Source organism: Pseudoalteromonas prydzensis (genome assembly GCF_001661495.1).
Taxonomy (GTDB): domain Bacteria; phylum Pseudomonadota; class Gammaproteobacteria; order Enterobacterales; family Alteromonadaceae; genus Pseudoalteromonas; species Pseudoalteromonas prydzensis.
Map to the genome: position 1 here is coordinate 519,042 of NZ_BDDT01000001.1, position 57,671 is coordinate 576,712.

General features: G+C 40.9%; 50 protein-coding genes and 1 pseudogene (1 of these 51 only partly in view). 25 read left to right on the top strand and 26 right to left on the bottom strand.

The features are described from left to right. Positions 1-33 precede the first annotated feature (33 nt). Both A7968_RS02115 and A7968_RS02120 read left to right on the top strand, forming a co-directional pair. Complete coding sequence (locus tag A7968_RS02115; protein ID WP_064664919.1) at positions 34-1,302, top strand: Xaa-Pro dipeptidase; 1,269 nt, start codon at positions 34-36, stop codon at positions 1,300-1,302. A 187-nt stretch (positions 1,303-1,489) separates the two neighbouring features. Then, positions 1,490-3,901, top strand: a complete 2,412-nt coding sequence (locus A7968_RS02120; RefSeq protein WP_064664920.1) for a TonB-dependent receptor — start codon at positions 1,490-1,492, stop codon at positions 3,899-3,901. 45 nt (positions 3,902-3,946) lie between these two features. Here A7968_RS02120 and adhP read toward each other — a convergent pair whose 3' ends face one another. After that, positions 3,947-4,957: an alcohol dehydrogenase AdhP gene (adhP, locus tag A7968_RS02125; protein WP_064664921.1), complete on the bottom strand. Its 1,011-nt coding sequence runs from the start codon at positions 4,955-4,957 to the stop codon at positions 3,947-3,949. Positions 4,958-5,188: 231 nt separating this feature from the next. Between adhP and A7968_RS02130 the strand changes: the two genes are divergently transcribed. Beyond that, positions 5,189-5,734, top strand: a complete 546-nt coding sequence (locus A7968_RS02130; RefSeq protein ID WP_064664922.1) for a GbsR/MarR family transcriptional regulator — start codon at positions 5,189-5,191, stop codon at positions 5,732-5,734. Positions 5,735-6,032: 298 nt separating this feature from the next. Here A7968_RS02130 and A7968_RS02135 read toward each other — a convergent pair whose 3' ends face one another. After that, entirely contained in the window at positions 6,033-6,914 is an 882-nt protein-coding gene (locus tag A7968_RS02135; protein WP_064664923.1) for an SDR family oxidoreductase, read from the bottom strand. A 94-nt stretch (positions 6,915-7,008) separates the two neighbouring features. Here A7968_RS02135 and A7968_RS02140 point away from each other — a divergent pair, with 94 nt between their 5' ends. From A7968_RS02140 to A7968_RS02150, 3 genes are all read left to right on the top strand, one after another. After that, positions 7,009-7,617, top strand: a complete 609-nt coding sequence (locus A7968_RS02140; RefSeq protein ID WP_084447972.1) for a TetR/AcrR family transcriptional regulator — start codon at positions 7,009-7,011, stop codon at positions 7,615-7,617. Positions 7,618-8,054: 437 nt separating this feature from the next. After that, complete coding sequence (locus tag A7968_RS02145) at positions 8,055-8,414, top strand: hypothetical protein (RefSeq protein WP_064664924.1); 360 nt, start codon at positions 8,055-8,057, stop codon at positions 8,412-8,414. 234 nt (positions 8,415-8,648) lie between these two features. Continuing rightward, positions 8,649-9,023, top strand: a complete 375-nt coding sequence (locus A7968_RS02150; RefSeq protein WP_193330445.1) for a hypothetical protein — start codon at positions 8,649-8,651, stop codon at positions 9,021-9,023. Between the two features lie 652 nt (positions 9,024-9,675). Here A7968_RS02150 and A7968_RS02155 read toward each other — a convergent pair. Beyond that, the gene (locus A7968_RS02155) at positions 9,676-10,713 is read right to left on the bottom strand and encodes an IS110 family RNA-guided transposase (RefSeq protein WP_064664926.1); all 1,038 of its coding nucleotides are present in this window, start codon (positions 10,711-10,713) and stop codon (positions 9,676-9,678) included. Between the two features lie 351 nt (positions 10,714-11,064). On the opposite strand from A7968_RS02155, the gene A7968_RS02160 reads away from it, so the two are divergent. Next, entirely contained in the window at positions 11,065-11,526 is a 462-nt protein-coding gene (locus A7968_RS02160; protein ID WP_227008948.1) for a hypothetical protein, read from the top strand. 138 nt (positions 11,527-11,664) lie between these two features. Here the strand turns inward: A7968_RS02160 and A7968_RS02165 are convergent, their stop codons facing one another. From A7968_RS02165 to A7968_RS02175, 3 genes are read right to left on the bottom strand one after another with little or no spacing between them, the layout of a single operon-like run. Then, positions 11,665-12,087 carry a DUF1090 domain-containing protein gene (locus A7968_RS02165; protein WP_064664927.1) on the bottom strand — a complete coding sequence of 141 codons (423 nt, stop codon included), beginning with the start codon at positions 12,085-12,087 and terminating at the stop codon, positions 11,665-11,667. An 11-nt stretch (positions 12,088-12,098) separates the two neighbouring features. Next, complete coding sequence (locus A7968_RS02170) at positions 12,099-13,115, bottom strand: lytic murein transglycosylase (RefSeq protein WP_064665356.1); 1,017 nt, start codon at positions 13,113-13,115, stop codon at positions 12,099-12,101. A 4-nt stretch (positions 13,116-13,119) separates the two neighbouring features. After that, on the bottom strand, positions 13,120-13,401 hold the full coding sequence (locus tag A7968_RS02175; protein WP_064664928.1) for a YcgL domain-containing protein: 282 nt from the start codon (positions 13,399-13,401) through the stop codon (positions 13,120-13,122). 155 nt (positions 13,402-13,556) lie between these two features. Between A7968_RS02175 and minC the strand changes: the two genes are divergently transcribed. From minC to minE, 3 genes are read left to right on the top strand one after another with little or no spacing between them, the layout of a single operon-like run. Next, on the top strand, positions 13,557-14,261 hold the full coding sequence (gene minC, locus A7968_RS02180) for a septum site-determining protein MinC (RefSeq protein WP_064664929.1): 705 nt from the start codon (positions 13,557-13,559) through the stop codon (positions 14,259-14,261). A 5-nt stretch (positions 14,262-14,266) separates the two neighbouring features. Next, positions 14,267-15,076 (top strand): septum site-determining protein MinD, encoded by an 810-nt coding sequence (gene minD / locus A7968_RS02185; protein WP_064664930.1) that lies wholly within the window; start codon positions 14,267-14,269, stop codon positions 15,074-15,076. A gap of 1 nt (position 15,077) precedes the next feature. After that, positions 15,078-15,344 (top strand): cell division topological specificity factor MinE, encoded by a 267-nt coding sequence (gene minE / locus A7968_RS02190; RefSeq protein ID WP_016706620.1) that lies wholly within the window; start codon positions 15,078-15,080, stop codon positions 15,342-15,344. Positions 15,345-15,502: 158 nt separating this feature from the next. Here minE and A7968_RS02195 read toward each other — a convergent pair. The 4 genes and pseudogenes from A7968_RS02195 to A7968_RS02210 form a co-directional block, all read right to left on the bottom strand. Next, positions 15,503-15,750 (bottom strand): annotated as a pseudogene (locus tag A7968_RS02195) (DUF1428 domain-containing protein); the annotation flags it as partial. A gap of 19 nt (positions 15,751-15,769) precedes the next feature. Continuing rightward, positions 15,770-16,141 (bottom strand): YciI family protein, encoded by a 372-nt coding sequence (locus A7968_RS02200; RefSeq protein ID WP_064664931.1) that lies wholly within the window; start codon positions 16,139-16,141, stop codon positions 15,770-15,772. A 34-nt stretch (positions 16,142-16,175) separates the two neighbouring features. Continuing rightward, positions 16,176-17,036 carry a YciI family protein gene (locus tag A7968_RS02205; protein ID WP_064664932.1) on the bottom strand — a complete coding sequence of 287 codons (861 nt, stop codon included), beginning with the start codon at positions 17,034-17,036 and terminating at the stop codon, positions 16,176-16,178. Positions 17,037-17,140: 104 nt separating this feature from the next. Then, complete coding sequence (locus A7968_RS02210) at positions 17,141-18,418, bottom strand: RNA polymerase sigma factor (protein WP_064664933.1); 1,278 nt, start codon at positions 18,416-18,418, stop codon at positions 17,141-17,143. 186 nt (positions 18,419-18,604) lie between these two features. On the opposite strand from A7968_RS02210, the gene A7968_RS02215 reads away from it, so the two are divergent. Next, complete coding sequence (locus A7968_RS02215; protein ID WP_064665357.1) at positions 18,605-18,955, top strand: DUF2200 domain-containing protein; 351 nt, start codon at positions 18,605-18,607, stop codon at positions 18,953-18,955. Here A7968_RS02215 and A7968_RS02220 read toward each other — a convergent pair. The 4 genes from A7968_RS02220 to A7968_RS02235 form a co-directional block, all read right to left on the bottom strand. Then, positions 18,952-19,377, bottom strand: a complete 426-nt coding sequence (locus A7968_RS02220) for a GNAT family N-acetyltransferase (RefSeq protein WP_064664934.1) — start codon at positions 19,375-19,377, stop codon at positions 18,952-18,954. The two genes, A7968_RS02215 and A7968_RS02220, sit on opposite strands and share 4 nt — an antisense overlap. Positions 19,378-19,394: 17 nt before the next feature. Beyond that, positions 19,395-20,393: an isoaspartyl peptidase/L-asparaginase family protein gene (locus A7968_RS02225; RefSeq protein ID WP_064664935.1), complete on the bottom strand. Its 999-nt coding sequence runs from the start codon at positions 20,391-20,393 to the stop codon at positions 19,395-19,397. 69 nt (positions 20,394-20,462) lie between these two features. Further along, entirely contained in the window at positions 20,463-23,312 is a 2,850-nt protein-coding gene (locus tag A7968_RS02230) for a discoidin domain-containing protein (RefSeq protein WP_064664936.1), read from the bottom strand. A gap of 57 nt (positions 23,313-23,369) precedes the next feature. Continuing rightward, positions 23,370-26,351 (bottom strand): TonB-dependent receptor, encoded by a 2,982-nt coding sequence (locus tag A7968_RS02235; RefSeq protein WP_064664937.1) that lies wholly within the window; start codon positions 26,349-26,351, stop codon positions 23,370-23,372. Between the two features lie 395 nt (positions 26,352-26,746). Here A7968_RS02235 and A7968_RS23090 point away from each other — a divergent pair, with 395 nt between their 5' ends. Further along, positions 26,747-26,887: a hypothetical protein gene (locus A7968_RS23090; RefSeq protein ID WP_157586614.1), complete on the top strand. Its 141-nt coding sequence runs from the start codon at positions 26,747-26,749 to the stop codon at positions 26,885-26,887. A gap of 177 nt (positions 26,888-27,064) precedes the next feature. Here A7968_RS23090 and A7968_RS02240 read toward each other — a convergent pair whose 3' ends face one another. After that, a complete protein-coding gene (locus A7968_RS02240; RefSeq protein ID WP_064664938.1) occupies positions 27,065-29,857 on the bottom strand; it encodes a TonB-dependent receptor in 2,793 nt (930 codons plus the stop codon). A 395-nt stretch (positions 29,858-30,252) separates the two neighbouring features. Between A7968_RS02240 and A7968_RS02245 the strand changes: the two genes are divergently transcribed. Beyond that, positions 30,253-30,996 carry a copper homeostasis protein CutC gene (locus tag A7968_RS02245; protein WP_064664939.1) on the top strand — a complete coding sequence of 248 codons (744 nt, stop codon included), beginning with the start codon at positions 30,253-30,255 and terminating at the stop codon, positions 30,994-30,996. Next, positions 30,989-31,864, top strand: a complete 876-nt coding sequence (locus A7968_RS02250; RefSeq protein WP_064664940.1) for a glucosamine kinase nucleotide-binding domain-containing protein — start codon at positions 30,989-30,991, stop codon at positions 31,862-31,864. The genes A7968_RS02245 and A7968_RS02250 overlap by 8 nt, the downstream gene beginning before the upstream one ends. Here A7968_RS02250 and A7968_RS02255 read toward each other — a convergent pair. Beyond that, a complete protein-coding gene (locus tag A7968_RS02255; RefSeq protein WP_064664941.1) occupies positions 31,861-32,586 on the bottom strand; it encodes an AraC family transcriptional regulator in 726 nt (241 codons plus the stop codon). The two genes, A7968_RS02250 and A7968_RS02255, sit on opposite strands and share 4 nt — an antisense overlap. 162 nt (positions 32,587-32,748) lie before the next feature. Here A7968_RS02255 and A7968_RS02260 point away from each other — a divergent pair, with 162 nt between their 5' ends. From A7968_RS02260 to A7968_RS02290, 7 genes are all read left to right on the top strand, one after another. Continuing rightward, complete coding sequence (locus tag A7968_RS02260) at positions 32,749-33,924, top strand: Gfo/Idh/MocA family protein (protein ID WP_064664942.1); 1,176 nt, start codon at positions 32,749-32,751, stop codon at positions 33,922-33,924. After that, positions 33,917-34,972 (top strand): sugar phosphate isomerase/epimerase family protein, encoded by a 1,056-nt coding sequence (locus A7968_RS02265; protein WP_064664943.1) that lies wholly within the window; start codon positions 33,917-33,919, stop codon positions 34,970-34,972. The genes A7968_RS02260 and A7968_RS02265 overlap by 8 nt, the downstream gene beginning before the upstream one ends. 15 nt (positions 34,973-34,987) lie before the next feature. Further along, positions 34,988-36,205: an MFS transporter gene (locus tag A7968_RS02270; protein WP_064664944.1), complete on the top strand. Its 1,218-nt coding sequence runs from the start codon at positions 34,988-34,990 to the stop codon at positions 36,203-36,205. 36 nt (positions 36,206-36,241) lie between these two features. Continuing rightward, complete coding sequence (locus A7968_RS02275; protein ID WP_064664945.1) at positions 36,242-36,934, top strand: 3-keto-disaccharide hydrolase; 693 nt, start codon at positions 36,242-36,244, stop codon at positions 36,932-36,934. 2 nt (positions 36,935-36,936) lie between these two features. Next, complete coding sequence (locus A7968_RS02280; protein ID WP_064664946.1) at positions 36,937-38,616, top strand: GMC family oxidoreductase; 1,680 nt, start codon at positions 36,937-36,939, stop codon at positions 38,614-38,616. A 2-nt stretch (positions 38,617-38,618) separates the two neighbouring features. Continuing rightward, positions 38,619-39,377 (top strand): gluconate 2-dehydrogenase subunit 3 family protein, encoded by a 759-nt coding sequence (locus A7968_RS02285; RefSeq protein ID WP_064664947.1) that lies wholly within the window; start codon positions 38,619-38,621, stop codon positions 39,375-39,377. Positions 39,378-39,551: 174 nt separating this feature from the next. Next, entirely contained in the window at positions 39,552-40,373 is an 822-nt protein-coding gene (locus tag A7968_RS02290; protein WP_244270398.1) for a sugar phosphate isomerase/epimerase family protein, read from the top strand. Between the two features lie 50 nt (positions 40,374-40,423). On the opposite strand, the gene rnd is transcribed toward A7968_RS02290, so the two are convergent. From rnd to A7968_RS02305, 3 genes are all read right to left on the bottom strand, one after another. Next, positions 40,424-41,554 (bottom strand): ribonuclease D, encoded by a 1,131-nt coding sequence (gene rnd, locus A7968_RS02295; RefSeq protein WP_064664949.1) that lies wholly within the window; start codon positions 41,552-41,554, stop codon positions 40,424-40,426. Positions 41,555-41,604: 50 nt separating this feature from the next. Beyond that, entirely contained in the window at positions 41,605-43,257 is a 1,653-nt protein-coding gene (fadD, locus tag A7968_RS02300) for a long-chain-fatty-acid--CoA ligase FadD (RefSeq protein WP_064664950.1), read from the bottom strand. A gap of 121 nt (positions 43,258-43,378) precedes the next feature. After that, the gene (locus A7968_RS02305; RefSeq protein ID WP_064664951.1) at positions 43,379-44,230 is read right to left on the bottom strand and encodes an alpha/beta fold hydrolase; all 852 of its coding nucleotides are present in this window, start codon (positions 44,228-44,230) and stop codon (positions 43,379-43,381) included. A gap of 100 nt (positions 44,231-44,330) precedes the next feature. On the opposite strand from A7968_RS02305, the gene A7968_RS02310 reads away from it, so the two are divergent. Further along, on the top strand, positions 44,331-45,620 hold the full coding sequence (locus tag A7968_RS02310; protein ID WP_064664952.1) for an alkaline phosphatase: 1,290 nt from the start codon (positions 44,331-44,333) through the stop codon (positions 45,618-45,620). Between the two features lie 224 nt (positions 45,621-45,844). Here A7968_RS02310 and A7968_RS02315 read toward each other — a convergent pair whose 3' ends face one another. The 5 genes from A7968_RS02315 to A7968_RS02335 form a co-directional block, all read right to left on the bottom strand. Then, positions 45,845-46,174 carry a hypothetical protein gene (locus A7968_RS02315; RefSeq protein WP_064665358.1) on the bottom strand — a complete coding sequence of 110 codons (330 nt, stop codon included), beginning with the start codon at positions 46,172-46,174 and terminating at the stop codon, positions 45,845-45,847. Between the two features lie 75 nt (positions 46,175-46,249). Next, entirely contained in the window at positions 46,250-46,960 is a 711-nt protein-coding gene (gene tsaB / locus A7968_RS02320) for a tRNA (adenosine(37)-N6)-threonylcarbamoyltransferase complex dimerization subunit type 1 TsaB (protein WP_064664953.1), read from the bottom strand. Positions 46,961-46,973: 13 nt separating this feature from the next. Further along, positions 46,974-48,887: a DNA repair helicase YoaA gene (yoaA, locus tag A7968_RS02325; RefSeq protein ID WP_064664954.1), complete on the bottom strand. Its 1,914-nt coding sequence runs from the start codon at positions 48,885-48,887 to the stop codon at positions 46,974-46,976. 109 nt (positions 48,888-48,996) lie between these two features. Next, on the bottom strand, positions 48,997-50,856 hold the full coding sequence (locus A7968_RS02330) for a M28 family metallopeptidase (RefSeq protein ID WP_064664955.1): 1,860 nt from the start codon (positions 50,854-50,856) through the stop codon (positions 48,997-48,999). Between the two features lie 95 nt (positions 50,857-50,951). Further along, positions 50,952-53,141 carry a M4 family metallopeptidase gene (locus tag A7968_RS02335; protein WP_064664956.1) on the bottom strand — a complete coding sequence of 730 codons (2,190 nt, stop codon included), beginning with the start codon at positions 53,139-53,141 and terminating at the stop codon, positions 50,952-50,954. Positions 53,142-53,515: 374 nt separating this feature from the next. On the opposite strand from A7968_RS02335, the gene A7968_RS02340 reads away from it, so the two are divergent. Then, on the top strand, positions 53,516-53,941 hold the full coding sequence (locus A7968_RS02340) for a MarR family winged helix-turn-helix transcriptional regulator (protein WP_064664957.1): 426 nt from the start codon (positions 53,516-53,518) through the stop codon (positions 53,939-53,941). Between the two features lie 185 nt (positions 53,942-54,126). Then, on the top strand, positions 54,127-55,401 hold the full coding sequence (locus tag A7968_RS02345) for a cation:proton antiporter (protein WP_064664958.1): 1,275 nt from the start codon (positions 54,127-54,129) through the stop codon (positions 55,399-55,401). 21 nt (positions 55,402-55,422) lie between these two features. On the opposite strand, the gene A7968_RS02350 is transcribed toward A7968_RS02345, so the two are convergent. Together A7968_RS02350 and A7968_RS02355 are read right to left on the bottom strand one after the other, a co-directional pair. Continuing rightward, a complete protein-coding gene (locus tag A7968_RS02350) occupies positions 55,423-56,388 on the bottom strand; it encodes a sensor domain-containing diguanylate cyclase (RefSeq protein ID WP_064664959.1) in 966 nt (321 codons plus the stop codon). Positions 56,389-56,474: 86 nt separating this feature from the next. Then, positions 56,475-56,708, bottom strand: a complete 234-nt coding sequence (locus tag A7968_RS02355) for a hypothetical protein (protein ID WP_064664960.1) — start codon at positions 56,706-56,708, stop codon at positions 56,475-56,477. 359 nt (positions 56,709-57,067) lie between these two features. Between A7968_RS02355 and hisG the strand changes: the two genes are divergently transcribed. Continuing rightward, on the top strand, positions 57,068-57,671 hold the 5' portion of the coding sequence (hisG, locus tag A7968_RS02360) for an ATP phosphoribosyltransferase (protein ID WP_064664961.1). The gene runs 296 nt beyond the window's last position; 604 of the gene's 900 nt are visible here — the first part of the coding sequence; the start codon lies at positions 57,068-57,070; its stop codon lies beyond the right edge, outside the window.

Consider the following 57,671-nt stretch of genomic DNA (forward strand, 5'->3'; position numbering starts at 1 on the left):
TGCCATATTAAATAATCAACAAATAGAAAAACAATGAATAAATTATCATTAGCTACTGCTATCAGCTTAGCATTTGTCAGTGCTTTTAACGCCCATGCAACCACATACATTAGTGCCAAAGCCATGCTTGATGTGAATAATGGCAAGATAATTAATGCTCCACTGATTCAAATCGATGACGGTATTATTACTAAAATAACGAAAGGTAAAGCACCGCAGCTGCAAACTGGTGATCAGCATATTGAACTACCCGAGCTTACGCTTGTGCCGGGCTTAATGGATATGCATGTGCATTTAACCAGCGATCCGACCGTACCGCGCAGCGAGCGCATTGGTCAATCCGTGCCACGCAAAGCAATCAAAGCGGCCTATTTTGCCGAAAAAACGTTAATGGCTGGATTTACCACATTACGTAACGTGGGTGCTGAAGGTTACAGTGTTATTGCAGTACGCGATGGTATTAATGCTGGTGATATTATTGGCCCGCGTATTTGGGCAGCAGGTCCATCGCTTGGTGTAACAGGTGGCCATTGCGATAATAACCGCCTCCCCCCTGAAATGAAATATACCGCTGAAGGTGTTGCCAATGGCCCATGGGCGGTGCGCGAAAAAGTGCGTGAGAACATCAAATACGGTGCCAGTGTCATTAAATTTTGTGCCACAGGTGGCGTTTTTTCAAAAGGCACAAAAGTAGGTATTCAACAATACAGTCAAGATGAAATGAATGCGATTGTTGATGAAGCCCATATGCGCGGCTTAACCGTTGCGGCTCATGCACACGGCACCAGTGGGATTAAAGCAGCGATTGTCGCAGGTGTAGACAGTGTTGAGCATGTTAGTTTTGTTGATGATGAAGCAATCAAGCTTGCCAAAGAAAAAGGCACTTGGTTTTCAATGGATATTTATAACACGGAATATACCTTAACCTATGGCGAGCAAAATGGCGTTGCTGAAGAAAACCTCGCAAAAGAGCGCCAAGTTTCTAAAAAGCAACGTGATAGCTTTAGCCGCGCAGTAAAAGCGGGCGTAAATATGGTGTTTGGTACCGATGCCGCCATTTACCCCCATGGTGATAATGCAAAACAGTTTGCTCGGATGGTTGAATTTGGCATGACGCCACTACAGGCAATTCAAGCAGCAACGATCAATGGCGCTAAGCTGCTAAAAGTTGAAAACCAACTAGGGCAAATTAAAACAGGTTTTGCCGCAGATATCATTGCCGTCAAAGGCAACCCATTACAAGATATTTCTCTTTTAGAGAATGTTGAATTCGTAATGAAAGCAGGAACAAAGTATAAATAATTATTCGCAGGGGGCTTAGCCCCCTCACTCATTTTAAGTAGTGACAACACGCCAATGTAAACCAACAGAAAACAAAAGGTAACAAGCTTGCATAAATTGAAATAATTTGCCCGTTCTAGGTAATTAACACTTGAAATACAAATACAACACATTATCATTGCGAAAAACAATTCAATGATAACATTTTATGACAACCCATAAACTTTCACTACTTACCCTCGCCTGCTTAACGTCTTACAGCTCTTTAGCTGCAGAGCAAGCTGACATGGAACATATCTCGGTTTACCAAAAACAAAACCATGTTGTACTAAATTCAGGTTTAGCCACTAAGTCTGATATGTCGTTAATGGAAACACCGGCACCAATCGTGGTGGTTGACCAAGAACTGATAAATTCACAAGGTGTAGATAACTTACAAGATTTAGCCCGTAACATTAGTGGCGTAACGCAAGCCGGAAATAACTATGGTATTGGTGATAACTTAGTGATCCGTGGCCTTGGTGCAAATTATACTTATGATGGTATGTACGGTGGTGCAGGTTTAGGCAACACCTTTAACCCAACTCGCTCACTAACCAATGTGGAAGCCGTAGAAGTACTTAAAGGGCCTGCAACCGGTTTATATGGCATGGGCAGCGCCGGTGGTGTTATAAACCTAATTGAAAAGAAACCTGAGTTTGAAGCTAAGCACACAGTTCAAGCTGAAGTCGGCCAATGGAACACTTACTCGCTATCGTTTGATAGTACTGACGCGATCACAGATAACCTTGCATACAGAGTGAATGCAAAAACCGCACGCAGTGACGGTTACCGTGATTTAAAAGATGACCGTGATGAAATCTACGGCGCATTAAAATATGTAGTTAGTGATCGCCAAAATATTATGATCTCAGCCGCTTATATCAAAGATGCAATTGCAGTTGATTCCATTGGCCACCCTATCCGTATTTATAATGCAGAATCTGTAGGTGGCAAAACAGCAGATCAAGTAACGGGGGCTGATTTAATCAATGATCCGACCTCAGCGGGGCTGCAATTATCTGCAGAGCAACGTGAACAACTGGCTAATTCACTTGCAGCGTCTGATGGCTTAACCCCGTATAAATTTGGTCATCGCGGTATTATCTCACCGATGGCAAAAGATAATGAAGGTGAAGAGCTACGCTTTAAACTCACTCATAATTATTACTTAACCGATGATTTATTTTTAAATCAACAACTGCAATACCGTAATTATGAGTCAAGTTTTGCCCGTCAAACCGGTGCATATAACTATGTTTATTGGCAACGCAATGGTGTGATCAATGCAGATCCTCGTGCACCTTTGGTGGTTGATGATGTACTTTATCCATTTGCAGCACGGCGCCAAGAATATCGCCAAGTAGAGGCCGATGAAAAGTCATGGCAATACTTTGCAGATCTACGTTATGACTTTAGCCTAGGTGACATAGAAAACGAATTCTTAGTCAATGCAAACTACGAAGACCGTGATATCCGTTTTACGCAATACTCTATTTGGGATAAAGACTATATTCTCAAAGATAAAAATGGCGATGTAACTTATCAAGGCTCTTTACCTTATATTTTAGATATCCGTAACCCTAATTGGGGTGATGGACAGTTCACTGATTACGATCCGCTAAAAACCAGTAACTACAATAAGAAAGTGCAGGCATGGGGCTTAGGGCTGCAACATGTTGCTTATATCAATGACACCTTCACAACTCGTATTGGTGTTGCTTATAACGAAATTACTCAAAAATATGAACATTTAGGTGTTGATGCCCGTTACCGCGCCAGTGCTGCTGCAGCAACGCCAGAAGCAAGTACCTCAGATAACGGCTTAACCTATAACTTAGGTGCGACCTACAAACCAAGCGATGATGTTTCTATTTTCATTAATCATTCAAAAGGCCGCACCGCGTATAGCGTTTTAGGCTCTGTTGCAGGCAATGAGGCCGACCGTGATGACGCTGAGTCACTTAGTACTGACTTAGGGATTAGAATGAAAGGCTTTGACGATCAACTACTCGCCTCGTTAGTGGTATTTGATACCGCAAGAACTAACTTAGAATATGCCAACCCAGCGTTTGATGACACGAAACCCGATCCAGCAATCCCTGAACGCTTTTTTGATGGTGAAGAAAAAACGAAGGGTGTTGAGCTTGATTTAAATGCCTATTTAAATGAGCAGTGGAAGGTCAATATCAATGGTGTTTATCAAGATGCACGTGAGCAGAAAAATCCAAATGTGAGCACATTTGCTGCACGTCAAAAAGGTGTGCCTTATGTAACAGCAAGCACATGGTTAACATACAGTGCTCAGTGGTTTGAACTAGCCCAGCCACTAAAAATAAGTGCCGGTGTTAAATACGTGGATGATCGCAGTACAAACTCATCATCATTCGGCATTCCTGATGGTTATGTACCAAGCTATACCATTTATGATGCAGCACTGAGTTACAACACCGATAAATGGGGTATACAGCTCAACTTAAACAACCTGTTTAATAAAGTGTATTATTCAAAAGCCATGTTTTTGGGTGGTATGCCAGGCGAAGAACGCAATGCAAAATTAACCTTAAGTTATAAGCTTTAAAGTAATGAAATAAAGCGCACAAAATGCTTGTGCGCTTTTTTACGTTTACATAGTGACGACTATACGGCCATTGATCTCACCTTTGAGCATATCGTCAAAAATGTTATTAATATCCTCTAAGTGCTTTTCTTCAATTATTGCTTTAACCTTACCTTGGGCTGCAAACTCTAAGCATTCTTGTAAGTCTTTACGAGTGCCAACAATAGAACCCACGACTGACACGCCATTTAGCACAGTATCAAAAATAGGCAACGGCATATCCTCTGGGGGTAAACCCACTAATACACACTTGCCACCACGGCGAACACTTTTATATGCTTGCTCAAATCCCGCTTTAGACACCGCAGTACACACCACGGCATGGGCGCCACCTACTTGCTCAAAAATAGCTTCACTAGGCACGCATTCTTTAAAGTCCAGTGTGATATCAGCACCTAACTCTGTTGCTAGAGCTAGTTTCTCTTTGCCGGTATCAACCGCAATAACATTTAAGCCCATGGCTTTTGCATATTGCACTGCTAAGTGACCAAGACCACCTACGCCAACAATGGCAACCCACTGCCCCGGTTTAGCGCCTGATACTTTTAAAGCCTTATAAGTTGTAACACCAGCACAAAATAACGGCGCGGCCTCTGCAAAACCTAAACCATCAGGAATTTTAACCACATAATCACCATGCGCTAAGCAATACTCTGCATAACCACCATCAACTGAATAACCGGTATTATGCTGTGAAAGACATAAGGTTTCTTTGCCATCTAAACAAAATTCACAATGACCACACGCACTATATAGCCACGGGATACCAACACGATCTCCAACTTGTAAATGAGTGATATGGCTACCCAGTTGTTCGATTACTCCTACGCCCTCATGGCCCGGCACTAAGGGCATTTTAGGCTTTACTGGCCAATCACCATGACAGGCATGTAAATCCGTGTGGCACACACCACATGCGGCAATTTTTACCAGCACATCATTCGCCCCTACAGTTGGGATGGGTAAATCTGTAATTTCTAAACGGCCTTTGTATTGAGTATTAATTGCAGCTTTCATATTCATTCCTTCGTTGGTGAGGGAGTCTTATCATTAAGAATCGGGGGTATTCACTGTTGTTTAAGATACAACTTACTCTAATATAACTGAGCAAATATTAATCTACATCAAACTTTGGTAGTAAAATTTTATGCCTCGGTAGATCTTAATGGTTAATCCTACTCTAAAATCTTGCTATCGCGTTCCAGCGTGCTAGCATAGCTTTCATTATTTATTGAAACTTGAGCAGCAATGACATTATCAGATAAGAATTTTGCTTTTGTAATGCACTGTGGTGAGATGGGTAGCCGTTGGGGCTTCAACCGTACTATAGGGCAAATGTGTGGGCTATTGATCATCACTAAAGAGCCTATGACAGCAAATGAAATAGCCGATGCCTTAAGCATCTCTCGTGGTAATGTCAGCATGGGGATCAAAGAACTGCAATCGTGGCGTTTGATAAAAGTGCATCATATTCCTGGTGACAGAAAAGAATATTATGCGCCAGCCGGTACTATTTGGGATATGGCAAACCGCGTATTCGAGGAACGTAAAAAGCGTGAAATCGACCCTACTCTCAGTTTACTCAGAGATAATTTGCTTGAGCCTGCAACCAACGACGATGAAAAGTTTGCCCAACAACAAATGCATGAAATTCATGATCTACTCGAAACTGTCACTAAATGGTCTTCAGAACTACAACGCTTAAGCCCTGAACAACTGCAAAGCTTAATGAAGCTCGGCTCTGGTATTGGTAAAGTACTCGATTTTAAAGATAAGATATTGAAGAAACCGTAAATTAGGTTCTAGGTTCTAGGTTCTAGGTTCTAGGTTCTAGGTTCTAGGTTCTAGGTTCTAGGTTCTAGGTTCTAGGTTCTAGGTTCTAGGTTCTAGGTTCTAAAAATTTTAACCACAGAGTTCAGCAAGAAGTAAATAAAAGTCCAAAAATTTTTACTCTGTGCAGCGCGAAGCGCCTCTGTGTGCTCTGTGGTGAATAAAAAGATAAGTTGTTCCTGTAAGCTCGCAGATAAATAATTCATTTTATTGTAACTTGATAAGCAAAGGGGCAAAACAACTTGCCCCCTAATGACTAAAATTATACGTCAGCACCACCTAACACCTTGTCTAGTTGCATTTCTGTCAAAACACGATCTTGGATAGGTTGTTTAGCTGCGTTTATTTCATCTACACCCCAAACTAAACCAACTGCTGTGCGTGTTGGGCGTTTACCTTTAGGCATGTCTGCTAGCGCTAAATAGGCATCTACCACCATTTGTGGATTAGGCGCTTGATCGCTCTGCATAAATTTACCGAATTCCTCGAACATAGCAGTAGGAATGTTTGCCAATTCACCGTAGCTGTCCAGTATGTCTGTGCGTGATGGTTGTTGTCCTGATGCACTTAGACCTGTAGGGAATGGCCCTGGTTGTACGATGGCGACATCGATGCCGAATGGTGCTACTTCGTAGCGTAAACCTTGGAGGTAGCCTTCTAAAGCATGTTTTGTCGCTGCGTAAGTAGAGAAATACGGCGCTGAAATTTGGCCAACCATTGATGAGGTGTTGATGATCAGGCCAGACTTAGCTTCACGCATCGCAGGCAAAACTGCCAGAATAGTACGCATAGCGCCATAGTAGTTGGTTTCCATCTGCTCGCGAGCTTGATCAATGCTAAATGCTTCTGTAATGCCAAGATACATTACGCCAGCATTGTTTAGTAACACATCAATTTTTCCCGCTTTATCTAGCACACTCGCAATGGCGGTTTTGACAGAATCGTCGTTAGTAACATCCATATCAACAACCTGAATAGAATCGCTATACGCTTCTAATTCGGCTTTAACTGCAGCGTTTTTGCCTTCAGGGCCGCGCATAGTAGCGAACACTAGATAGCCTTTATCAGCAAAATCTTTTACTGACTTTTGACCAAATCCACTGCTGCTACCTGTGATAACGATGCTTTTTTGTGTTTCGTTCATTATTCTTTCCTATTTGCTTTGCCTAATTAAATACCAGCCGGTACAATAAACCGTAAAGAACAGCCTGTCAAATTAAAATACCGAGTGGTACAAAATGATTTCAAATACAGTTAAACCCGTTAGAGGGCGTCCAAAGACCTTAGATCGCGATCATGTTTTAGATGTGGCAATGGATTCTTACTGGAAAGACAATATAGGTAATTTATCCCTTAATGAAATTTGCAGAAGATCGGGTGTATCTAAACCAGGTCTTTACCGTGAATTTTCTAATGAAGATGGCTTGATGAAAGCTGTCCTGATTAGGTATCAGGAGCAAGTGTTAGAGCCTGTGCAGCAGATGCTAAATAGTGACGTTCCATTTAGAGAGGCTCTTGATAACCTTATATCGTTTGCCACTTCAGTTAATTGTCATGATGAATCTCCCAATGGCTGTCTTTTTATAAAAATGCGCGAATCACGAGTACATTTGGGAAAAGAAACACAAGCGCAAATAGATTTTCTTGAAAAGCAGGGATTAGTTTTTTTCAAGAAATGGGTAGAGCGTTCAAAGACTAAGGGAGAGTTTTCTGTGGACATGTCATCGGAATTTGTTGCTACTTATATTGACGCGCAGCTAAGCAATGCATCGACACAACTAGCTCGAGGTGTGGCCCCTGAAACGGTAAAAAAGATATTATTAGTCGCTTTTTCTGTGCTGGAATGACTACGCCAGCTAGTTCAGTTTTAAGACATTTTTTCAACAAAGGTTGAAAAGAAAACTTTATGACTCAAATCAGCACAATAATTCGCATCAGTATGTGTATTTATTTTGGTTAGTGTCGAATTTGATATTCATAGCAAAGCTCGGTTGAACTCATAGTGCTCTAACGAAGTTCGACTGTGAGCAATACCCGGCTATCGATAATAGCTAATTAAGTAGTCAAACGTTGTTTGCTCACATATTCAAGGATATGAGCGACGCGCGTATATTGTTCCATTTAGCTTTGCTTAAAGATTTTAGGAAACTTAATGATAGTAATATCTTAGTTAACTTGTTAAAACTGTGTAAAGTATACATATGAGTGTGGTCTGAGCAGAAATATCCGCCCTTCGCGCACAATAAAATTGTTGCTGTCACAATCAAACTATGGAGTATTAAAAATGAACTTGGAAGTTTTAGAATTTTTGCTAGATAACGAAAATTATATTGAAGAAATGGCAAAGGGTGTTGGTGTTGATTCAAATGCCAGTGTTGGGATAGTTAAATTGCTTAAAGCGAATGCAGGTGACTTAAGTAATTTAAAAGGCAAACAAACATTTCATTATGAAAAAGTTATTAAACCTTTACTTGAAGGTGTTCAGTGTGAAGGTCCTATTGGAATGATAGAAGATGATGAAGGCAATTGGGATACTAGTTGTGTAAATGGAGGTATCGTTGACGATGAATCTCTTTATCAAAGTTATTTAGAAGAAGATTTTAAATGCCAAATTTGTCGCTATGATGCTGAAAATATTCGGTAACAGCTAACAAGAACTTCAAACGGGCATTGAGGCTGTAGAATTACTCTTTTTTAAGAAAACGGCCTGTTTTATGGGTTCCAAATGCATTACCTAATGCTTTAAAAACGCTTAGAGCTAATTACAGTAGCTCGTTTTTTAAATTAATTTGGTTGTTGGAGTTATTCTACAACCTCGTTAGATGAACGAGGAATAGATTTGAATCTCAAGTATTTTATTCTTATCGCAGTAATTTTTATGCTGCCAGCGTGCACAACGGGAAAACTGTATTACAAGGACAATTCAGGCAATCGTATTTTAGGGTGCGATGTGGAATTTGTGGGTTTGCCAAGCGTGGACAAATTCGCCGTTGAATATGCATTAAGCCTTTGCGCAAAAAGTGTTATTAAAAAAGGACACAGTCTAGAAAAAGAGAAAGAGTATTTGCTAGCGATTGATACTACTATTCCTTCAGCACCTTGTGGGAAGTCGTGGGATCACGAGCTTGCTAAGAATGAGTACAAAAAAGGCAGTCTATCAAAAAAAGAATATGGTTATATTGTAGCTAATATAGACTTGGGGCTAGCGGTCATCAACGAATGTTCGTCTTATCAGGTAGCCGGAGGTTTCTAACCTCCAGCCGCCACACCACCCATCATGTGCTTTTTATTAAGAGACATTAAGAGACAAAGGGGTCACCCATTAGAAAGTTCCGGTCAAGCAGGCAGCTGTGTTTTCTTGATCTTTTGATTCAAAAAACCAAGTGTTGTTACTTTTTTACTCACTTTAAATATGACTATGCATCCAGTAATGACGTCGATTGGTGTGAATATGCACCAGTCACCCATTAGAAAGTTCCGGTCAAGCAGGCAGCTGTGTTTTCTTGATCTTTTGATTCAAAAAACCAAGTGTTGTTACTTTTTTACTCACTTTAAATATGACTATGCATCCAGTAATGACGTCGATTGGTGTGAATATGCACCAGTCACCCATATGAATTTAGGCGGTTTAATTAAGGCATCGTTGATGATTAATTAAGGCCCTTGGCTTTCGCCTCAGTCATCGTTTAGTGCCAATGTCAGTCCAGTTTCTGGCTGTGTTTACACACTGCGCTATAACAAATACGTGGTTTATGTTTTCACATAACCAACCCTTTATGGCTCAGACAGTGGGCATACCCAACATTTAAAAATATGAGCGGTTAACGTGCAGGCTCAATCAAATCTAATGGTTTTACCAACCCCATTACTAGCTCAACACGTTAACCTAATTTGTTTTATAGGCGCTAAGCAAAAGCCTTGTGTTCATCGAATGGTACATTGTCTTTAAGCACGTGATAACACGCTCTTGCGAGTTTATGTGCAACCGTTTTAATCGCGATAACTTGGTTTGTTTTAGCCAGTTTCCGTTGATAATATTTTTTAACTGTCGGGTTATATCGAATTGCAAAATTAGCGGCCTCAGTAAAAGCCCACGCTAAGTATCGATTGCCATTTTTTTGGTTTGTAGCGCCCTTTTTCTTTCCATTGCTGTATTTTGCCCCCTTAACGCAGCGACAATACGAGGAAAAATTACCTGGACTATCAAAACGTTTAATTGTGCCTGTCTCTAACATAATGGTCAGTGCTAACGTATTCCCAATCCCATCGATACTGGTTAGGTTTATAAATTCGGGGGAGAGTGATGTTTGCTGTAAAATAGCGCTCTCTATTGCATTGATTTGCTGTTGAGCACAGCGTATCAATGTGAGGTTGGAAATGACCGACAGTGCTGTATTTGTTGAGTTGAAATCCGAGTGTATTTGCTCAACATCAACGCCTTTTCTGATAGCGGCCATTTGCTTTATTTTGTTGCTACTGAGCTTATAACCAAGATGACGCATGTAACAACTTTGCACTGATAATAAGTTTTTAGTGGACTGTTGAACAATGTCCATTCGTTTACGCATTAAGTCGCGAACAGCCCTGAGTTCACGAGGATAAATGTAGCCCTCAGGCAGAATATTTAGACGTAGCATTTCAGCTAACCAACACGCATCACTGTGGTCATCAGCATGCTTTAAGCCTGAATACTGTTGAATTGCCGCGGGGTTTGCTAAGTGAAGTTTAAACCCTTCATCCATTAAAGCATCGACCAACCAATACCAATTAAAGGTTGATTCAACAACAAGTCCTTTTAAGTTGTCTTTATAAGGACTTAGAAAAGATAAAATGACAGACATGTCATTATTTAAACGCTTAGCGGTAAGTGTTTCACCGTGTTCATTAATGATAGCAATAACACTATTATTTGAATGCAAGTCAATTCCACCATATAGTTTCATACCAAGCTCCTCGGATTCAGTTTATGTTTTGGTCAACACAACTGTATCGAAAAACTCGAGGAGCTTTCTATATGATTATCAAATCTTGTCTTCAGACATCAAAACAACCAGTAAATATCTGTAAAGCTAAAGTTTAGCTTTTTAAATAATCTGGATGTGATTTGTCCAATAACATTGTTTAACGTCGTTTTACGGAACTTACGAGCCATAATGCCCGTTAGTTTAATTAACTGTTTACAAAAGTAGTTATTGCTGGAATTATCACGATTTAAAATAATTAGTGTGTTGCCAATTACCCGAATAGGAAGGTTGAGCCGCTAGACTATCTAAGGAATGGTGTTAAATTTAATTATGATATTACCTCGAAATCGAGATTATTTTCAGATATTTTTAGCCTCTCTATCACCAATGATTTTCGTGGTACTTTTACTTGCAGAACTTGAGTTTGAATGGGTTTATTCATTATCAATTATTATTCTCTGCTACTTAGCTTCATTCATATTTTGGTTTAAAAATGGAACTAAACCAGCAGCATGGATTAGCAAAGATACACTACATATTAGAGATGGCGTATTCGGTACTGATGTTATCCATAAAGACTTACTAGAATCCATGCGTTATGAAATTGGCCATAAGCGTGCTGTCGCAGGTAGTAATGCAGAGGAAGCTGAGATGCACATATTGGTTATTAAAATGAAAGGTTTTGATGAGTGGACTTTGCCTATTAAAGATTTAATAGAACATGGGCCTGATTTAAGGCTTTATAAGTTTATAAGAGATAATTTTTATAATTTGAAGCTGGTGAAAAAGTAGTTTTAAAAGACACTTATTGTCTTTTGCTTATGAGATTTTCTCAAACAAAAATCTACTAACAACCAATCAAAACAAAAGCGCGAGATAAACTCGCGCCTACAACAAGCGTCCCTAGCAACTAATATTTACAACAAATGATCAGATTTGATTCGAAACCAAATCTGACAATTCACTCTCTAGGCGCTTTAATTTATTTTTCTCTTTATCAATTTTTTTCTGATACTTACGTACCTTATCTGCATCTGTGTCTCTTTTAGCTTCAGCTAAGTCAGATTCATACTCAGTAATTTCTTCTTGAACTGATTTTATTTCTTCACGTAAATCTTTTTCAAGTCCTTTATCAGTACAATGCGCTTTCGCATTTGCTAATGACTCTGTTAAGCCATTTTCTTTACGCTTATTTCCATTTTCAATAGCAATGGCAAGTTGTTTTTCTATTTCACAAAACTTCTTTTCACAGCCTTTAAAATTTTCACACTCAGATGATGCAAAAGCTGTTGATGTTAGTGAAAAAAATAGACTTGCAGCGAAAGCCGCAGTTGAAAGTAGTTTATTGTTCATAATCATTACCTCTATTGCGCTGGATAACCAATGCGATCAGACAAATAACCCACGCTGGTGGCAAAGTAGTATGAGCGATTCCAATGCATTAGCGCTTTGTAATTGTCATAAGCTAAATACATTCTGCCGCCCATATCATCAGGCATTACTAATGCAGCTGTGACGTCAACATTAGGTAAATCAGTGCCGTCCATTTTACGAAGGCCAAGTGCCTGCCAATCAGCTAATGAACGCTCTGATTTAGCCCAATACTCAAGCCACTGAGTGCGTGTTTTTGTGCCACGTTGTAATACATAGCTTTGATCAAACCCATCCGGTAATTGCACCTGACGGCCCCACGTTAGCTCGTCATTCCAACCAGCCTGTTTTAAATAATTAGCAATCGATGCAAAGGCATCGGCTTGGGTGGTCCAAATATCTTTGCGGCCGTCTTTATCGTAATCAACCGCGTAGGCGTTAAATGAGGTAGGCATAAATTGCGTTTGCCCCATCGCACCGGCCCACGAGCCTTTAAATTTGTCTAAGGTGATATGCCCTTCTTTGAGGATATCCAATGCGGCCCATAATTGATTTTTGTACATGGTTTCACGACGACCATCAAACGCGAGTGTAACCACTGACGCAATAACATTGTGACCACCTTGAATTTTACCAAAGTTACTTTCAAGGCCCCACAAAGCAACAATAAAACGTGCTTGTACACCAAACTCAGCAGCCACTTGTTCTAAGATTTCTTTATTTTCAGCGTATAGCTTACGCGCGCGGTCAATTTTCCATTGCGGCACACGTTTAGGTAAGTAGGTTTCGAGGGTTTCTTTTACTTCAGGCTGATTTTTATCTGCTGAAATCACTTTTTCTTTAAAGTGTGCTGTAGCAAAGGCATCTTCAATTAATTGGCTATCATAGCCTTTTTGCGCGGCTTCTTGTTTTAAGCCTGCAACATATTCGTCAAACTGTGCTTGAGTCTTGGCCAGTGCCGATGTACTAATACAGGCACTGCATAAAATTGCAGCCAATTTTGTCATTATATGTTTAGTCACTATCAACTCCATTTTGTTTTCTGTGCTCAGCTAATAAGTTTGTTTGTGGTGGTGGTAATTGCAAGTAAAACCCATTATCTGTTAACGCTTGCTTAACTTGATCTAAATCAGCCACGCCTAATTGCACACGCTTAGCCAAATTTATTAGCATCACATACTGTGGTTTACCAAACATTGCCATTAAAGGTTCCGGAACCTTACTAAAATCATCTCTTTTTTCTACAAAAAGGAAGGTATCCGCTTTTTTCTTACTTTTATATACCGCAGTCAGCATTTTGACCCTTTAAAATCTTGCTTAACAGTGCTGCACACTATAACATGAGACTTATAATAAGTTAGAAAAATTAGATTGGAAATTTCAATTAAGGCCTTATTCAGCCTGCGTTTATCTAAAATTGATTTCTGATCATACAATTCAATAGAGCGTGTATGTCGGACCAAACTTTTGAGCTAAAAGGGAATCTTTTTACGTTATCAGTTTTACATCTTTACAGTACTGATATTAACCTTTTGGCAGAACAACTCTATACAAAAATAGCCCAAGCCCCTCGTTTTTTTGAAGGTGCGCCTATTGTTGTAAATTTAATTGAGATAAAAAACAGTCTTGTTGATTTTGTGCACTTAAAATCATTAATAGAACGAATGAATTTTAATGCTGTTGGTGTATGTAACGGCTCTGATGAGCAACATGCGCAAGCTAAGGCCGCTGGGCTATCTGTTTTAAATTATTCACAAGACGTTAAGAGTGAACAAGTTATACAACAAAGTAATACCTCTATTGTTGAGAAAACAGTTTACTTACCAGCCCAAGTGATTAATGGCACAGTGCGCTCTGGTCAGCAAGTATATGCAAAAGATCGCGACTTAATTGTCTTTGGTGCGGTAAGTCATGGTGCAGAAGTAATTGCGGATGGCAATGTACATATTTATGGCACATTACGCGGCCGTGCAATTGCAGGCGCGCAAGGTTATAACGAAGCCCGCATTTTTTGTCAAAAACTAGAAGCAGAACTTGTTTCTATCAATGGCAATTACTGGATCAGCGACTCCCTGCAAGGCGAGTTCTGGGGCAACGCGGCACAAATCCAACAAAAAAATGAATCATTAGAAATTTCAGCTTTGGTTAAAGGATAAATCTTATGGCAAAAGTAATTGTCGTTACGTCAGGTAAAGGTGGTGTAGGCAAAACTACATCGAGTGCTGCTATTGGCACAGGTTTAGCTCTAAAAGGCTATAAAACAGTCATTATTGACTTTGATATTGGGCTACGTAACCTTGATTTGATCATGGGTTGTGAGCGTCGTGTAGTTTATGATTTTGTTAACGTCATTAATGGTGAAGCAAATCTTAATCAAGCACTGATCAAAGACAAGCGTGTTGAAAAGTTATTCTTACTGCCAGCTTCACAAACCCGTGATAAAGATGCACTTACCCGTGAAGGTGTTGAGCGTGTATTAAACGAGCTGAAAAAAGACTTTGATTACATTGTTTGTGATTCTCCTGCTGGTATTGAAGCCGGTGCGATGATGGCAATGTACTTTGCTGATGAAGCAATTGTAACAACCAATCCTGAAGTATCTTCAGTACGCGATTCAGACCGCATTTTAGGTATTTTGCATAGCAAATCTAAACGCGCTGAAGAAGGCCTTGAAAATATTAAAGAGCATTTATTACTGACTCGCTACAACCCAGATCGCGTATCACGTGGTGAAATGCTATCAGTGGAAGATGTACAAGATATTCTTTCTATACCGTTACTTGGGGTTATTCCTGAATCACAAGCGGTGTTAAGTGCATCAAACTCAGGTCAGCCCGTTATTCTTGACACTGAATCTGATGCAGGCCAAGCCTATGCTGATGCGATCAATCGTTTATTAGGCGAAACAGTTGATTTTCGCTTCTTGGATGTAGAGAAGAAAGGTTTATTCAAACGGATATTTGGAGGTTAACGTGTCACTACTTGACTACTTCCGCTCAGAAAAGAAAAACACTGCGTCACTAGCAAAAGAGCGATTGCAGATCATTGTTGCGCATGAGCGCTCACAGCGTGGTACACCAGATTATTTACCACAATTAAAGCAAGATATTCTTGATGTTATTCGTAAATACGTAAACATCAATACTGATGCGGTACAAGTTCAATTCGATCAAAACGAAGATGACCTAGCGGTATTAGAACTCAACGTCACATTACCTGATGAAGAGAAAAAACCATAATAAAAAGGGCGCTATTTAAGCGCCCTTTTTATTTTGCACACTCAATTAGCGAATTAGCGTGTAACAATCGCCTTAAAACTGCCATAGATGAGACGTTTACCGTCAAATGGCATTGGGTTTTGTTGTAAATCGCAGATTGGATCTTGCATAAATTTAGCCATGCCTTCATCTCTGGCGGCTTTTGATTGCCACTTGACCCACGAGAACACCACTGTCTCATCTTCAGCACATTTTACTGCCTGTAAAAACGACGTATGTGTGCCATCTGGAACGTCATCCCCCAAGCTTCAATTACTTCAATTGCACCGCATTGTTTAAACACCTGTGCCGCTTTATCAGCATGCTCGGCATATTCAGCTTGTCTATGTGTGGGGACTGCACACACAAATCCATCAATATAACTCATTTTAATTCTCCTTTTATGTTTACCTATGCTGATTATCAGTTGTTTGCAGCTCTCTAACGGGCCTTATTTCAATACTGCCATAGCGAGCGGGAGGTATTTTACTGGCAACGTGTATCGCTTCATTAAGGTCTTTCACATCTAATAAATAAAAACCAGCGAGCTGCTCTTTAGTTTCAGCAAAAGGGCCATCGGTTATTTCTACTTGGCCACTGCGAACTCGTAATGTGGTTGCAATTGTTGTTGGCTGTAACGCCTGCCCTCCCAGCATAGAATTGCGTTCACGCAATGAATCACCACAGGCAATACATTCTTGATTCAATGCATCCCACTGCTGTTGCGATAATTTTTGCATTGTTGCTTCATCGTAATAAACCAGTGCCACATATTTCATATCAATACCTGCTTATTTTATAAATAAATATCAATTAGTTACCATCATGGCTTGGTAACATTAGCATCCAACCAATACCGAATTTATCTGTGACTTGACCATACAAAGGTGACCAGAAAGTCTCCTCCAATGGCATCCTTACCTGACCGCCATCGGCTAAAGCAGCAAATACACTGCGCAAGATTTGCTCCGAATCAATTGTTAGAGTTAAATTAAAGCCGGAATAATTAACCCCATCATCTTGATTCTCGATACAGCCGTCAGTTGCCAATACTTTCATACCCGCAACAGTAAATTCGCTGTGCATTATCTTATCGTCAAAATTAGCGGGAATTGCGCCCTCAGGAATAGGCTCTGGGCTATCACTGAAACGAAACATCATAGCTATTTTTGCATTAAGGTGGGTCTGATAATAAGTTAATGCTTCTTCACATCGCCCTGAAAAAAACAGATAACAACTTGCTTTGGCCTGTTGCATTACAATGTTTTGTTGTAATTTATGCTCTTGCTCAGCAATATTGCCATCGGTGTCTACTGCTGCGAAATCAGCCATTTCATAAAAAGGTCGGATCTCAATATCTGACTCTTCACTCATCGGGTTAGGACACTTTTTAACCCAAGCTATCGCTTCATCCATGGAGGCCACATTCCATACCCAGTAACCAGCAACGAGTTCATTAGTCTCGGCAAAGGGTCCTTTGGTCACAATCCGCTCAGTATTACTAAAACGTACACGAACCCCTTCTTTGCTTGGTTTTAAGCCATCACCTGAGGCCATGATCCCCGCCGCAACGAGCTGCTCATTATAATCACCCATAGCACTTAGCAGCGCTTTATCGGGTAATTCACCATTTTCTGAACTGTTGCTTGCTTTAACTATCACCATAACTTTCATTTTGCTTACTCCTTGTGTTCTTACATGAATAAAAATAGCACTTCATGTAGTAATCGAATGGCAAAACATAAAATCGACAGGTATTTAAAAATTTTATAACTATTTTATAAGGCCGCTAATTTACGTTTTAATATTCGCTGCTCAGGGATTTGTTTGGTAAGCGTTAAAGCATGCTCAAGCGCAGCACGCGCCTCCTTTTTACGCCCTACCCGAGTTAAAAATTCGGCATAAGTGGCATAACAAAGATGATATTTTTGCATTACTTTTTGCTGTAATAGCTGCTCGACTAACACTAAGGCTGCCTCAGGGCCATGGTGCATAGCCACCGCAACAGTCCTATTAAGCTCAATAACGGGTGAAGGGGCTACGTGTAATAACAAAGAATACCAAGCCAAAATCTGCTCCCAGTCGGTATTGTTTGCATCTGACGCCTGGGCATGCACTGCAGCAATGGCCGCTTGAATCGTATAAAAACCATATTCACTTTTAGCGGTGGCACTTTGCACTAACGCTATTCCCTCTTGGATCAGCGCTTGGTCCCATAGACTGCGGTCTTGCTCTGCTAAAATAATGATATCGCCATCTTTATTCGTTCGCGCATTATGGCGAGATCCGTTAAGTAACATTAACGCAAGCAAGCCCGTTATTTCTGTGTCAGCTACTAATGACTGCAGCAGCCGTGCTAAGCGAATAGCCTCAACGGTCAACTCAGATCGCGTGACACTATCACCAACAGAGGCTGAATATCCTTCGTTATACACCAGATAAATAACAGATAGCACCGCCTCAACTCTGCTCTCTAGCTCTTCTTTTGAGGGAAGTTGAAAGGGAATGTTAGCGTCTCGAATTTTCTGCTTGCCACGCACGATACGTTGAGCCATGGTCGATACAGAGGTTAAAAATGCACTTGCAATCTCTTCTGTTGTTAAGCCACATACTTCTCGTAACGTCAGTGCGACTTGTACTTTAATGTCTATGGCAGGGTGACAACAGGTAAAAATTAATCGCAATTGGTCATCGTTGATTAACTGATCTTTTACAGTAGTTGATAAAGCAGACTCATCTGTAATAACAGTCTCTTCAACAGAGTCGTTTGCTAATTGCGCTACAATTTCATTATGTCGGTGTTGCCGTCGTAACTGATCTATCGCCTTAAAACGACCGGTAGAGACAAGCCAGTTCGCTGGTTTACTAGGAATACCTTCGGATTGCCAGTTGGTAAGCGCGACACTAAAAGCATCATGTAACGCTTCTTCTGCCAGCTCAAAATCTCCAAGTAAACGGATCAAAGTAGCATATATGCGCCGCCCTTCATCACGATATATAGCTGCTAGTTTATTTTTTACCGCTTCATTTGTGACGCGTGTATTATCTTTATTCATCAACCGCCTAGCTTATTTTTAGCTGAGGAATTACGCGCTGACATTTTACCGCTGATGCCAACAAATATGTCCCAATTTACCCAAAACAGTAGCGCAGCAAAGCGCAATTATCAAACAAAACACACTAGCACAAGCAAGCTAATGTATGGGATAGTTACAATGGCAGTTCAGGAAAAGGCGAATAGCATGCAAAATCAGAAAATTTATAAAATGGCGTTTGCCAAGGTGTATCCTTTATATATTAACAAAGCTCGACGAAAAGGCCGAAGTAAAGAGGAAGTAGACCGTATTATTTTCTGGTTAACCGGCTACAGTGATGCGCAATTAGTATCGCTACTGGCTGACCATACTGACTTTGAAACATTTTTCCAACAAGCCCCACAACTAAACCCTGCACGTAAGCTGATCACAGGGGTTATTTGTGGTGTTCGGATTGAAGAGATAACGCAGACGATGATGCAAGAAATTCGCTACCTTGATAAGCTAGTAGATGAATTAGCTAAAGGCAAAGCCCTAGAAAAAATTCTACGAGCTTAAGTTTTACACCATTGCATATGGTATTCAAACTGATCATCACCCGTTACAGCAAACCCAAGCTGTTGGTATAAATAAAAAGCGGGATTGTGTTTTAATACAGTCAAATTGATTTTAGCTGCGCGCGTTTTAAGATTGTTAATAACCGCACTACCATAGCCTTGCCCCTGATATGTGGGGGCTATTTGCAATTGCATTAGCTCAATTTCAGTCTCGTTTTGTATAAATTTTACGGCCCCAATTAACGTTCCATCATGATAAATTAGCTGATACGCAGCAAAATTGTCCATTAAGCGCACATTATGCTCCTGAGCAGTTAAATAAATCCCCTCTCGCGCTAAGTGCTCAACCATAGTCGCTAAACGCAGTGCCATTAAAAATGACTTATCACTTTCATTTGCTTGTATAAATTCCAACGCCAACATTCATTCCTTATGTCTCTTTAAAGTATGCTCGAAGCATCAAGTAATTGACTTCCAGCTTTTGATGTCACGGCATAGTTAAAACCAGGCTGAATACAAAATGAGCCATATTCACCGGATTTACTCAACGCTAAAAACCCTACTTGAAACTGTTTATAATCGCCTAGTTTATTTGCAATGCGCTCAACGGCAGCCTTACAAGCTTGCGTGGGGGTCATGCCTTGGCGCATCATTTCAACGACTAAATGACAGCCCACCGTTTTGATCATCAGCTCTCCCATACCTGTGGCTGTTGCAGCCCCCACTTCATTATCAACATACAGTCCAGCGCCGATAATAGGTGAGTCCCCCACTCTGCCAGACATTTTAAACGCCGCGCCGCTAGTGGTACAGGCACCCGACAAATCACCATTACTATCAAGGGCTAACATACCGATTGTGTCATGATTTTCAATATTGATCACAGGTGCATATTTTGATTCCACCAACCAATCTTGCCAGGCTTTTTTGGCTTTACTAGTCAATAGGTTTTGCTCTTCAAAACCCTGTGATTTAGCAAATTGAAGTGCGCCTTCGCCCACCAGCATTACGTGCGGGGTTTTATCCATCACTAATCGGGCAACAGAAATTGGGTGCTTAATATGTTGTAAAAATGCGACAGAGCCACAGTTTTGATTTTCGTCCATAATGCAAGCATCAAGCGTGACATTACCTTCTCGATCCGGGTAACCACCATAACCTACCGTCATCACATCTGGATCCGCTTCAGGGATACGCACACCCGCTTCCACTGCATCAATCGCTTTGCCGTGCTTGACGAGAATACCCCAGGCTTCTTGATTGGCAGCTAATCCATGTTGCCATGTCGATACTACAATCGGTTTAACCTGTACGTTTGCAACAGCTGCAGGTTTATTTAACGGCTGTTTTTGAGCAAATCCCTTAGCAGTCAAAGCGCTTGCACCTAAGGCAAGCATCGTTGTGAGTGATTGCTTTAAAAACTCTCTTTTACTATTCATGGCTAAATCTTTATGTAATTTGAAACATAAAGGCCAACAGGTAAACTGCTGGCCTTGGGTCTGTTAAAACTATTTTTCTAGTCCGAGTAACTCTATTTCAGCTATTTGTAATAGGCCGTCGTTATTGGCATTTTTACTGACACTAAGACGATAGCTTAAAAAAGCAAAACCATTATTAAACTCAAATGAGCGCCGCTCTAAACGTTCATCCCAGCTTTCACCAATCCACTTCGATACGAGTGTCCATGTTTGCCCACCATCATTTGAGCCTAATAAACTAAAGTTTTCAGGATCACGCTCTGGTGCATCATTAGCACTGGTGATAGCAAGTCCACTAACCGTTTGAGCTTCGCTGAAGTCAACTTGGATCCAAGCAGGATCTTCTGCTGTTGGCGGACCTTGCCAATCGTTGTGATCAAGCCATTTGGTTTCTTTATCATGATCAAATGCTTTATCTGCACTTTCTGCGTCCCCAATACTATAGCGGGCGCTAAATACATTGCCAGCTAGTGTGCTGAGATCGCTAAATGCATAATCAGGGCCAACTAAACCAACTTCTGCTAGTTGCACTAACCCATCATTATTAGCATTTTTACTAATGGCTAATCGATAGTAACTATATGCCAGCGCATTTGCTACCGGGAAACTTCTTTGTTCAAGTCGTTGCGCAAAACTTTCGCCAACCCAAGCACCTATACTAGACCAGTTTTCACCATCATTTGATGCTAATAACATAAATGAATCAGGATCACGCTCGGGAGCATCACCGGCACTGGTTAGTGTTAACGTATTAACGGCTTTTGCTTGTGGCAGCATCACTTGTATCCAAGCAGGATCTTCAGCTGTAGGTGGACCCTGCCAGTCATTATGATCGAGCCATTTGGTATTTAAATCACCATCGAATGCCTGAGCGGCACCTTCGCTATCGCTAATACTAAAACGTGCGCTATAGCTTGCCCCTGACATTTTACTGTGATCAGCTCCTGGTTGTTCAGGACCAATTAAACCAACTTCAGCGATTTGTAATAAACCATCATTATTCTTGTTTTTGGTCACTTCTAATCGATAACTATCAAACGCCAATTGGTTTTGAAAAGAAAATGTTTTCCTCTGACCTCTTTCTTCGAATGATTCACCCACCCAGCTTGCAAGTTTTTGCCATGTTGTACCGGCATCATTTGAAGCTAAAATAGCGAAGTTTTCAGGGTCACGCTCTGGTGCATCATTTGCACTAATAATCATTAACTGATCAACCGCGACAGGGCTTGCAAAGTCCATTTGTATCCATGATGGTTTCTCTTCACTTGGCGCTCCTTGCCAATCATTATGGTCTAACCATTTCGTTGCAGCGTCATTATCAAATGCTTTATCATGATTCTCAGCATCGCCAATGCTGTTACTTGCACTAGCTGTACCGCTGCTTGTATCGGTATGATCCACACTACTAAAAACAGGGCCAACCATTTGAATTTCTGACAATTGAACTAAGCCATCATTGTTTTTATTTTTAGTAATGTTGAGGCGGTAACTCGAATACTTTTGTCCATTGATAAAGCTAAACTCTTGACGAGTAAGGCGCTCATCAAATGATGCACCTACGATATTTGCAAGTGTTAGCCAAGTTTCGCCGCCATCATTAGAGCCAACTACAGTGAAGTTTTCAGGGTCACGCTCAGGAGCGTCATTGGCACTGGTAATAAACACACTATTAACCGCCTGTGGCGTAGCAAAATCAACTTGTATCCAAGATGGTTCTGCCTCTGTTGGGGCACCAAGCCAGTCATTATGGTCAAGCCATTTAGTGTCAAGGTTGTTATCAAATGCTTTACTCGCGCTTTCTGCATCACTGATTGCATTTCTTGCTGAATAAACAGCATCGACTAAATTGGCTGACGTTGTCACTTCCTGCAGTGGGCCGGTTGAAAGCGCTTCATCGAACAATGGCAAAGACAAATCAACGATTGAATCTGCGCTCAAACCCAACTCAGTTGTTAAAGGATGAATACTGATGGCATCATAAATACGCTGGCGAAACGCTGCTAATGCTTCGCTATCTTCTAAAAGTGCAGCGCTGATATTTTGTTTTGCGTTGTCCATTATCAATTTTAGACTTTCAGATTCACTAAATTGAGCAAATGACGCATTTAACAGCGAAAGTTTAATCGTTGCTTCATCGGCATATTGAGGCGGGCATTGTTGCTCAGCACTGTCGCTATCTTCACACGTTTCATCGCTGATGAAGTTTTCAAGTTTATCGGCACTGATCACTGGTATCGAAAAAACATTGGTATTACCGGTTTGCCAGCCCATAGCCCGCAGTAATAACGCTGACATCTGCGCTTTTGCCAACTCCATTAGCTCAGGCGTTGATACATTGCGCCCTTGTGCAATTTGCTGTTCAACCAGCTCTGTTGCTAGTGTAGTTAACGCGTTCACTTGCAAGTTAGTATCTGCAACTGCATCCGCATTATTTCCATAGGGCACTTGCAATAACCCCAATGTTGAAAATTCGGTTCCTGCAATTGCTGCACTGCTGGTTGCTTGTGTGAATTCTGCATCACCACAACGCATAGCATCACAAAGCATTGTAGCGCCATCCCCTGTAGCAATCGTCAGTTTAACAGTGGCATTGATACCAAAACCTGCGTCGCTAGTCAGCTCAATAAAAAAGTCACCTTGTTGATCTGTTTTATTAACCGAGCCTTGTGCCAGATTACTGCCATTAAGTGCTATGACTGATACATCCGCATTGGTGACAACGCCTTTGATTATGGTTCCTGCGATTTGTGCATGCGTTATGTCTGGCGTGACGGGAACATTGTTTGCTTGCGGATCATTGCTCGAACCACCACATCCGCTCAGTAAACTTGCTGCAAGTAACGAGGTTCCTGCAAGTTGAAATAGATTAAATTTATACATAATTTTGCCTTTAATAATCAGGTGCCGATATTAATTACTTATCAAATTTTGTAATGATCAGAATCGATAGGTAAGCCCAGCATAATAACGACGACCACTGTAGCTACTGCTGCGAAGCCGTGCCTCGCTATCGTCACCGTAGTAAGTGCGTGATTCTTCTTTTGTTAAATTGATGACGGATGCTGAAAGCACTAAATTTTCCATCACACTGAATGACGCATTTAAGTCAACTTGCTGATAAGGCTCTTGCGATACGGTTAAGCCATCAGCTAACCCTAAAGCCATTTTTCCACGACGATTATACGATGCGCGAACACTATAATTATCGTCTTCAAAATAAGCTGAAAAGTTAAATTGGTCATCAGCACTGCCTACTAAAGCTGACTCACCGACTTTTTCACCATCAACACTAACGTCTGCTTGATTGGTATCATTGAGTGTGTAATTGGCATTAATACCAAAGCCATTCTCAAATGCGTGCTGAGCAAATAATTCAATGCCGCGTGAGGTTGCATTCGTGCCATTAGCTGTGGTTGTAAATGGCGATACAGTGATAGGTCCTGACGGAACAATTTCTTCACCTGTATAAGGGTTTGTAAAACCATCAAATGGGCGTTCAGAGGTAATGATCAAAGGCACTATGAAGTTATCAACGTCCTTGTTAAATAATGCGATCCCTACAGCAGAGCCCATGCCATAATAATATTCAGCAGACAAATCTAATTGTACTGATTCAAACGGTTGTAATGCTTTATTACCACCAGAACCACTCCAACCTTGATCAACTGGGTTCCCTCTAAACTCTAGTCTGTCGTCAGCCCACTCTTGTGAAATAAAAGTGAGTTGTTCAGGCGCGCCTAAATCATTAAAAGGAGCCCGTGACATTGTTTTGGCCGCGGCAGCACGTATTACAAGTGAGTCACTGGCTTCCCAAACAAGATTAAGGCTAGGTAGAAAACGATCGTCTTTAACAGAGCGTAATGTAGTAGTTTCAACATCAACTAAACGTTCATCGCCTAAAATATCCTCTCCCGTGGCATCATTTATATCGTCTAAGAAGTAGTTAATTTTGTCTGATGACATTATTTGTGTTTGCGTTTCTACATAACGTACACCAACATTGCCGCGAAAATCGCCAAACGAAAAATCGGCTTGCAAGTAAGCGGCTGTAATTTCTTCTTCGATATCAAAAACAAAATCGGGTTCACGGCGGGTATATTTAACATATTCATTAGTGACAATATCTCGGTACTGCTGCCAATTGATGGTTGGCATAGTATTGACTTCAAAGCCGCCGGCAATATTCTTTTCAGACTCCTTGTTTAATATATCCTCAAGGTTTGGCATTCCGCCAATCCATTGATAAGCTACTTCATCTATTGCCCCTTGGCTAAATGGATCTAGATCACCACTGGCAATACGATCCGCACCATCTTGAGTAATAAAGAATGTGTTATTAGTTTCACGGTGCAAACTGGCTTTACGATGCTTAACCCCTACGCGTAATGTATCAACAATGCCATAAGCAATATGGTAGTCTAAATCAAGTTGGCCATAATCTTCTTTTAAATCACTGACGATAAAACTTGAACCTGTCGAACCTGGATCGGGATCGCCAGCAATGCCTGCTTGTAAATTTGCCAGTAATGCAGGATCTGCATACATAGAAACACGATCGCCTAAGCGCCAACCTGCAAATGAGGCTGCATTTTCATTTTTACCTGAATCACTACGACTGCCAGGCTGGCCACTTTTATATGCCGCATTAAATGATTCTGAAGGTCCACCGCTTGCTTCTGTACGGCCAAATTTACCTTTAAGGTCAAACACATCGCCAGCGTATTCAAATGCAAAATCATAGGTATCTGAGGTGTCTTTTTCTTCTGTGTAACCACCTACGATCCAAGGAAATTCTAAATTACCTTCACTGCCACTTGCGCCACTGGTAAAGTCCATGCCAGTCACAATTGAACCGGTTTCATCAAGGGTGACACCGGTTAAATAATCAGGGTTATATTTCCACTCAGGGATCATCAGTTGAGAAGTCGTGCGATCTTGACCTAATTCAAAATGGAAATGATTAAATGTGAGCTCTAAATTATCTGTTGGACGCCATTGCAGCGTAGCCTGTATACCAACCCGTTCACGTTTTTCTTTAGTAACGCCGACCCCAGCAACTTGAGGTGCCCAAACGCCATCATAAATATTGCCATACGCATCTTCTAATGCATCAAAACGTCGGGTACTGTCAGTTATTTCTTTACCATTTGTATCCGTTGCCGGTAAATCACTACCTGTTGCCCAGCGCCAACCTCCTGCACCAGACATATCACCTGTGAGAGTACGATTTGTACGGTCTTGCTTTGTATAGCCTAGTAATAGACCGAAGTTTTCATCGTCGTTTTTCCATGAGTAAACGCCGCTAAAATTAGGCTCATATTCTTCAGTCACATCTGCATATGTATATTCAACGTTAAATGCACCAGAGTTTGCTTCCATATCTAAGGGAGTGCGACTATGTAAAATAACCGTACCACCCACGCCGCCCTCATCTAAGCGAGCTTCAGAGGATTTAAAAACTTCAACCGATTGCACCATAGTCGAAGGCAATAAAGAGTAGCTAAAAGAGCGAGATGGTGAGCCTGGTGATGAAGCAATAAAGTTTCCGTTAAGTTGTGTAAGCGTTAGATCAGATGACAAACCGCGAATGCTGACATTTTCGCCCTCACCACCACTGCGTGAAATCACCACACCGGGAACACGTTGCAATGAGTCAGCGACATTTTTATCGGGAAATTTGCCTATATCCTCTGCTGTGATTGCGTCTACAATCGAATTAGAAAGGCGCTTAATTGATAAATTCTCCGCCATTGAAGCGCGAATACCTCGTACTTCAATCACTTCCAAATCATTATTCTGAGCACTTTGCTCATCATTGGCAGCTACCGTGTTAAAGCTTGCCATAACCGCAAGTAATAGTGCTGATTTCTTAAAGCGCCTTGAAAGACCTGAAGCTCCCCGGCTGTTATTATTATTCATGTCTATCTCCAGTTTTGTGTGCGTTTTTTGTTGTGCTTGCTATATAACCCAGACATGTTAGCAACTGCTTATTGTTAAGATGGTTTAGAACAGGGTTAATATATTGTTAAACTACATTTCCAGAATAGGGTTCTGTTAAAGAAAGTGATAATAGAAATTCGGTTGCTAGCAGGACAAAATCGGCGTTTAGCTTAAAAATAGATCCATTTAATAGTTACCTCATTTATAGTGAAAAACTCAAGAGGAAGTTAATCTGACGTTTTTTTAGTATAAAAAACACGCAGCAATAAAATTTAACCCACTGAATATAAAGGGTGTATTTTATTATTATAGTAACGACCTTAATATTAAATAATTTATTGAAATTAGTCGCCTTAAGATTATGGAATTACGCAATGGGTAAAAATCTAGAGATCTGTTTGAATGCAGATGATCATATAAATTTAGCTAATAATGTAAAAACTGCATTCAAAGCAGGTGCAAGTCGCATCGAGCTGTGCGGTGCAATGTATTTTGTCGAAGTGAGTCAAAATTGAAACTGCAGCAACAACATTGTCCTCAAACGGCGAGTTACTTGTAATAATAAGGCCAATCGCGAAGATTAATTGCAAAGCCAACTCTCCTTGTGTTTGCTTTAAGTATCAGAAATATAAATAAAACGGGCATTCTTTTTAAAGAATGCCCTGTCAGATTTATAATCTTAATTAAGCTATTTAGAAATTATAATTAGCACCTAAATAAAACCTTCTTCCTGAATACTGATTATAGGTAAACCTATTCTCTTGTTTCCAATACCCTTCTTCGACTTCCTCAGTTAAATTAACCACAGAGGCTGTTAATGACAGTTGTTCAGTTAAATTATAAGCCGCGTTCAAATCTAACTGGCCATAATCTTTCGTATACATGTTGTAACCTTTATGAATGCCATTAGCACGATCATCTTTCCAGTTATAAGAGGCACGAACACTAAAGTCATCATTTTCATAATAAACTGATATGTTGTATTGATGCTTAGCAGTCCCAGGGATTTCAGCCTCTGTTTTTTCACCCTCATTGGTAACTTCACTGGTGCTAGTGTCCGTAAAGGTGTAGTTAGCTAAAACACCAAATCCACTTTCAAATGAATGCTGGAAAAAAAGCTCTATACCTGTTGACTGGGCTTCACCTCCCCCCACTTTAGTATTCATTTCTACTTCAATCGGTCCATTACAGCAATCGTGCTCACGCTGTACAATTTCGAGAGAAGAAATCGGCAAATTAGAAATATCTTTATTGAATAAAGTAGCGCCTAAAGCAGAGCCGTCGCCATAATACCACTCAATACCTAAATCTAGCTGATCTGACAGCATAGGATCTAAACCTGTATTAACCGAAGTACCTCTACCGCGACCAGTCCACGAATCGGGTGAGTTGATATTAACCGGTGGCCCATAGGACTCAGCTTGACTCAAATCAGAATAACTAACACGTGACATAGCGCGTGCTGCTGCAAAACGCACAACAATATCATCGTTCACGTCCCATGCTAAATTCAAGCTAGGGAGCCACTCCCCATCGTCACTTAAGCGCTCATTAGGAACCGTGTCATTGCTATCTTGGCCTATAACATCATCATAGGTTAGTGTACTTAGTTCAGTATTAACGTAACGAACACCAAAGTTACCTCTCAGATCACGCCATTGAAAATTGCTTTGTGCATAGACCGACCAAATATTTTCCTCTAAGGTATACGTTCCAGATAATGTTGGAACTACAGTAGGACTAAAGTTATTTAGCAGATACTGGTCTAAAGCAGCGAAATCAAAAGCAAGGAAATCAAAAGCACCTGTGTTACCGGCACTATTATCAATAATGGTGTCACTTACTAAACTTTCTGCGTCTGGGTGAAAGTCAGGATTGTGGAACCATTCAGTACCAGGTAAATAACCTCGGTAACCACCGTTATCAGCGATGCCATCATCCCAACGAAAATCATTTCTTATACCTTTAATTTCATGTTGTCGATACTTTGCTCCGACAAAAAAACTGGTAAAAAAATCACCATCAAACTCTATTTTAAGATCCGATTGAATGTAATCTTCAGAATCTTTATTTTCTGATGAATAAGAATCAAACCAATCATAGTATTGGTATGCTTGTTTATCTTTTGATAAATCTGTGGAAACTTCGTAGCTAGGCCTACCATTTTCTATATTAAAAAACCAACTGTTTACAGAGCCTTGACGAGCATCTATGTTTGCGTAAGTTTCTTTTGATGTACCACCTTTAGCTTCGGTATGACCAACTTGGACTGAAAGCGAATAACCATTTCCATAATAAGTCGCATCAAAATCAAAAGAGTTTGATTGTGATTCACCAAAACGTTCTCTTGCGGTCAATTGAGGTGATAAAAGCCCGCGCCGTACTGGAACGCCATTGTTGACATCCGCATCCCCCCAGTTATTATCATTTAATAAACCATTATCTGCATTACCATAAGCAACAACAGTGTCTCCATCTAGCTTAACCCCGAAATATGGATTGTGATTATCATTCCATTCCGCGAAAAACACTTCTTGTCCTGTTTGATCATAACCAAGTTTAGCGCCAAAATAGTTAAAATTTAGGTCTAAGTTATCGGTTGGCATCCATTGGATCGCCAGCTGATAACCATCACGCGTGCGATCTTGGTTGGCATTTTTTACATGCATACCCGATGGTGCCCATACATTGTTATAAACCTCACCTGTTGCTTGATCTACAATTGCTGGCTGGTCTGCACCTTCAACTGTATCTGAGTAAAAACGCCAGCCTGACGCAACATTAGAGACTGTTGTAACAGTTCTATCTTGGCGTGTATAACCGGCTAAAATACCGAAACTTTCATCATCATTCTTCCATGAATAAAGCATATTAAGTTGAGGTTGTAAGTCCTCAGAAACATCATCGTAAGTTGCTTCGACACTTAAAGCGCCTGAATTTTGCTCCATCTCTAGCGGCTTGCGAGTGTTTAAAATAACAGTCCCACCAATACCACCTTCATCTATGCGAGCTTCTGCACTTTTATAAACTTCCACGCTACTAATCATGCTTGATGGTAATAATGCATAATTGAAGCTTCTACTCGGTACGCCTGTATCTGATGAAGCAAGGTAATTACCATTGAGTTGGGTTAGTGTCCAATCTGGAGATGTGCCACGAATACTTACTCGACTACCTTCGCCACCATCACGGTCAATAAGTACACCTGGAACTCGCTGTAACGAATCTGCGACGTTTTTATCTGGGAATTTGCCAATGTCTTCCGCTGTAATTGCATCAACATTTGCTGTAGATAGCCTTTTAATCGCAAGATTTTGCGCTGCTGATGAGCGTATGCCACGAACTTCAATTACTTCAAATTCATTATCAACTTGTTGCTCTTGAGCAATTACTATATTACTTGATGCCAATACAGCTATGCACAGTGCTGTCTTTTTAAAATTATCACTAAATCGCGCTTCATTACTGGTTCTAGTATTGCTCATGCCAATTTCCTTTATTATTGTGTGTGCTTGGTTATATTTATTCACATTAAAGCCCTTCACAAAACGAATCTGTAATACTCAGATCATTTCGCAGAGGGTTAATGGCCTGTTAAAGTGCATTTCCAGAATAGGGTTCTGTTAAAGAAAGTGATAATAGAAATTCGGTTGCTAGCAGGACAAAATCGGCGTTTAGCTTAAAAATAGATCCATTTAATAGTTACCTCATTTATAGTGAAAAACTCAAGAGGAAGTTAATCTGACGTTTTTTTAGTATAAAAAACACGCAGCAATAGAATTTAACCCACTGAATATAAAGGGTATATTTTATTATTATAGTAACGACCTTAATATTAAATAATTTATTGAAATTAGTCGCCTTAAGATTAAGGAATTACATGATGGGTAAAAATTTAGAAATTTGCTTAAATGCAGATGATCATATTAATCTCATTAATAATGTAAAAACTGCATTCAAAGCAGGTGCAAGTCGCATCGAGCTGTGCGGTGCAATGCATCTTGCTGGACTAAGTCCAACGGCAGGTGAAATTGAAACTGCAGCAAAAGCATTACCCTCAAATGGCGAGTTGCTGGTGATGGTAAGGCCAATCGCGGAGCACTTTAATGTTGATGCCGCATTACTGAAAACCATGACTAGTCAGATAACACGCGCAGCACAATTAGGTGCCACTGGTGTGGTATTTGGCGCTATTGCAAACAATGAGCTTGATGTAGCAGCCACAGCTAAACTGGTTGAATGCGCTCAACGAAATCAACTCGCAACAACCTTTCACCGTGCCTTTGATTGTATTACTAATAGCCGCAGCGCGATTAAAATGTTAACTAATCTAGGGGTTGATCGTATTCTTAGTAATGGCACACACTGGGCTGATAACAGCAATGTAATGCATGGCCTGAAACAGCTACAGAGCATCATTGCTGACGCGAATGGACAAATTGAGATCGTTATCGGTGGCGGTGTAACTGCTAACAATGCACACATTTTGTGGCAGCTTGGCAGCGAACATTTAATATCATTACATGCTTATTCAGGGGTACTTAATAGTGCTGGTTTAGTAGACCCATTATTAATAAACGCTATTTTACAAAGATCAGATAACGAGCAGAGCAAACATGACTAATCAACCTCATTCCCCGTTATTTTTAGGTATCGATGGCGGCGGCACCAAATGCCTAGTAAGACTTGAAAACGACCGTGGTGGATTGCTTGCGGTAGCACAAAGTGGCCCAGCTAATATTGCCACCTCAGTGACGGTTGCCCAACAATCTATTCTTGCGGCCACTGCACTTGCCTTACAAAAAGCGAACCTTCCAGCCAGTGCTATTTCTAGAATTAATGCTTTTGCAGGTCTTGCTGGTGCGGGATTAAATGGTGCAAAAAATACCATGGCGCAATGGCAACACCCCTTTGCACAATTTAATTTTTCGACTGATTTGCACATAGCCTGTCAAGGTGCGCATGGTGATGGTAGCGGTGCAATTATTATATTAGGTACTGGATTTTGTGCCGGTGCGATAAAAGGTAACTCAATTATTGAATTAGGAGGCCATGGTTTATTATTAAGTGACGGTGCAAGCGGAAGTTGGATCGGTTTAAGTTTATTTAGATACACATTAGAAGTGTTAGACGAAATGTCGCCTTTAAGTCCGCTGATCCAATGTTTATTAACAGAGCTTAACTGCGACAATAGTAGTTCGCTGACTGAGCAAGCACATAATGCAAAACCTGCCTACTTTGCCAGTTTTGCTCCTTTGGTGTTCAAAATGCAAGGGGATCCTGTCGCACATATGATATTAACCCAAGCAGCCGAATTTATTACCCGCTATATCGAACATTTAGTTAAGCTTGGCTATCAAAGGATTACATTGATGGGCGGTACCGCAAAAGCAATTACGCCTTGGTTATCATACACAACACAAAGCTATTTATGCGATGCACAACGCTCGCCTGAGCAAGGTGCAATTCAATTAGCTAAATTGCACCTCTAACGTTCAATATGAGCACGCATCTGTGATGGAATTTCACCAAATAAGCGTCTGAATTGCTTACTAAAATAACTAGGTTCAGCAAAGCCACATTGATAGGCTATTTGTGAAATCGGTAAACGCGTTTCAACCAGTAACTTACGGGCATTTTCGAGGCGTATTTCATTAATAAATTGGTTCGGTGTTTTTGCCAAATGTTTTTTAAAACGCCGCTCTAGTGCACTTACGGATAAGTGCGCAAGTTCGGCTAATTCTTCAATACAAATATTGCTATGATAATGCTCGCGAATATAATTAACCGGACCTTCAATGGCTCTGACATGAGAAAGCGCCTTGGAGGTTTTCTGTAAATGGCGTGTAATCCCATACGTACCAAGTAGATTACCCTGATCATCACAAATCATTTTTTTCGATGTTGAAAACCAAGCTAATTCACCATTTGATGTCTGATTTAATTCTAATCGGTCCGTCACAATATAGCCGTTCATAACCCGTTTGTCGTCATTCACATATTGAAATGCAAGATGCTTTGAAGAAAAATCGAAATCCGTTTTAAGCAAAATTTGCTCTAATGATTTATACCCTTGATGCTCAATAAAGTGCTGATTAGCATGCAAAATTCTACTTTCGGTATCTTTTACCCAAAATAGAATATCAGGCAGCAAATCAAATGCAGCAATCAATTGCTTTACACCAGCTTTATCAATAATCGTCTCAACATCCATACTATAAATCTCTATAAACCAGAATTTATTAATAATATATAAAACGCCGATTTTATTGCATTGTCAACCGAATTTATATTAGCCCTAATGCGCAGCACTCCCTATTATTAATAACATGATATTAACCAACTTCAGTTGTCTGTTACTGAAATGGAACTTTTAATGAGTAAAACAAAAGTCCGTATGGGCATGGTCGGTGGTGCACAAGGCGCGTTTATAGGGGCTATTCACCGTATTGCAGCACGTTTAGATGGCTTAATTGAGTTAGTCGCGGGTTCTTTTAGTTCAGATCCAACACGCAGCCAAGCAACAGCAGCGATGTTAGGTATCAATCCAACCCGTTGCTATGACAGTTATCAGCAAATGTTTATCGAGGAAGCTAAGTTACCAGCAGATCAACGCATTGATTTTGTCGCCATTGTTACCCCTAATCATTTGCATTTTCCCATCGCAAAGCTGGCCATTGAAAGTGGTTTTCATGTTTTATCAGACAAACCTGCGACCTTGAATTTACAAGAGGCCTTGTTATTAGAGCAAACCTTGCAATCAAGTGATTGCTTGTATGGCTTAACCCACACTTATACGGGTTACCCGATGATCAAAGAAGCGCGTCACCGTATTGCTCAAGGCGAGCTGGGGGCTATTCGCAAGGTGGTTGTGGAATACAGTCAAGGTTGGCTTTCGAGTAGCGAAGACGAGCAAGCTAAACAAGCTAAATGGCGTTTAGATCCACAACAAGCTGGTATTAGTTGCTGCATAGCCGATATTGGTGTCCATGCTGCAAACTTAGCTGAATATGTCAGTAACTTAGAGATAACTGCGTTATGCGCAGATTTAAATCAGGTTGTGCCAGGGCGACCCCTCGATGACGATGGCACTGTATTACTGCGCTTTAACACAGGTTGTAAAGGCGTGTTAATGGCAAGCCAAGTTGCACTTGGCGAAGAAAACAACCTTAATATTCGTATTTACGGCGATAAAGCCAGCATCGAATGGTCGCAGATGGAACCCAATAGTTTATGGCTAAAAAGTCATAATGCGCCGACGACCTTACTACGCGCAGGGGTCGCACTAAAAAGCCAAGCAGCTCAAGGGGCTTTACGTGCTCCGGCGGGTCACCCAGAAGGTTACCTTGAAGCATTTGCAAATATCTATGTCAATTTTGCTAAGCAGATTGAAGCGAAAAAAGCGGGTAGCTTAGCGAGTAACGCTGATTATGACGTACCAGGTATTAAAGAAGCCATTCGTGGCATGGCATTTATTGAAAATGCTGTCGAAGCATCAAGCCTAGACACTAAATGGCACTCATTTAAAATTGGATTAGTAAACTATGAATAAAATAAAAGGCCCGGCAATATTTTTAGCCCAATTCATCAGTGATGAAGCCCCTTTCAACAACTTTAAAAGTATTTGCCAGTGGGCGGCAAGTTTAGGCTATAAAGCAATTCAACTCCCCACCTCAAATCCCGAGCTGTTTGACTTAGAAAAAGCCGCTCAAAGCCAAGCTTACTGCGATGAGGTGACTGGTATTGCAGCACAAGCAGGGCTTACAATTTCAGAGCTATCAACGCATTTACAGGGTCAATTAGTTGCAGTACACCCAGCATACGATGAAATGTTTGATAACTTTGCACCAGAACAATTACGCGGTAACCCTGCAGGCAGAACCCAATGGGCGATTGAGCAATTGATGATGGCAGCCAAAGCCAGCAAACAGTTAGGTTTGACCACCCACGTTACTTTCTCAGGCGCTTTACTTTGGCATACCTTCTACCCTTGGCCGCAACGACCACAAGGCCTAGTCGAGGCTGGGTTTACTGAACTGGCTAAGCGCTGGCTACCGATTCTAGATTACTTTGATGAAATGGGCGTGGATGTTTGTTACGAGCTTCATCCAGGTGAAGATTTACATGATGGCATTACCTTCGAGCGCTTTTTAGCCGCGACTAATAACCATCCTCGCGTAAATATTCTTTATGATCCAAGCCATTTTGTATTACAGCAACTTGATTATCTTTCGTTTATTGATATTTATCACAAGCGTATAAAAGCATTCCACGTCAAGGATGCTGAATTTAATCAAAATGGCCGCAGTGGCATCTATGGTGGTTATCAAAATTGGCAAGACCGACCAGGTAGGTTTCGCTCATTAGGCGATGGTCAAATTGATTTTAAAAGTATTTTTAGCAAATTAACCCAATATGAGTTTGATGGTTGGGCCGTTTTAGAATGGGAGTGCTGTATCAAGCACCCTGAAGACGGCGCGCGTGAAGGCGCTAAATTTATACAAGATCATCTGATCCGCCCCACAGCTAAAGCATTTGATGACTTTAGTGCGATGGCAACCAATGATGATCGAAATAAGCGGATATTAGGCATTAAATAAACAGGATCACACACAATGAATAATAACAATAATCACCGTATTATTTTTCGGCTTTGCTGCATCGCATTGATTGTTACATCAATGACGTTTGCAATAAGAGCCGGTATTTTAGGGCAATTAGGCGAGCAGTTTGGTTTAACTGGCGCTCAACTAGGCTGGGTAAATGCCATGGCTTTTCTCGGTTTTCCGGTTGCGACTATGCTCGGTGGCATCATATACAATGCCATTGGCGCGAAGAAACTAGTGGCATTGGCATTTGTTTGTCACTTAGCAGGACTGCTTTTAACTATTATGGCAGAAGGCTTTTGGGGGCTGCTTATCTCAACCTTTTTAATCGGCTTTGCTAATGGCTCTGTTGAAGCCGGCTGTAATCCGCTTATTGCGCAAATGTATCCGAAAAACACCACTACTATGCTAAACCGCTTCCATGTTTGGTTCCCTGGCGGCATTGTCATCGGTGCACTGGCGTCAAACGCAATGACCTCTTTTGGATTGAACTGGCAATGGCAAGTGGCGTTAATTCTAGTGCCAACTGTTATCTATGGCTTAATGATGGTCAAAGCACAGTTTCCACAATTTGATGCTCAACAAAACTCAACGACCAGTAACTTAAAGCACTTACTGTCACCTTTATATCTGTTTTTAATTATTTGCATGACCCTAACCGCAGTTACTGAGTTTGGTACTCAGCAATGGATAGAACAAATCCTCGGCTCATCAGGTGCCTCGCCTATGGTTATTCTCGCGCTTATTACTGGGTTAATGGCACTAGGGCGTTTCTTTGCAGGGCCTATTGTGCATCGCTTTAGCCCATCGGGCGTGCTACTAGGTTCAGCGGTGTTTTCAACCATTGGCATATTTTTAATGAGCCAAGCGCAAGGCAGCGCAATTTATTTTGCCGCTGCACTATTTGCCATCGGCGTTACATACTTTTGGCCAACCATGATTGGCTGTGTTGCTGAATACACGCCAAAAACTGGCGCGTTAGGCATGTCATTGATAGGTGGTGCGGGCATGTTTGCAATGAGCTTGTGGAATCCAGTTATAGGTTACTGGATTGACACTGCGAAACAGCAAGCTCAACAAACACAAGTCTCAGCAGAGCAAATAGAAGTGCTCGCTGGACAGGCAGTTTTACAAAACCTATTGATCTTTCCAATTGTATTGATAGTTGTCTTTATAGGGCTTCACCTGTTTATAACAAAACAAAAAAATGTAGAAAAATACGTTTAATAGTAATAAGTAGCACACAAAAATAAGGGGTATTACATGCTTAAATCAATCTCGGTTTTGTCAATTGCACTGGCATTTAGCGGCGCTGCATTTGCCAAAACAGCTGATAACCAGCTAAGCAAAGAAGAACAAAAAGCTGGCTGGCAATTACTGTTTAATGGCCATGACATGTCGCATTGGCGTAATTTTAAAAGCGATTCGATCAGCTCAAAATGGATAATTGACGATGGCGCTATGTTACTTACCAAAGGCGGTGGTGACATATTAACGAAAAAGAGCTATGAAAACTTTGACTTAAAGCTTGATTGGAAAATCAGTGAGGTCGGCAATAGTGGTATTTTTATACTCGCCGATGAACTTGGCAAGTATATATACTCGCACGCACCGGAAATTCAAATTATCGATAATGAGCGCCATTCTGATACCAAAATTGACTCTCACCTTTCAGGCTCTATTTATGATTTGCTAACAGCACCGAAGTCGGCTCATAAGCCTGCAATGCAATGGAACACGGTACGCATCAAAATGCTCAATAACCATTTACAGGTTTGGCAAAATGGCGTTAGCACAACAAGTATTGTTGTGGGCAGCAGTTCATGGAACACCTTAGTTCAAAACAGTAAATTTGCAACTTGGTCTAACTTTGCCACTGCCAATAAAGGCCGTATTGGCTTACAAGATCATGGTGACAAAGTGTGGTTTAAAAATATTAAAATTAAGGAGCTATAATTATGTCAACGTTTGATCATAAAGTGTTAGTTGTTGGCTCTGGAGCTGGTGGTGCCATGGCTGCATACACCCTGACAAAACTAGGCCACAAAGTCTTATTACTTGAAGCAGGCCGTAATTACGACCCTAAAACAGAAAGCCCCATGTTTCGCCGTAACAGCGAAGCTCCCCTGATGGGCGCAGGTAACAAAGATAAAAATTTTGGTTTTTACGATGCCACCGTTGATGGCGGCTGGCAAGTACCAGATGAGCCTTATACCAGTGCAAAAGGCAGTGATTTTTATTGGTGGCGTGCGCGTATGCTAGGTGGTCGAACTAACCACTGGGGCCGTTATTCATTACGCTTTAGTGAGCACGATTTTAAAGGTAAAAGCCGTGATGGTCACGGCGCAGACTGGCCATTTGAATATACTGATTTAGCACCTTGGTACGATAAAACTGAAGAACTTGTAGGCATATGTGGTACCAATACCGGCCACGAAGATATGCCTAATTCATCACCAGGTATTTTACAGCCACCACCTAAACCACGGGTACCAGAGCTATTAATAGCAGCGTCGGCTAAAAAACTAGGCATTGATGCTGTGCCTATGCACCGTGCGGTATTAACACGCCCGAAAGATGACCGTATGGCCTGTTTTTATGCGACTCCTTGTGGCTCTGGTTGTTCTATAGGAGCAGCATTCCAAACCACAACATCACTGCTCCCAATGGCAAAAGCAACCGGTAACTTAAAAGTAATAACCGACGCCATGGTTAAATCAGTGAAAGTTGATGAGCAAGGTAAAGTAACTGGCGTAACCTATGTTGATAAAAACACAGTAACAGAGCATGCCCTTGATGCTGATGTGGTTATCTTAGCTGCAAGTGCCTGTGAATCAGCACGTATTTTATTAAACTCAAAGAATAAAAAGCACCCTAAGGGGCTGGCTAATTCAAGTGGTCAAGTTGGCCGAAACTTAATGGACTCGACCGGTGCATGGTTAGGCGCACAAATTCCAGCACTTAAAGGTCGCCCACGCTATAACGAAGATGGCCATACCGCCAATCACTTATTTATTCCGTGGTGGGGTCACCAAGCACAAGCAAACAATGAACTTGATTTCCCCCGAGGTTATCACTTTGAACTAGGAACAGGGTTTGGACAACCGGGCTCTGGCGTATCGGGAGATAAACAAGGCTATGGCCCTGCCCTTAAACAACAAATACGTGATGCCTATGGCTCGTATGTAGGGTTTGCATTACGTGGCGAGATGTTACCTAACAAAGATACTTACATGGAAATAGACGAAAACGTCAAAGATAAATGGGGTATTCCGGTTTCAAAATTCCACTTTAAGTGGTCAGACAGGGAATTAAAGCAAATTGAGCATGGCTTAAAAACCGCGAAGCAAATCCTAGAAAATATGGGTGCAACCGTTGGTGAATTGCCACCTGCTGAAAAAGCGATTTCAAAAGGCGGCGAAATTATTCATGAAGTGGGCACCACCCGAATGGGTAGCTCAAAGCAAGACTCTGTAACAAACCAATGGGGTCAAACATGGGATTGTAACAATCTTTTTGTTATGGATGCGGGGGTATTTGCGTCAAACCCTCACAAAAACTGTACGCTCACCATCATGACACTGGCAATGCGTAATTCAACTTGGCTTGCTCAACAAATTGATAACGGGGTACTTTAATTATGCATCATCGTAACGAACACGACTCATATAACTATGTTTCTAACATGAGCCGTCGTGAGTCATTAAAATGGCTTGGTTTATTAGCTGCGGGCTCTGCGGTTGGTTTAACTGCTGGCTGTACAAAAGCACTTGAAGATGACGTGCCAGTTTCTGCAAAAGAGCATTGGCCTGATTTAGATATTAAACCTGTGACAGCTAAAGGCTATGGCCAAGATCCTAATTTGGTGATGCCTCCAGAATCACCTTGGCCGCTGACATTAACAGCAGACGAACTTACCTTAGTTGCCCTGTTAGCTGATTATATGGTACCCCGTGAAGGGGCTATTCCTTCAGCCAGCGAGTTACAAGTACCCGCGGTTATCAATGAATGGGTTAGTGCCCCTTATGAAGGGCAGCAACGAGACCGAATTAAAATCTTAAATTCACTCGCGTGGCTTAATGACGAATCGCAGCTGCGTTTTAAAAAGCAATTTGTTGCGCTTAATGAGCAACAACACCGTGCAATCTTAGACGATATTGCGTTTTTGAATGAGCAAACACCCACGCAGTTTCAGCGTATTGGCAAAGCATTTTTACGCTTTAAAGAATTAGTGCTCGCTGCCTTTTTCTGCACGCCTGAAGGCTGTAAAGACATAGGTTATCTGGGCAATGTACCGATTGCTGGTGATTACCCTGGACCATCTAATGAAGCAAAAGCCCATTTAGATACTGTTTTAAATGAGCTTGGTTTAAGTGAGTTCGCTTATAAGGAGCTGTGATCACAACATAGAGTTTTACCCATCAAGTTTAGTCTCTAACCATTTATTAGCGTGCTAAAATGGTTAAGATGCTATTTGCCCAGACCAAAGCAGGGATTTATTCCCTGCTTATTTTTTAGGTATTTTATTATGTTTAAAGCCTGCTATTTACCATTTTTTAAAGCTATCGTAAGTATGCTAGCCATACTTGCACTGCACTCTTTTCCTGCCTCTGCAACTACTAGTGAGCCTGTTAAAGTCAGCGTGCAATTGTGGTCGGTTAAAGATGCATTAAAAGCTGATTTTGATGCAACCATCACAGCACTTGCCGACATGGGCTTTCAAGGGCTCGAATTTGCAGGTGATTTTGGCCCTTATAAGGACAACCCTCGCGCACTTAAAAACAAACTCGCTAGCTTAGATTTAGTGGCCAGCAGTGCACATATTGGCTTTGATGCATTAACTGAAACCAACTTAATGGCAACCTTATTATTTTATAAAACCCTCGGGGTCACTACTATATTCGTGCCGTGGGATGAGCGCGCATGGGATCCTAAAGGGGTTATGTCACTGACAAAGCAACTCACTGAGCTTAATGAGCTTGCACAAAAATATGAGATGCAAATTGGCTTTCACAATCATAATAGGGAGTTTGAACAATTTAAAAATGCGACCTATTGGGATGCGATTGCCAGTAATACCCCCACTAATTTGCCACTGCAACTAGATATTGGTTGGGTGCATTACGCTGGCAAAGAGCCGCTATATTTCATAAAGAAATACGCTGGTAGAACTTACGCAACACATTTAAAAGTTCGCACCCACGAAAATGACGGCTTAAGCCCGATATTCGGTGAAAATAACTATCCTTGGCGTAAAATAATTCAGTCGCTCATTACTGACGGTGGCACAAAATGGTTGGTTGTAGAGCAAGAAGAGTATCCTGCTGGATTAACGCCTTTACAAAGCGTTGCTAAATCAAAAGCTAACTTAGATAAAATACTTCACAACATGTAATACTGTACGCTAGGAACTCGCTTAATGATAAACGAGTTCCTGCACTCTATTTACACATCCCACTCGGTCAGCGCATCTTTTACATAAACGTAGCGCCATGAGTTAAGCAGATCAGGTTTAGGAGTCTGCGCTCGTTGCTCTGCAGTTAACTTCCAATTCCAACTTATTAGCTGATTAATTTGCTTTTTAGATGCAAGTACATCTTCAGGTATGCCCTGCTCTTTCGCAGCTTTAGTAATCTTTTGTTTGATCTCTTTAGCCACTTTTTTATAAGCAGGAAAGTCGATAAGCCGTTTTAATGGCTCAGGAAAATCTGAAACCGGCACTACTTTTGCTTTTTCTATGCACTTTAAAATCTCCACACCAGAGCGATTAACTTCAATACTTTCAACTTCTGGAATGTTGCGCAGTGCATTTAGACTGGTTGGTTTACGTTTCGCAATTTCAACCAAGTTATGTTCTTTTAAAACAAAATTAAGCGCTAAGTTTTTACGAATCGCTTTATTACGCCGCCATGCTGCAAGCTCTCTTAGCACAGCGAGATCGGCAGGTTTTAATTGCCATGAATTTTTAATATCTTGATAAAGATGTTCATCGGGGATTTGATAAGCGCGTTTTTGGGCCACGAGCTCACTTTCATTGATCACAATATCAAAGAAATCAGCTTCATTTATTTGCTTAATAATAATCTCAAAACACGGCAATAAATGAAATACATCCGCTGCGGCATAATCAAGCTGCTTTTCGGTAAGCGGACGCTGTAACCAATTTGTCCGCGACTCACTTTTATCTATTTCAATATTCAGTAAATTTTTAACCATATGCGCAAAGCCCATGCAGTTTCCGCTACCTAATAATTGCAATGCAAATTGCGTATCAAATAAAGGCATCGGCACAAAGCCAGCATATTTTTGAAATACTTCAATATCTTCAGAAGGCGAATGTAACACTTTTAGAACGGTGGGATCGCGTAAAATTTCCCAAAAATCAAAGAGCGATAATTCAGCAAGGGGGTCGATAAGCGCTAAATGCTCACCATCGAACACTTGGATGAGTGCCACTTCAGGATACAAAGTACGACGGCGCATAAATTCGGTATCAATTGCTAAGATAGGTTTGTTACGAATTTGCTCAACAAACTCATTTAATTGATTTTGGTTTTGGATCAATTGATATTGCACTTAATCTCCTACAGTAAAAAGCCGACAAATAATGTCGGCTTTTTAGCTTACTAATCTTTCAAGGCTCGTCTGAGTATTTTGCCAACATTCGTTTTTGGCAACTCATCCCTAAACTCAACCAGTTTGGGGACCTTGTAATTAGTTAAATTATCACGACAGTGGTTTATTATATCTTTTTCAGTTAAAGATGGGTCTTTTTTAACAATAAAAACTTTAACTTGTTCGCCACTAACTTCGTGTGGGATACCAATTGCGGCAGCTTCAAGCACGCCATCATGCATTGCTATCACTTCTTCAATTTCATTTGGGAACACATTAAAGCCAGATACGATGATCATATCCTTCTTACGATCAACAATGTAGAAGAATCCTTCGTCGTCATAGGTGGCAATATCACCGGTTGCAAACCAGCCATCTTGCAGGCATTCAGCGGTCGCATCTGGTCGGTTATAGTAACCAACCATGACTTGCGGACCTTTTACCCATAATTCACCCGGCTCACCTTTAGCCGCTTCTTCACCGTTATCTAACATTAGTTTGATTTCAGTATTTGGCGCAGGTAAACCGATCGAACCATTGTATGCATCTAAATCATAAGGGCTGACAGTAACCAATGGCGAACACTCGGTTAACCCGTAGCCTTCCATTAATTTACTGCTAGTGACTTTTTGCCATTTTTCTGCAACAGGACGTTGCACAGCCATACCACCACCCAATGACATTTTCAGACTTGAAAAATCAAGTTCAGCAAAGCCTGGAGTATTCAGTAAGCCATTAAATAATGTATTTACACCGGTAATCGCGGTAAATTTATGTTGGCTTAACTCTTTTACAAAGCCTTTCATATCACGTGGATTAGTGATCAATAAATTTAATCCACCATACTTCATAAATGTTAAACAGTTAGCCGTTAGCGCAAAGATATGATAAAGCGGCAACGCAGTGACAACAATTTCTTTGCCGCTCACTAATACTTTATCTAAACAACCCGATACTTGCTCTAAATTACCCACCATATTGCCATGGGTTAACATTGCGCCTTTAGAAACACCCGTTGTACCACCTGTGTATTGCAAAAATGCAAGATCAGATAAACACACTTCCGGTTTACTGTAATCAGATTCGTTGGTTCCAAGTAAAGCTTCAAACTTAATTGGCTCAGGCAGTGTATAACTTGGCACCATTTTTTTTATGTGCTTAACAACAAAGTTAACTAGATGCTTTTTAATACCACCCACCATATCACCCACTTGGGTAACAACAATGTGCTTTATATTCGTATTCGGCAGTGCCTTTTCGAGCGTGTCCGCAAAGTTAGCAAGAATGAAAATTGCTGACGTTTGTGAATCATTTAACTGATGTTCAAGCTCGCGAACTGTATAAAGTGGATTAACATTAACCACCACACAGCCGGCACGTAAAATGCCCAATATTGAAACCGGAGTTTGCAATAAATTTGGCATCATCACAGCGACTTTATCGCCTTTTTTCAAACCAAGATCATTTTGAATGTAAGCTGCGACTCGCTTGGTCGCGCTGTCCATTTCAGCATAACTCAATGTTTTACCCATATTGGTAAACGCAGGCAAATCTTTGTAATCAGTGAAGCTTTTTTCAAACACTTCTAACAACGAGTTGTAGTGCTCAGGATCGATTGTTTCAGGCATACCCTCTGGGTAGCGCTTCAGCCAAATTTTTTCCACTCTTAGCTCCTGTTCTATTTATAATTTATTTTTATTAAACCTTAAACTAAGTAAGGCAATTCCACAATTGAGCAATAACTCTAATTTTGCAAATATTCCCACATTTTGTGCAAATATACAATTAACATGCACCAGTTTGCAGCATAAATGCTTGAACTTGTTGTAAACATTGTGCCGGGCTTTGCATATGACAGTGATGTCCTCCCTCTACCTTGCTTACTATTAACTCTTTGTAATAACGATGGTATTTATCTAAATTCTGATTCACAAATGCATAACCTTGACGTCCTAATATTAATTGGCAAGGTACATTTATTTCGCTTATTGCCGCTATACATTGTTGTTCATCAAACCTAAAACCTGAATGATTTTTAAGCTTTGGATCAGTACTTAACATCCAACCCTGATCACTTTTGATTATATTTCGCTCCATAAGGACTGTCACTAAATCAAATGGTATGTCACTAACTTGCGCACGCGCTTGGTATATTGTTTGTTTTGAGTCGTAATGTCTTGGTTTTTTTTGCTTGAGACGATGTCGGTTTAAAATTGCGTTGCGCAGTTGCTCAACAACTTGTTCACTTGGGGTCGTGATCACACCAAGCCCTTCTATCATAGTCACTGATTTTACTTTTTCAGCAAAACAACTGGCAAACAGCCCTGCCGCCATAGCCCCCATCGAGTGGCCAACCAAATGTACTTTATCAACCCCAAGTTTATCAATTAAATTATAAATATCATCTATATAATCTATAAAATAATAGTGGGCATCAGCCCCTCGCCAATCAGACTTACCGTGTCCTGGAAAATCAATGCAATACCAAGTTGCAGATAATGCGCTGTTTTCTAGCATTGGTAAAAATGTATGGCAATTATCTAACCAGCCGTGCAACCCAATCACAACTTCATCGCCTTGGCCAAAGGTTAGGCCATGAAGTGTTAATTCGCCACTTTGTACTGAAAATGGATGCACTTGGTAATTCCTCTTTATTTTTGGGTTGTTTACCGTAAAAGACATTTATTTATCATACAGGGGGTATACAATAACACCACATAATAAACAGGGTACAAAAATGAAAAAACACATTAGCCTCTTGGCATTATTATGCTCTGCAACTGCATACGCAGAGCAAGCACCGAAAAATATTATTTATATGATTGGTGATGGTATGGGGCCCGCTTATACTACAGCATACCGTTATTTTAAAGATGACCCAGCAACTAAAGAAATAGAAAGTACTGTATTTGACACTATGCTTACGGGTATGGCCCACACCTATCCTGACGATCATACCTATGTAACTGACAGTGCCGCAGGTGCAACCGCATTAAGCTCTGGCCATAAAAGCTATAATGGTGCTATTGCTGTTGATACTCATAAAAAACCTCTTAAAACCATGCTTGAGATCGCCAAACAACAAGGCATGATCACTGCACTTGTTGCCACCTCGCAAATTAACCATGCCACCCCTGCTAGTTTCGCCTCTCATAATGAATCACGTCGTAACTATGATGAAATTGCCGATGATTACATCGATAATAAAATAGCGGGTAAATTACCTGTCGATCTAATGCTTGGTGGCGGCACTAAATATTATATCCGCGAAGACCGTAATTTGGTTGCAGAATTTAAACAGGCTGGCTATCAATACAGTGATGACTTTGCTACTTTGAAAGACATCAAGCAAATTCCTGCTTTGGGTTTATTTGCCCCAGTTGGCCTTGATTTTGCGTTAGATAACAATTCAACTCGATTAACTCAAATGACCAATAAAGCACTTGAGTTGCTTGATAAAAACAAAAAAGACGGCTTTTTTGTGATGATCGAAGGCAGCCAGATTGATTGGTGTGGACATGCTAATGACATTGCCTGTGCGATGGCTGAAATGGATGACTTTGCTAAATCAATTGAGCAAGCAAAAGCCTACGTTGATAACAACCCAGATACCTTACTAGTGATCACAGCTGATCACTCTACTGGCGGACTAACATTAGGTGCTCATGGTCAATATAAATGGGAAACTGAGGTTGTTAAAGGCGTTAAAGCTACTGCCGTTAAATTAACCGAAAAAATGTTAGCCTCGGATGATTTAAAAACGATTTGGACCGCTAATACAAATATTGACTACACACCTGTAAACCAAGCTAAGCTTGAACAAGCGAAAAAGTTAGGTGACAAAGCATTAAACTTAGCCATTAAAGATATTATCAGTAACGCCAGTTTTACTGGTTGGACAACAGGCGGCCATACCGCAATTGACGTACAAGTTTTCGCTCATGGTAAAGGTGCTGAGCAATTTATCGGCTCGCAAAATAATACTGATATAGCAAATAAGCTGATTAGTTTTATCGAAAAAAAATAAGCTTGCGTGTTTAAGTTATTTTTTATGAAAAGTAGCAACAATTTAAAATGCCCCCTTATAAAAAACAGCCCTGCTACATTATAGTAGGGCTTTTTTAATTCCCGCCCAACTTTGCTATGCGCGCTGAAAAACCTAACTACCTCATAATATTTTATTAAATGTTTTAAATTGAGAGTGATAACAGGTTAACTAATAAAAACTGGTTTATTAAAGTACGGGGTTTATTAGGCGTATATATCAACACCGATCAAGCTTTGTACTTCAGCTCGACGCTCTAAGTTTGCAAACTCGGTATATGTAGAAATAGCGCGACTTACTTTTACAGTAGGTTGATCATAAATAGTTTGTCGATAGCTCGGCGGTACGGTTTCGCTCTGAAATTTATCAGCAAGCGCAATACCTGCTTGACTCGATTTTACAAATTCAGCAGACTTTTTATTATCGGCAACAGGTTGCTCTAATAAGCCTTGAGGTTTATTAGGTATGGTCTGTTTTGAGGTGATTTTACCGGGGATGTCTCCCGTGTAAAAACCTGAGCCAATGGGTATTGTCACAATCACGTCTCACTATTTAGGTTATTAAATTATGTGCCATATTTAATAACCTTGCAAGTTGCTTTGCCAATCGCTTTATTCGCGACCTGGAAGCTTTTTCCATGTCACTGTATCACGTACATATTTTGGCTGAGCTTGCGACGCAGACACAGTCCGTTTCGCTGTAAACTCATGGCTAACATTGGCTAACATAAAGCCTGCATCTGGTAATGTGATCTCGTTGTTAACCACAATATTAGCATTATCTTGCAGTATGTCTGGGTAGCTTTGCCAGCCCGTTCCAACCGCAATGCCATGCTTATCTGCAAGGCTTAGCAATGCTGGTTTTAATACTTGCTCTTCACCTTGCAACGCCATAATACCAATATCATTTAGCGTATAGTGAGCAAAATAAACCTCGCCCATACGCGCATCAATGGCACTATAAACATGTGTTTCACCGGTTTGCTGATACGCTTGTTGTGCCATCATTTGCAGCGTTGATACCCCAACCAGCGGCAATTTACAGGCATAAGCGAGACCTTGTGCAATCGCAACACTAATACGTACGCCGGTAAAACTACCCGGACCTTGGCCGAAACCAATGACATCTAAATCTGTTAATTTACAATTTGCTTGCGCTAACAATGAATCTACTAGTGGTAAAATCTTTTGGCTATGTTGCTGCGGGCACTCTTCAAAATGGTGAAAAAGTTGACCGTTATAACTAAGCACTAATGACAATGCTTCGGTAGAGGCATCAAACGCCAGTATGTTTATGTTGCTCGCAGTTAGTTGCGTATTCATGAAAGTTATTTCTCTAATTAATATGTTCTAAAAATTCGCTGGCAGCAGCCAAGCTTCGGGTACGGCGCATCGGCGGCAAGCTTTTTAAGAATACTTGGCCATATTGACGTGTTACTAGGCGGTTATCGCAAATGACCAACACGCCCTTGTCTTTATTATCACGAATTAAACGACCAACACCTTGTTTTAACGCAATCACGGCTTGCGGTAATTGTATATAAGCAAACGGGTCATGGCCTTGTAATTGTGCATCCTGCATTTTAGCTTGTAATAATGGATCATCCGGCGCCGCAAAAGGCAATTTGTCAATAATAACACAACTTAACGCACTACCTCGAACATCAACCCCCTCCCAAAATGAAGCCGTACCAAGGAGTACTGCATTACCATGACGGGTGAACTTTTCAAGTATAATACGCTTAGACATTTGCCCTTGCATATAGATTGGATAATCAATTTGTGTACTTAAGCCCTCAGCCACTAAGTGCATCATCCGATAGCTAGTAAATAATACAAAACAGCGCCCTTTGGCTGCTTTTATTAAATCTAAGGTAAGTTTAACAATTGCATGCGGCATATTTGCCGCGTGTGTCTCTGGTAAGTAGCGCGGTAAACATAATAGTGCTTGCTGATAATAATCAAACGGGCTGTCTACCATCATGCTTTTAGCAGGTTTGAGACCAAGGCTTGCATTAAAATGATCAAGGGCATTATCGACAGATAAAGTCGCAGAGGTAAATACAAACCCAGCGCCGGTGTCTTTCATCATTTGTGCAAATTTAACAGACACATTCAATGGTGTGATATGAACGGTGAGATAACGCCGAGTTGTTTCATACCAATAACTGTAGCCAGTTTGGCTAATATCAAACACTCGCTCTAATTGGCCTTTAAAGGCAAGTGTGCGCTCAAATGGGTGTTCTATTTTTTCACTTCTATCTAAGCAATGTTTAAGCACTTGATATAAAAAATCGAGATCACTAATAACACGATGTAATGCGGCGCAAATTTCTTTACTTGCCAGCATTTGCCGCCAATCTCCACGACTACCATCAAGACCAAACTGCAAGCGTAAATCAGCAACACTGGTTTCTAACTTATTGAGCGTTTTACCTAATTGCAGCATATCGGGGATGTCGGCACGGTAAATGGCGCGCAAATCGTTAATTAGATCCACCAGCTTTTTGGTACTCACACTTTCACCAAAATAATCACTGGCAATTTCGCTCAGCTGATGTGCTTCATCAAAAATATAGGCGTCAGCGGTTGGAATAAGCTCTGCAAATCCGGTGTCTTTCACTGCCATATCTGCAAAGAACAAATGGTGATTAACCACCACAACATCGGCATCCATGGCTTTTAATCGCGCTTTACGAATATAGCAATCTTGAAAATCAGGACACTCTTTACCTAGGCAATTATCGGCAGTTGAGCTTACATAAGGTAAAACTTTAGCGTCTTCTTCAATCCCAATACAATCGGCAAGATCACCGGTGTGGGTTTCACTGGCAAATTTAGCCACCATAGCGAGTTGGTGCATCACGTCAGAGTCATCAGTCGGTACATGGGCAACATGCTGGTTTAGCCGGTAGATGCACAAGTAATTACTACGCCCTTTTAGTAAGGCGGTTTTTTTACTGGCGTTGAGTGCTTTTACTAACTGTGGCAGATCTCTATGATACAACTGCTCTTGCAGCGCTTTTGTACCGGTAGAAATAATGGTTTTACCTTTAGATTTTAATGCTGGAGCAAGATAAGCATAGGTTTTACCTGTACCTGTGCCCGCCTCGACCACGAGCTGGGTGCGGTTTTTCAATGCCTCACTGACCGCCACCGCCATGTCAATTTGCGGCTGACGCGGAGTATAACCGTCCAATGACAACGCCAATGGCCCATCTGCACTAAAAAGCTGTTTGATAATAACGATCGCTTAACTAAAAATAATAGCAAGATTTTACGCAAGCGCAGTAGCTAGAGCAAGTGAATACGAAAAGCAAATAGCAAAGGAGCTTACCTTTGCTATTTAAGGCTTAGCATTACTGCGCAGTAATAGTCAAAGTGATCCCACTTGCTGCGCTATAGCCATGTAGATCAATATACCAAGTTCCTGCTTGAGGGTTGGTAATTGTACAGCTTTCATTATTACCATTTTTATAAGGTCGACACTGATATGTGGTCGTTGAAGACGGCGCTGCAAAATTCAAATACAGATCAGCATCGCCATTACCACCGGCTATTGATACATCAAGTGCTGTATAACCACTGGGCAATTGCTGAGTAAAGCGCGTCCACTCACCCGTAGCCACACTGACATTACTCTCGACCCTATTGATAGGCGGTGTTCCTGATGTTGCTGTGTAACTACCGGTTAATGATACCCCTGTGATCTGACTCCAAGCTTCAACCATCACATGGTAAATGCCTGCTCGTAGATTATTAATAGCGCATGTTTCATTACTTGTGGCGGTGGTACTTTTACAATCAAAGTCTTGCAAAGTCGGCGGTGTTGCATATTTAACATAAAGATCGGCATCGCCACTGCCGCCCGTTGTGGTAAAACTTAAATTACTGCTTTGCGCTGGAACCGATAGAGTATAAAAAACTTGCTGTTTAGCTTGTGCATTAATGCCTGAAACTGTCACCCCATTTTCTAATTCATTGTTTGCTGGAGGGTCAATATCTCCAGCATTTTTCGCCATTTCAGCAAGGTAGCTGACAGCTAATTTTGCAAACTTACTGGCGTGGTCAGCATCAAAACTACTGTCGTTTGCTGTATGGATCAGCGGGTTAATATCAGCCATGCGCGACTCAAAAGGCATAGAAGCCGCGAACCCCTGCTGATACCACGAGGCATGATCTGAACAACCATAACCACATTGGTCAAAGCCATATGTAATCGCTGGTAAGTAAGTATCAATCAACTGTCCTAAAAACTGATTTTGGGCGGTATTTGTGTAATCTGTCATCATCACAATATCATCGCTACTACCATGGTTACCGGTCATATCAAATTGCACCATGCCCAGTACATTCTTACCTTGCGATTTATACGCAGAGGCAATGGCTTTAGAACCACGCAGCCCCACCTCTTCCGCAGCAAACCCCATTATTTTAATCGTTCGTTGTGGTTTATAGTCGTTGACCACAATGGCGCGCAGCACTTCAGATAAGACAGCAATACCAGAGGCATTATCATCAGCACCAGGTGCTCGGCCATTACTCGGGTTCGATTGGTTGATAGAGTCTAAATGACCACCAATAACGACTATTTCATCCACCTTTTCATTACCTGGAATAGTCACAATAACGGATGACTGCGCCCAACTATGGCTAAAAAAGTCAACACTAATATCAGTGCGGCTACTCGCTATCTGTTGCCAGTAGTTTTTTAACCACTGCGAAGCATCAACACCAGTTTGTACTGAATAATAGCGATTATGAAAATTACTCATTGAGTTTACAGTATTGGTTAAATCATTGGTGCTAATTGTATTAATAAGTTGCTGCACAGTTTGCCCATTATCAATGCTGTAACTAGCGACAACACTATTTGTAGAGAGCGCCTGTACTTGGGCTAGTTGTTCAGTGTATAACTGCGCTTCAGCTAATGACTCATGTGCCACAAAACCACCGCAACGATGATAATTGTCATGCATAAACTCACTTAAATTGGCGACCTCATCTTGATTGATACGCATAAAATTCACTGTTTCTAAACGAGTGTCTTGTACAGTAAGACGTTCGGCCTGAAGATGGGCTGTTTGATTCAGCATATAATGCTTAGCAGCGATAGGATCAATCGTAACCCAAATATCCTCTAAATCTTGAGCTGTGCTGAATGGACTTACCAACAGTGACACTATGCCAAGCAATGCACTGGGTACAAAAATATTCATAAAGATTTCCTTTTTAATCTGTGTTTATTGAATTTATGTGCAAAAAAATAAACAGATAAATAAGGGAGCGGATGCTCCCTTTGGTGAGGGGTTGGTTAGTTAGCAGATATAGTCAAGGTTACGCCGCTGGCAGCACTGTAGCCTCTTAAATCTACATACCAAGTACCAGCTTGTGGATTGGCTATGTTGCAGCTTTCATTGTTGCCATTTTTATATGGGCGACACTGATAAGATGACGTTGAAGATGGTGAACCAAAGTTAACATACAAGTCTGCATCACCTGAGCCACCAGCAATCGATACATCTAATGACGAGTACCCTGCGCCAAGATCTTGGCTGAATCGAGTCCAACCATTTTGGCTTACACTAAGATTAGATTCTGTACGGTTAATGGGAGTCGGTCCACCATTGCCGCCGTCAAAACTCCCCGTCAGTGATACACCTGATATTTGATTCCATGCTTCAACCATTACATAGTAAGTACCCGCTTGAACATTACTAATAGCACAGTTTTCAGTGCTTGTTGAAGTTGTACTATTGCAGTCAAAAGTAGTGAGTGTTGGTTTAGAGCCAAACTTAACATAGAGATCCGCATCACCAGTGCCACCGGCAGTATTGAACTGTAGGTTAGTCGCATTGGCTGGTACATCTAAAGTAAAAAACAGTTGTTGTTTTTCACTACCACTAATACCAGTACGCGGCACACCATTGGTAAGCTGCTCATCAGCTGGTGGTGGGTTTGTTCCACCACAGCTGCTGCCTGAACTGAGGTTCGAAGTAACACCCACCGCAGCAAGCGCGCTTTGTACATCCGCTGGGTCATAGTTTAAATCACATGCAGCGTCCATTGCGCCATTCCCCGCTAAATCCCAATTGGTACTGGCAGTCCAATACAGTTGATTAGCCCGAGCCATGACCACAAATGCTTTCTTCGTATCCCAACCAGCTGTGGTCGCTAGGTTATAAAACGCTTTATTAAACACGCCTGAGCTGTAGTGAACATCCATACCTGAATAATAATTTGCTTGGTTATCAATCGAGCTGCCATCTTGGGTCGGATTATTCATATAACGTAATGCGCCATTGCCTTTGAAGATTTCTTGCCCGACTAGCCAATCATTGCTGCCTTTCATGTAAAACTCAGCAGCTTCACCAGCCATATCAGAAAAGGCTTCGTTTAAGCCACCTGATTTACCACTGTATACTAGCCCTGAGTTTTGCTCTGTAAAGCCATGACTTACTTCATGTGCGGACACATCTAAACTAACCAACGGATAAAATGTATTTTGGCCGTCACCGAATGTCATTGCACTGCCATCCCAAAAGGCATTTTCATAGTTATTACCATAATGAACGCGCATTTTTAATTGAAACGACAGTGGCGCCGTGCCAAGCCAATCGTTGTACATATTATAAATCACGTTACCAAAATAGTGAGCATCGTTAAGGGGAGAATACGCCCCATTAACTTCCTTAAAGGTGTTTTCTGGGCAGGTAAATGAATACGCTGTAGAGCCACTAGTACCGCCATTTAAATTAATGGTTTTTACATTGGCGCTATTCATCGTGCAGTTATTACCAGACTGTGTGACATCTAAGCTACCAAAGTCAGTACCATAAATGTATTTCCCCGTTTTTAAATTACCACCTGGGCCTGTTGCATTTGCATGCTGAAGGTTATCAAAACTATGTAGCAACTCACCTGAATGAGCATCAATGATTTGATACGGGCGAGCAGGCTCAGCGCCATAGGTTACATAAGTTACTTCGTAGACTAAATGGGCAATATTGTCTTCATCAATCCAAATTGCCAAGCGAGATTGTTCGTTGTGTTTTTTGAGACCAACGGCTTTTGCTGCAGCGGGTGAGCTTTGTTGACCACGTGCGATTGCCATTTTTTTAGCTAGTTTAGGCTTAACACTATCTATATCGCTACTAATATCATAAACCGCAGCACCATGAGCACGCTTTAACTGTCCGTTACTGTTAAACGTTAAACTCACGGTATCGCCAATCACTGGCACCCCTTTATATTGTTGTTGATATCGACGGGTAGTATCACCGTTGTTACTTTTTACTTCTTTTAAAACGACCAAGTCGCTGCCATCTTCTAAGCCTATTAACTGCTTTGGGCTTGCCAAAAGAACCGCCGAGGCACTCGTTTGTAATGCTTTATTTAGGCCCATCTGTTCATTTAGGTATTGTTTGCTCGCAGCCATTGCGGTTGATGCTTGTGTAAAAGCCAGAACACCAATAGTTGCTAATGTGATTTTAGATAAATTCACGTTTACGCTCCGTTAGATTGTTATATTTAATATTTTTGTATTAACCGGCACTGCCTGTTCCCGATTCAAGTTCAGCCTATACGGCTTTTCCAAAAAAGGAAAATTAAACATAAAATTAACAAATGGGAAGGTTGAAATTTATTTAACCTTATAAAAATCAGGTGGATGCAGAAATTATGTTAATTAATTATTAAAACAAGACATGAAAAACGTAAATATATAGTTACAATAAATTAACAAATAACATGAATTAGGTATTTTTAATCACACTTAGCAAATTGTCATCGCATTCGTGTTTTATTAAGCATCTCAAAACTTGAAATTATAAAAGCAAAGCATATAATAAGCATACGTTACTAACTTGCCAATTAACCATGACTCAAGATAATTGCAGCTTTTTACTCGCCGATGTAACACGACTTATGCGGCGTAATTTTACCCAGCAGCTAACAAGTTCACCGCTGACACTCGCCGAAGCAAAAGCACTTAAGTATGTTGCTCGCCAGCAAGGAGTTAGACAAGTTGAGCTTGCAGACAAGTTAGAAATACAACCAATCACTTTAGCGCGACTTATTGACCAACTAGAGAAACTCCACCTTGTTGAGCGCAGAGCTGATCCCAGTGATCGACGTGCGTACTTAATTTATTTAACAAAGCATGCAGATGAACATATCGCTGCAATTGACAATGTTAGCAAACAAGTAATTACAGCAGCCATGAGCGGATTAACTGCCAATCAGTCAGCACAATTTATTGCCTCACTACAGACTATTCGTAATACCCTATTAGCTGAGAAGTAATTTAGGAATTTTTATGTCGGCATATTTACTAACAATTACTGTAAAAATGCCATTAAAACGCACTATTCTCATGGTGTTAATACCTGCACTATGAGCGGTGTGCGACGGTGACATTTCACAGTCTCAGGCGTAAGATATATAAATATGAAAGCACATTATTTTCAATCCATTATTAAGGTCAATCAATGAATGCTTGGTACCTCATTTGTTTTTTATCTGCATTAGCTATTTTTATTGCTTTTGCTAACCAATACATACTCAAGATGCAAACAACCATTGCCATAACGACAGGCTCTGTGGTGATCTCATTGTTATTAATTTTAGCGGTTAAGTTACAAGGTGACTCGACCGCTTTGGAGATAACTCAAATAGTATCGAGCATTGATTTTAATCAACTATTACTCAAGGGCATGTTAGGCTTTTTACTGTTTGCTGGAGCACTTGAAATCAACCTCGCCGCGCTTAAAAAGCAGCGCTGGGAAATAACCGCCTTAGTGTTATTTTCGACCTTGGTGTCCACATTTATAATTGGTTATTTAAGTTTTTACTTATTTGCACTAATGGGCTGGCCAGTGCCTTTTATTTATTGTTTATTATTTGGTGCACTGATAAGCCCTACCGATCCTATCGCTGTACTTGCCATCATTAAACAAATGCGCGCACCTGAGGGAATTTCGGTTCAGGTAGAAGGTGAGTCGTTATTTAATGACGGTATTGGCTTAGTGATCTTCACCACTATTTTTGCAGTGGCATTTTACGGTACTGAAGCAACTGTAGCTGATATTGGCGAGTTGTTTTTAGTTGATGCCATTGGTGGCATTGTATTTGGTTTAGTAATAGCCTTAATTGGTCATTTCTTAATAATTAATAGTCGTGATGTGAATATTCGTTTATTGCTGACGTTAACCATTCCAACCGCGGGATTTGCTGCAGCCAATATTTGGGAGATATCAGGCGCACTGGCAATGGTCACCAGTGGTATATTACTTGGTAATATTACCCGTAGTAAAGCAACAGAGAGAACGGGGCCTGAGGATACACGCTATGTAAAAGATTTTTGGCATGCCACAGATAGCTTTTTAAATGCGCTGTTATTCTTGATCATCGGTATGCTGATTGTCACTATGCCTATCAGCCTCGCTGAAATCGGCTTAGGTCTACTAATGGTGCCTTTAGTGTTATTTGCTCGTTTTATTAGTGTGGGTGCGCCATTTGTATTGTTTAAGAAATTTCGAAAATACGACAAACACACAGTGAAAATCTTAACTTGGGGTGGGCTGCGTGGTGGTCTAGCGCTAGCGATGGCGGCAGCCATTCCTCGCGATGAAGTATTTATAGGGGGATCAGACTTACACAACCTGATCGTTATTGTAACTTATGTGGTAGTGATCTTTTCGATTATTGTGCAAGGGCTGACGATTTCGCCACTTATCCATAGCAGTATTAATTCCGCTAAGTAAATTTTGTTCAGGCTAAAAAGGCTAACGTGCCTTTTTAGCCGCTTTATTTTTGTACATATCTGCATCTGCTATTTGTAGCAACTCTTCAAGCTCTGAAGGCTGTTTTGGGTCAAATTCAGCGACTCCAAACGAAAAGCTAAACGTTGCAATGTCCGCTAATGATTCATTTAATTTACAGGCACTGTCTTCTATACGCGAGATCAGCAGTTGGCATTCGCTCAGCGTCACTTGGGCCAACAAAAGCACAAACTCATCACCACCAAAACGACCAAACAGATCAGATTTACGGCACGATGAACTTATTATGCTTGCAAATAAATTCAGCACTCTATCACCTTCAGCATGACCATACTTATCGTTGATTGGCTTAAATGAATCAAGATCAATAAAAATCACAATCGCTCTTAACTGTTGTCGAATACACAAGTCTAAATAGCGCTCTGCCATTAAAATAAATCCCCGTCTATTGGGGATATTTGTTAACTCGTCGCGGGTGGCTAACTGCATAATTGAAATCTCACGCTGCGTTATCAACGCGAGATCTTTTAATGCCTGAGTATCATCAAAGGAGAATTCACGTGGCTTTATATCAATAATGCACAGCGTACCAATACACAGCCCATTCGATAATTTAATTGGGTATCCTGCATAAAATCGTATGTTTGGTGCATTTAAAACCAATGGGTTGTCTGCAAAACGAGGATCATTGCATGCATCACCAATAACTAGCGGATCATCATCTAATATAGCGTGACCACAAAAAGAAATATCGCGAGGAGTCTCTTTAACATCCAGCCCAATGCATGATTTAAACCACTGTCTATCCTCATCAATTAGGCTGATCAACGCGATTGGTACATCAAATAAATATTTAGCTAGACGTGTGACTCGATCTAGTGACTCTTCACTTTGCGTGTCTAATATATTGAGCGCTCTTAATGCGGCAAGCCTCACGTCTTCATTGTCAGGGAATAACGGCTTATCCATTAAGTACCTCAACGTACATATTTATTAGTTTTTTGTGTATATCTAATATAGCAGATTTAATAAATACTATTAATGTATTGAGTTTTTTAGGCCCATGTATCAAGGTGCTTTTCGCCATCTTCATCTTCTGATATGGCTGGTTTATCAGGTTGAGTTGCGGTATCGGGCAACAATCCTTTCTGAAGAAACTCACGTTTTCTGCGCTTTTCGCGTTCAATTCGCGACGTGTTCGAATCTTTTAGGCCCGCGATGTAAAACGCGCCTTTAGACTCGAGCTGCAGACGTGTGATCTGCCCTAAATACGGGATCATCATATCCATAAGTACCTCCTATTAATACTCTTAGTATCGGCGGTTATAGCTTATTCTTTAATTTATGCAAAAAAAACTTGCCAGTACTCATTAAAATATGTTTTTCTATATGTGAAATTTACTTAAACAGATTACACACTTTTGTTTACATACAACAATGACTAAACGAAAGTTACTTAGGAAATAGTATTATGCGTTTAAACCTGACAACAGTACATCATCACCACCATTCACCGGAATAACCTGTCAGGTCTTTCGCTGAGAGGTTATTCCTAAAAGGAACCTCTGGCGAATCAAAATATAAAGATTCATTTTCGCCCTGAGGTTCCCTCGGGGTTTTTAGTTTTTAAATTAAAGGAAAATGAATAATGAGTAACAGCAACCGTCTACGTATCGCCATCCAAAAAGGTGGCCGCCTTTCTAAAGATTGCCAAGACTTACTTAAACAATTAGGTGTTAAACTTAATTTACGTGAGCAACGTTTAATCGCCCACTCAACTAATATGCCAATTGATGTATTACGTGTGCGCGATGACGATATTCCGGGCCTTGTAATGGACGGCGTGTGTGATTTAGGCATAGTAGGTGAAAACGTACTTGTTGAAGTACAAGCTGAGCGTCAGCGTCAAGGCGTACCAAGTGAAGTCACTAAATTATCTAAACTTGATTTTGGTTACTGCCGCTTAGCCCTTGCATGGCCACAAGAACTCGGTAAGCAAGATAAGAGTTGGTTTGAAGGCAAACGTATTGCCACCACCTACCCTGAAATATTAACTCAATATTTAAAACGTGAAGGCATTAACGCCAGTACTGTTATGCTTACTGGCTCTGTTGAAGTAGCTCCTCGTGCAGGCCTAGCTGATGCAATATGTGATCTAGTCTCTACCGGTGCCACACTTGAAGCGAACGGCCTAATGCAAGGCGATACTATCTTAGAATCAAACGCCTGCCTTATCCAAAACAAAGACCTAC

Bases quoted from the DNA above. Each gene is read 5' to 3' on its own strand.
- A7968_RS02255 (WP_064664941.1), bottom strand. From the start codon at position 32,586: ATGGATGTTGAGACGATTATTGATAAAGCTGGTGTAAAGCAATTGATT.
- A7968_RS02285 (WP_064664947.1), top strand. From the start codon at position 38,619: ATGCATCATCGTAACGAACACGACTCATATAACTATGTTTCTAACATG.
- A7968_RS02270 (WP_064664944.1), top strand. From the start codon at position 34,988: ATGAATAATAACAATAATCACCGTATTATTTTTCGGCTTTGCTGCATC.
- A7968_RS02155 (WP_064664926.1), bottom strand. From the start codon at position 10,713: ATGAAACTATATGGTGGAATTGACTTGCATTCAAATAATAGTGTTATT.
- A7968_RS02220 (WP_064664934.1), bottom strand. From the start codon at position 19,377: ATGTTGGCGTTGGAATTTATACAAGCAAATGAAAGTGATAAGTCATTT.
- A7968_RS02165 (WP_064664927.1), bottom strand. From the start codon at position 12,087: ATGAACAATAAACTACTTTCAACTGCGGCTTTCGCTGCAAGTCTATTT.
- A7968_RS02150 (WP_193330445.1), top strand. From the start codon at position 8,649: ATGCTGCCAGCGTGCACAACGGGAAAACTGTATTACAAGGACAATTCA.
- A7968_RS02160 (WP_227008948.1), top strand. From the start codon at position 11,065: ATGATATTACCTCGAAATCGAGATTATTTTCAGATATTTTTAGCCTCT.
- A7968_RS02350 (WP_064664959.1), bottom strand. From the start codon at position 56,388: ATGGATAAGCCGTTATTCCCTGACAATGAAGACGTGAGGCTTGCCGCA.
- A7968_RS02210 (WP_064664933.1), bottom strand. From the start codon at position 18,418: ATGAATAAAGATAATACACGCGTCACAAATGAAGCGGTAAAAAATAAA.
- A7968_RS02235 (WP_064664937.1), bottom strand. From the start codon at position 26,351: ATGAATAATAATAACAGCCGGGGAGCTTCAGGTCTTTCAAGGCGCTTT.
- A7968_RS02230 (WP_064664936.1), bottom strand. From the start codon at position 23,312: ATGTATAAATTTAATCTATTTCAACTTGCAGGAACCTCGTTACTTGCA.
- A7968_RS02355 (WP_064664960.1), bottom strand. From the start codon at position 56,708: ATGGATATGATGATCCCGTATTTAGGGCAGATCACACGTCTGCAGCTC.
- A7968_RS23090 (WP_157586614.1), top strand. From the start codon at position 26,747: ATGGGTAAAAATCTAGAGATCTGTTTGAATGCAGATGATCATATAAAT.
- A7968_RS02225 (WP_064664935.1), bottom strand. From the start codon at position 20,393: ATGAATAGTAAAAGAGAGTTTTTAAAGCAATCACTCACAACGATGCTT.
- A7968_RS02275 (WP_064664945.1), top strand. From the start codon at position 36,242: ATGCTTAAATCAATCTCGGTTTTGTCAATTGCACTGGCATTTAGCGGC.
- A7968_RS02345 (WP_064664958.1), top strand. From the start codon at position 54,127: ATGAATGCTTGGTACCTCATTTGTTTTTTATCTGCATTAGCTATTTTT.
- A7968_RS02250 (WP_064664940.1), top strand. From the start codon at position 30,989: ATGACTAATCAACCTCATTCCCCGTTATTTTTAGGTATCGATGGCGGC.
- A7968_RS02310 (WP_064664952.1), top strand. From the start codon at position 44,331: ATGAAAAAACACATTAGCCTCTTGGCATTATTATGCTCTGCAACTGCA.
- A7968_RS02200 (WP_064664931.1), bottom strand. From the start codon at position 16,141: ATGAAATATGTGGCACTGGTTTATTACGATGAAGCAACAATGCAAAAA.
- A7968_RS02290 (WP_244270398.1), top strand. From the start codon at position 39,552: ATGCTAGCCATACTTGCACTGCACTCTTTTCCTGCCTCTGCAACTACT.
- adhP (WP_064664921.1), bottom strand. From the start codon at position 4,957: ATGAAAGCTGCAATTAATACTCAATACAAAGGCCGTTTAGAAATTACA.
- A7968_RS02135 (WP_064664923.1), bottom strand. From the start codon at position 6,914: ATGAACGAAACACAAAAAAGCATCGTTATCACAGGTAGCAGCAGTGGA.
- tsaB (WP_064664953.1), bottom strand. From the start codon at position 46,960: ATGAATACGCAACTAACTGCGAGCAACATAAACATACTGGCGTTTGAT.
- A7968_RS02215 (WP_064665357.1), top strand. From the start codon at position 18,605: ATGCAAAATCAGAAAATTTATAAAATGGCGTTTGCCAAGGTGTATCCT.
- minD (WP_064664930.1), top strand. From the start codon at position 14,267: ATGGCAAAAGTAATTGTCGTTACGTCAGGTAAAGGTGGTGTAGGCAAA.
- A7968_RS02245 (WP_064664939.1), top strand. From the start codon at position 30,253: ATGATGGGTAAAAATTTAGAAATTTGCTTAAATGCAGATGATCATATT.
- A7968_RS02260 (WP_064664942.1), top strand. From the start codon at position 32,749: ATGAGTAAAACAAAAGTCCGTATGGGCATGGTCGGTGGTGCACAAGGC.
- A7968_RS02115 (WP_064664919.1), top strand. From the start codon at position 34: ATGAATAAATTATCATTAGCTACTGCTATCAGCTTAGCATTTGTCAGT.
- A7968_RS02330 (WP_064664955.1), bottom strand. From the start codon at position 50,856: ATGAATATTTTTGTACCCAGTGCATTGCTTGGCATAGTGTCACTGTTG.
- A7968_RS02140 (WP_084447972.1), top strand. From the start codon at position 7,009: ATGATTTCAAATACAGTTAAACCCGTTAGAGGGCGTCCAAAGACCTTA.
- A7968_RS02240 (WP_064664938.1), bottom strand. From the start codon at position 29,857: ATGAGCAATACTAGAACCAGTAATGAAGCGCGATTTAGTGATAATTTT.
- A7968_RS02340 (WP_064664957.1), top strand. From the start codon at position 53,516: ATGACTCAAGATAATTGCAGCTTTTTACTCGCCGATGTAACACGACTT.
- A7968_RS02280 (WP_064664946.1), top strand. From the start codon at position 36,937: ATGTCAACGTTTGATCATAAAGTGTTAGTTGTTGGCTCTGGAGCTGGT.
- A7968_RS02145 (WP_064664924.1), top strand. From the start codon at position 8,055: ATGAACTTGGAAGTTTTAGAATTTTTGCTAGATAACGAAAATTATATT.
- A7968_RS02175 (WP_064664928.1), bottom strand. From the start codon at position 13,401: ATGCTGACTGCGGTATATAAAAGTAAGAAAAAAGCGGATACCTTCCTT.
- A7968_RS02120 (WP_064664920.1), top strand. From the start codon at position 1,490: ATGACAACCCATAAACTTTCACTACTTACCCTCGCCTGCTTAACGTCT.
- A7968_RS02265 (WP_064664943.1), top strand. From the start codon at position 33,917: ATGAATAAAATAAAAGGCCCGGCAATATTTTTAGCCCAATTCATCAGT.
- A7968_RS02205 (WP_064664932.1), bottom strand. From the start codon at position 17,036: ATGAAAGTTATGGTGATAGTTAAAGCAAGCAACAGTTCAGAAAATGGT.
- A7968_RS02130 (WP_064664922.1), top strand. From the start codon at position 5,189: ATGACATTATCAGATAAGAATTTTGCTTTTGTAATGCACTGTGGTGAG.
- minC (WP_064664929.1), top strand. From the start codon at position 13,557: ATGTCGGACCAAACTTTTGAGCTAAAAGGGAATCTTTTTACGTTATCA.